Annotated in this window: 53 protein-coding genes and 1 tRNA gene (2 of these 54 only partly in view); 30 read left to right on the top strand and 24 right to left on the bottom strand. The window is 72.2% G+C overall.

Translation table 11 applies throughout. The features are described from left to right. Window positions 1–700: the 3' portion of a hypothetical protein gene (locus JT362_RS13895; RefSeq protein WP_260191587.1), read on the top strand. 38 nt of this gene lie to the left of the window's left edge; only the last 700 of its 738 coding nucleotides appear in the window; the start codon falls outside the window, past its left edge; it ends in the stop codon at window positions 698–700. 6 nt (window positions 701–706) lie between these two features. On the opposite strand, the gene ilvD is transcribed toward JT362_RS13895, so the two are convergent. Further along, window positions 707–2,551 carry a dihydroxy-acid dehydratase gene (gene ilvD / locus JT362_RS13890; RefSeq protein WP_260191586.1) on the bottom strand — a complete coding sequence of 615 codons (1,845 nt, stop codon included), beginning with the start codon at window positions 2,549–2,551 and terminating at the stop codon, window positions 707–709. A gap of 11 nt (window positions 2,552–2,562) precedes the next feature. Then, complete coding sequence (locus JT362_RS13885) at window positions 2,563–3,006, bottom strand: PH domain-containing protein (RefSeq protein ID WP_260191585.1); 444 nt, start codon at window positions 3,004–3,006, stop codon at window positions 2,563–2,565. Window positions 3,007–3,254: 248 nt separating this feature from the next. Here JT362_RS13885 and JT362_RS13880 point away from each other — a divergent pair, with 248 nt between their 5' ends. From JT362_RS13880 to cimA, 8 genes are all read left to right on the top strand, one after another. Further along, window positions 3,255–5,126 (top strand): acetolactate synthase large subunit, encoded by a 1,872-nt coding sequence (locus tag JT362_RS13880; RefSeq protein WP_260191584.1) that lies wholly within the window; start codon window positions 3,255–3,257, stop codon window positions 5,124–5,126. 5 nt (window positions 5,127–5,131) lie between these two features. Continuing rightward, window positions 5,132–5,644 (top strand): acetolactate synthase small subunit, encoded by a 513-nt coding sequence (gene ilvN, locus JT362_RS13875; protein ID WP_260191583.1) that lies wholly within the window; start codon window positions 5,132–5,134, stop codon window positions 5,642–5,644. A 22-nt stretch (window positions 5,645–5,666) separates the two neighbouring features. Further along, window positions 5,667–6,680 carry a ketol-acid reductoisomerase gene (ilvC, locus tag JT362_RS13870; RefSeq protein WP_260191582.1) on the top strand — a complete coding sequence of 338 codons (1,014 nt, stop codon included), beginning with the start codon at window positions 5,667–5,669 and terminating at the stop codon, window positions 6,678–6,680. A 162-nt stretch (window positions 6,681–6,842) separates the two neighbouring features. Beyond that, window positions 6,843–7,547: a hypothetical protein gene (locus JT362_RS13865; RefSeq protein WP_260191581.1), complete on the top strand. Its 705-nt coding sequence runs from the start codon at window positions 6,843–6,845 to the stop codon at window positions 7,545–7,547. Window positions 7,548–7,607: 60 nt separating this feature from the next. Continuing rightward, the gene (locus JT362_RS13860; RefSeq protein ID WP_260191580.1) at window positions 7,608–7,901 is read left to right on the top strand and encodes a DUF397 domain-containing protein; all 294 of its coding nucleotides are present in this window, start codon (window positions 7,608–7,610) and stop codon (window positions 7,899–7,901) included. 198 nt (window positions 7,902–8,099) lie between these two features. Next, window positions 8,100–9,695, top strand: a complete 1,596-nt coding sequence (gene serA / locus JT362_RS13855) for a phosphoglycerate dehydrogenase (protein ID WP_260191579.1) — start codon at window positions 8,100–8,102, stop codon at window positions 9,693–9,695. A 110-nt stretch (window positions 9,696–9,805) separates the two neighbouring features. Further along, window positions 9,806–10,855: a 3-isopropylmalate dehydrogenase gene (locus tag JT362_RS13850; protein WP_260191578.1), complete on the top strand. Its 1,050-nt coding sequence runs from the start codon at window positions 9,806–9,808 to the stop codon at window positions 10,853–10,855. Window positions 10,856–11,133: 278 nt separating this feature from the next. Beyond that, window positions 11,134–12,768, top strand: coding sequence for a citramalate synthase (gene cimA, locus JT362_RS13845; protein WP_260191577.1), 1,635 nt, complete (start codon window positions 11,134–11,136; stop codon window positions 12,766–12,768). Here cimA and JT362_RS13840 read toward each other — a convergent pair. Next, complete coding sequence (locus JT362_RS13840; protein ID WP_260191576.1) at window positions 12,741–13,385, bottom strand: S1 family peptidase; 645 nt, start codon at window positions 13,383–13,385, stop codon at window positions 12,741–12,743. The two genes, cimA and JT362_RS13840, sit on opposite strands and share 28 nt — an antisense overlap. Before the next feature lie 96 nt (window positions 13,386–13,481). Here JT362_RS13840 and JT362_RS13835 point away from each other — a divergent pair, with 96 nt between their 5' ends. Then, window positions 13,482–14,264, top strand: coding sequence for a fumarylacetoacetate hydrolase family protein (locus JT362_RS13835; protein ID WP_260191575.1), 783 nt, complete (start codon window positions 13,482–13,484; stop codon window positions 14,262–14,264). Between the two features lie 3 nt (window positions 14,265–14,267). Here the strand turns inward: JT362_RS13835 and JT362_RS13830 are convergent, their stop codons facing one another. Then, window positions 14,268–15,251, bottom strand: coding sequence for a lactonase family protein (locus JT362_RS13830; RefSeq protein WP_260191574.1), 984 nt, complete (start codon window positions 15,249–15,251; stop codon window positions 14,268–14,270). 82 nt (window positions 15,252–15,333) lie between these two features. Here JT362_RS13830 and JT362_RS13825 point away from each other — a divergent pair, with 82 nt between their 5' ends. Both JT362_RS13825 and JT362_RS13820 read left to right on the top strand, forming a co-directional pair. Beyond that, window positions 15,334–17,724: a GcvT family protein gene (locus JT362_RS13825; RefSeq protein WP_260191573.1), complete on the top strand. Its 2,391-nt coding sequence runs from the start codon at window positions 15,334–15,336 to the stop codon at window positions 17,722–17,724. Window positions 17,725–17,768: 44 nt separating this feature from the next. After that, window positions 17,769–18,611, top strand: a complete 843-nt coding sequence (locus JT362_RS13820) for a methyltransferase (protein ID WP_260191572.1) — start codon at window positions 17,769–17,771, stop codon at window positions 18,609–18,611. Here the strand turns inward: JT362_RS13820 and JT362_RS13815 are convergent. From JT362_RS13815 to JT362_RS13805, 3 genes are read right to left on the bottom strand one after another with little or no spacing between them, the layout of a single operon-like run. Then, window positions 18,591–19,172: a pyridoxamine 5'-phosphate oxidase family protein gene (locus tag JT362_RS13815; RefSeq protein ID WP_260191571.1), complete on the bottom strand. Its 582-nt coding sequence runs from the start codon at window positions 19,170–19,172 to the stop codon at window positions 18,591–18,593. The genes JT362_RS13820 and JT362_RS13815 overlap by 21 nt on opposite strands. Before the next feature lie 10 nt (window positions 19,173–19,182). Then, on the bottom strand, window positions 19,183–20,154 hold the full coding sequence (locus tag JT362_RS13810) for an SDR family NAD(P)-dependent oxidoreductase (protein WP_260191570.1): 972 nt from the start codon (window positions 20,152–20,154) through the stop codon (window positions 19,183–19,185). Window positions 20,155–20,194: 40 nt separating this feature from the next. Continuing rightward, entirely contained in the window at window positions 20,195–22,576 is a 2,382-nt protein-coding gene (locus JT362_RS13805) for a Tex family protein (protein WP_260191569.1), read from the bottom strand. Window positions 22,577–22,709: 133 nt separating this feature from the next. On the opposite strand from JT362_RS13805, the gene JT362_RS13800 reads away from it, so the two are divergent. The 3 genes from JT362_RS13800 to JT362_RS13790 all read left to right on the top strand — a co-directional run bounded on the left by JT362_RS13800 (window position 22,710) and on the right by JT362_RS13790 (window position 26,799). Then, window positions 22,710–24,602 carry an acyl-CoA dehydrogenase family protein gene (locus JT362_RS13800; RefSeq protein WP_260191568.1) on the top strand — a complete coding sequence of 631 codons (1,893 nt, stop codon included), beginning with the start codon at window positions 22,710–22,712 and terminating at the stop codon, window positions 24,600–24,602. A 116-nt stretch (window positions 24,603–24,718) separates the two neighbouring features. Beyond that, entirely contained in the window at window positions 24,719–25,162 is a 444-nt protein-coding gene (locus JT362_RS13795) for a MarR family winged helix-turn-helix transcriptional regulator (RefSeq protein WP_260191567.1), read from the top strand. Between the two features lie 26 nt (window positions 25,163–25,188). After that, on the top strand, window positions 25,189–26,799 hold the full coding sequence (locus JT362_RS13790; RefSeq protein WP_260191566.1) for a DHA2 family efflux MFS transporter permease subunit: 1,611 nt from the start codon (window positions 25,189–25,191) through the stop codon (window positions 26,797–26,799). A 51-nt stretch (window positions 26,800–26,850) separates the two neighbouring features. On the opposite strand, the gene JT362_RS13785 is transcribed toward JT362_RS13790, so the two are convergent. Together JT362_RS13785 and JT362_RS13780 are read right to left on the bottom strand one after the other, a co-directional pair. Continuing rightward, on the bottom strand, window positions 26,851–30,153 hold the full coding sequence (locus JT362_RS13785; RefSeq protein ID WP_260191565.1) for a hypothetical protein: 3,303 nt from the start codon (window positions 30,151–30,153) through the stop codon (window positions 26,851–26,853). 34 nt (window positions 30,154–30,187) lie between these two features. Further along, window positions 30,188–31,234: a WD40/YVTN/BNR-like repeat-containing protein gene (locus JT362_RS13780; RefSeq protein WP_260191564.1), complete on the bottom strand. Its 1,047-nt coding sequence runs from the start codon at window positions 31,232–31,234 to the stop codon at window positions 30,188–30,190. 123 nt (window positions 31,235–31,357) lie between these two features. On the opposite strand from JT362_RS13780, the gene JT362_RS13775 reads away from it, so the two are divergent. Both JT362_RS13775 and JT362_RS13770 read left to right on the top strand, forming a co-directional pair. Next, a complete protein-coding gene (locus tag JT362_RS13775; protein WP_375546493.1) occupies window positions 31,358–31,852 on the top strand; it encodes a PH domain-containing protein in 495 nt (164 codons plus the stop codon). Continuing rightward, window positions 31,849–33,462, top strand: a complete 1,614-nt coding sequence (locus JT362_RS13770; protein ID WP_260191563.1) for a PH domain-containing protein — start codon at window positions 31,849–31,851, stop codon at window positions 33,460–33,462. The genes JT362_RS13775 and JT362_RS13770 overlap by 4 nt, the downstream gene beginning before the upstream one ends. Here the strand turns inward: JT362_RS13770 and JT362_RS13765 are convergent. Next, the gene (locus tag JT362_RS13765) at window positions 33,422–33,838 is read right to left on the bottom strand and encodes a RidA family protein (protein WP_260191562.1); all 417 of its coding nucleotides are present in this window, start codon (window positions 33,836–33,838) and stop codon (window positions 33,422–33,424) included. The two genes, JT362_RS13770 and JT362_RS13765, sit on opposite strands and share 41 nt — an antisense overlap. Then, on the bottom strand, window positions 33,835–34,620 hold the full coding sequence (locus tag JT362_RS13760) for an NAD(P)-dependent oxidoreductase (RefSeq protein WP_260191561.1): 786 nt from the start codon (window positions 34,618–34,620) through the stop codon (window positions 33,835–33,837). Before JT362_RS13760 ends, JT362_RS13765 begins: the two co-directional genes overlap by 4 nt. A 58-nt stretch (window positions 34,621–34,678) precedes the next feature. Between JT362_RS13760 and JT362_RS13755 the strand changes: the two genes are divergently transcribed. Continuing rightward, complete coding sequence (locus tag JT362_RS13755; RefSeq protein WP_260191560.1) at window positions 34,679–35,623, top strand: LysR family transcriptional regulator; 945 nt, start codon at window positions 34,679–34,681, stop codon at window positions 35,621–35,623. Here the strand turns inward: JT362_RS13755 and JT362_RS13750 are convergent. Further along, entirely contained in the window at window positions 35,610–36,032 is a 423-nt protein-coding gene (locus tag JT362_RS13750; RefSeq protein ID WP_260191559.1) for a GNAT family N-acetyltransferase, read from the bottom strand. The genes JT362_RS13755 and JT362_RS13750 overlap by 14 nt on opposite strands. Beyond that, complete coding sequence (locus JT362_RS13745) at window positions 36,010–36,807, bottom strand: 23S rRNA (adenine(2058)-N(6))-methyltransferase Erm(C) (protein ID WP_260191558.1); 798 nt, start codon at window positions 36,805–36,807, stop codon at window positions 36,010–36,012. Before JT362_RS13745 ends, JT362_RS13750 begins: the two co-directional genes overlap by 23 nt. 245 nt (window positions 36,808–37,052) lie before the next feature. Between JT362_RS13745 and JT362_RS13740 the strand changes: the two genes are divergently transcribed. From JT362_RS13740 to JT362_RS13725, 4 genes are read left to right on the top strand one after another with little or no spacing between them, the layout of a single operon-like run. Further along, entirely contained in the window at window positions 37,053–38,105 is a 1,053-nt protein-coding gene (locus JT362_RS13740; protein WP_260191557.1) for an NAD(P)/FAD-dependent oxidoreductase, read from the top strand. Between the two features lie 46 nt (window positions 38,106–38,151). Further along, window positions 38,152–39,525, top strand: coding sequence for an FAD-binding oxidoreductase (locus JT362_RS13735; RefSeq protein ID WP_260191556.1), 1,374 nt, complete (start codon window positions 38,152–38,154; stop codon window positions 39,523–39,525). Between the two features lie 12 nt (window positions 39,526–39,537). Next, window positions 39,538–41,091, top strand: a complete 1,554-nt coding sequence (locus JT362_RS13730; protein WP_260191555.1) for an acetolactate synthase large subunit — start codon at window positions 39,538–39,540, stop codon at window positions 41,089–41,091. Continuing rightward, the gene (locus JT362_RS13725; protein ID WP_260191554.1) at window positions 41,088–41,948 is read left to right on the top strand and encodes an oxygenase MpaB family protein; all 861 of its coding nucleotides are present in this window, start codon (window positions 41,088–41,090) and stop codon (window positions 41,946–41,948) included. Before JT362_RS13730 ends, JT362_RS13725 begins: the two co-directional genes overlap by 4 nt. Here JT362_RS13725 and JT362_RS13720 read toward each other — a convergent pair. Both JT362_RS13720 and JT362_RS13715 read right to left on the bottom strand, forming a co-directional pair. Continuing rightward, window positions 41,945–42,274, bottom strand: coding sequence for a histone-like nucleoid-structuring protein Lsr2 (locus JT362_RS13720; RefSeq protein WP_260191553.1), 330 nt, complete (start codon window positions 42,272–42,274; stop codon window positions 41,945–41,947). The genes JT362_RS13725 and JT362_RS13720 overlap by 4 nt on opposite strands. Window positions 42,275–42,387: 113 nt before the next feature. Beyond that, window positions 42,388–43,662 carry a hypothetical protein gene (locus tag JT362_RS13715; protein ID WP_260191552.1) on the bottom strand — a complete coding sequence of 425 codons (1,275 nt, stop codon included), beginning with the start codon at window positions 43,660–43,662 and terminating at the stop codon, window positions 42,388–42,390. Between the two features lie 201 nt (window positions 43,663–43,863). On the opposite strand from JT362_RS13715, the gene JT362_RS13710 reads away from it, so the two are divergent. Together JT362_RS13710 and JT362_RS13705 are read left to right on the top strand one after the other, a co-directional pair. Further along, window positions 43,864–44,355 carry a DUF3145 domain-containing protein gene (locus JT362_RS13710; RefSeq protein WP_260191551.1) on the top strand — a complete coding sequence of 164 codons (492 nt, stop codon included), beginning with the start codon at window positions 43,864–43,866 and terminating at the stop codon, window positions 44,353–44,355. 13 nt (window positions 44,356–44,368) lie between these two features. Beyond that, the gene (locus JT362_RS13705) at window positions 44,369–44,947 is read left to right on the top strand and encodes a nuclear transport factor 2 family protein (RefSeq protein ID WP_260191550.1); all 579 of its coding nucleotides are present in this window, start codon (window positions 44,369–44,371) and stop codon (window positions 44,945–44,947) included. A 6-nt stretch (window positions 44,948–44,953) separates the two neighbouring features. Here JT362_RS13705 and JT362_RS13700 read toward each other — a convergent pair whose 3' ends face one another. Next, a complete protein-coding gene (locus JT362_RS13700; protein WP_260191549.1) occupies window positions 44,954–45,169 on the bottom strand; it encodes a hypothetical protein in 216 nt (71 codons plus the stop codon). Window positions 45,170–45,313: 144 nt separating this feature from the next. Here JT362_RS13700 and JT362_RS13695 point away from each other — a divergent pair, with 144 nt between their 5' ends. Then, window positions 45,314–46,138: a helix-turn-helix domain-containing protein gene (locus JT362_RS13695; RefSeq protein ID WP_260191548.1), complete on the top strand. Its 825-nt coding sequence runs from the start codon at window positions 45,314–45,316 to the stop codon at window positions 46,136–46,138. Window positions 46,139–46,151: 13 nt separating this feature from the next. Continuing rightward, window positions 46,152–46,337, top strand: a complete 186-nt coding sequence (locus JT362_RS13690) for a DUF397 domain-containing protein (RefSeq protein WP_260191547.1) — start codon at window positions 46,152–46,154, stop codon at window positions 46,335–46,337. A gap of 17 nt (window positions 46,338–46,354) precedes the next feature. Here the strand turns inward: JT362_RS13690 and JT362_RS13685 are convergent, their stop codons facing one another. The 6 genes from JT362_RS13685 to aceE all read right to left on the bottom strand — a co-directional run bounded on the left by JT362_RS13685 (window position 46,355) and on the right by aceE (window position 54,726). Continuing rightward, a complete protein-coding gene (locus JT362_RS13685; protein WP_260191546.1) occupies window positions 46,355–47,602 on the bottom strand; it encodes a beta-ketoacyl-[acyl-carrier-protein] synthase family protein in 1,248 nt (415 codons plus the stop codon). Window positions 47,603–47,636: 34 nt separating this feature from the next. Next, on the bottom strand, window positions 47,637–47,888 hold the full coding sequence (locus tag JT362_RS13680) for an acyl carrier protein (protein WP_260191545.1): 252 nt from the start codon (window positions 47,886–47,888) through the stop codon (window positions 47,637–47,639). A 38-nt stretch (window positions 47,889–47,926) separates the two neighbouring features. After that, on the bottom strand, window positions 47,927–48,901 hold the full coding sequence (locus tag JT362_RS13675; RefSeq protein ID WP_260191544.1) for a beta-ketoacyl-ACP synthase III: 975 nt from the start codon (window positions 48,899–48,901) through the stop codon (window positions 47,927–47,929). Further along, window positions 48,898–49,842, bottom strand: coding sequence for an ACP S-malonyltransferase (locus JT362_RS13670; RefSeq protein WP_311202702.1), 945 nt, complete (start codon window positions 49,840–49,842; stop codon window positions 48,898–48,900). The genes JT362_RS13675 and JT362_RS13670 overlap by 4 nt, the downstream gene beginning before the upstream one ends. Window positions 49,843–49,961: 119 nt before the next feature. Beyond that, window positions 49,962–51,209 carry a PucR family transcriptional regulator gene (locus tag JT362_RS13665; RefSeq protein WP_375546492.1) on the bottom strand — a complete coding sequence of 416 codons (1,248 nt, stop codon included), beginning with the start codon at window positions 51,207–51,209 and terminating at the stop codon, window positions 49,962–49,964. Between the two features lie 721 nt (window positions 51,210–51,930). Then, entirely contained in the window at window positions 51,931–54,726 is a 2,796-nt protein-coding gene (gene aceE, locus JT362_RS13660; RefSeq protein WP_260191541.1) for a pyruvate dehydrogenase (acetyl-transferring), homodimeric type, read from the bottom strand. A gap of 237 nt (window positions 54,727–54,963) precedes the next feature. On the opposite strand from aceE, the gene JT362_RS13655 reads away from it, so the two are divergent. From JT362_RS13655 to JT362_RS13640, 4 genes are all read left to right on the top strand, one after another. After that, window positions 54,964–55,395, top strand: coding sequence for a DUF3052 domain-containing protein (locus JT362_RS13655; protein ID WP_260191540.1), 432 nt, complete (start codon window positions 54,964–54,966; stop codon window positions 55,393–55,395). A 49-nt stretch (window positions 55,396–55,444) separates the two neighbouring features. Then, window positions 55,445–55,909: a peroxiredoxin gene (locus tag JT362_RS13650; RefSeq protein WP_260191539.1), complete on the top strand. Its 465-nt coding sequence runs from the start codon at window positions 55,445–55,447 to the stop codon at window positions 55,907–55,909. Between the two features lie 33 nt (window positions 55,910–55,942). Continuing rightward, window positions 55,943–56,014: transfer RNA gene (locus JT362_RS13645), tRNA-Val, on the top strand. Between the two features lie 46 nt (window positions 56,015–56,060). Further along, entirely contained in the window at window positions 56,061–56,216 is a 156-nt protein-coding gene (locus tag JT362_RS13640) for a hypothetical protein (protein WP_260191538.1), read from the top strand. A gap of 11 nt (window positions 56,217–56,227) precedes the next feature. Here JT362_RS13640 and JT362_RS13635 read toward each other — a convergent pair whose 3' ends face one another. Beyond that, window positions 56,228–56,692, bottom strand: a complete 465-nt coding sequence (locus JT362_RS13635; protein WP_260191537.1) for a MarR family winged helix-turn-helix transcriptional regulator — start codon at window positions 56,690–56,692, stop codon at window positions 56,228–56,230. Between the two features lie 90 nt (window positions 56,693–56,782). Continuing rightward, window positions 56,783–57,143: the 3' portion of a DedA family protein gene (locus JT362_RS13630; protein WP_260191536.1), read on the bottom strand. Its footprint extends 329 nt past the window's final position; the window shows 361 of its 690 coding nt (coding positions 330–690); its start codon lies off the right edge, out of view — the gene reads right to left on this strand; it ends in the stop codon at window positions 56,783–56,785.

The raw sequence follows: 57,143 nt of genomic DNA, 5'->3' as shown, positions 1-57,143 counted from the left end.
GCACACTTGGGACCCGTTTTATTGCTTCGTGGAGGGGCCGGCAGGAACTTTCGTCGTGGAGGTTGTCGGGCTGGATCAGAAGATGCGTGACCGGATGCTGGGTCGGGCGGTCGGTGGGGCAGCTGCGTTCGTCAAGGACGACGGTTACGCGTGCGACGTCTTCCTGCCGGTCAGTTCCGATCTGGCGATTCGGCTTTCGTACAACCCGTACAAGAAGGCCGGCGCTTGCCGGACCGCCTCCGATCTCGCGGGCGCCGCGGCGTCCGTGCTGAGCAGGCCGGAGGCGGTTCGCATGGATCCGATGTGGGACGCGTGCTCGGTGCTGGCCGCTGCGGTGGATCCCGACGTCGACCGATCCAAGCTGCTCGGGAGCAAGCTGTCGAACTGCGGGGACCTCTCCACGGCGCATTCTGGATTCGTCACGTTCGACAACGTCGTCCGCTCACAGGAGCGGCCCGAAACGAGGACCATCGGCGGCAAGTCGGTCCGGATGTACGAGGAGGACGAGTCCTGCGACATCTACTGGCGTCAGGGCCCGTTCCCCGCTCGTTTCGCCGAGACCCCCGACTACCAGGTGCGCGTGAGCGCTCCCGACTGCGCCAAGGTGGTGACCCTCGCCGAGTCCGTCATCGGCGTGCTCGACCAACCGCCATCGGCGGACGTGGAGCCGCAGCGGCCGTTGCTGTACCCGGCGAACTGACCGAGATCAGCGGTCGACGTCGCGGACCGCGCCCTGTGCGGCGTCCGTGGTCAGGCGGGCGTAGGCACGCAACGCCGCGGTCACCGGGCGTTGGCGGTCCTTCGGCTGCCACGGCCGTTCGCTCGACTCCATCTTGGCTCGGCGGTCGGCCAGGACCTCCTCGGGGACCTGGAGCTCCAGGCGGCGTTCGTGCACGTCGATGACGATGTGGTCGCCGTTCTCGACCAGGCCGATCAGGCCGCCGCCCGCCGCTTCGGGGGAGATGTGGCCGATGGACAGCCCGGACGTGCCGCCGGAGAACCGGCCGTCGGTGATCAGGGCGCACTTCTTGCCGAGGCCGGCGCCCTTGAGGAACGCGGTCGGGTGCAGCATCTCCTGCATCCCGGGACCACCGGCCGGGCCCTCGTAGCGCACGACCAGCACCTCGCCGGGCTGGACCTCCTTGCCCAGGATCGCCGACACCGCCTGCTCCTGGCTCTCCACGACCCTCGCCGGGCCCTCGAAGCGGAACAGCTCCTCGTCGATCCCGGCCGCCTTGATCACCGCGCCGTTCTCGGCCAGGTTGCCGCGCAGCACGGCCAGGCCGCCCTCGGCGGTGTACGCGTGCGCCTTGTCCCGGATGCAGCCCCCGGCCGCGTCGGTGTCCAGGGACGACCAGCGGTTCTCCGTCGAGAACGCCTTCGTGGTGCGGACCCCGCCCGGCGCGGCGTGGTACAGCTCGATGGCCTCCGGCGACGGGGACTCGGCGCGGATGTCCCACGCCGACAGCCACGACTCCAGCGTCGGGCTGTGGATGGTGTGCACGCCCTCGTTGAGCGCCCCGGCACGCCACAGCTCACCCAGGATCGCGGGGATGCCGCCGGCCCGGTGCACGTCCTCCATGTGGTAGTCGGAGTTCGGGCTGACCTTCGACAGGCACGGCACCCGCCTGCTGATCGCGTCGATGTCGGCCAGGGTGAAGTCCACCTCGCCCTCGCGGGCCGCGGCCAGGATGTGCAGCACCGTGTTCGTCGAGCCGCCCATCGCCATGTCCAGGGCCATCGCGTTCTCGAACGCCTCCCTGGTGGCCACCGCGCGCGGCAGCACGGACGCGTCGTCCTCGCCGTAGTAGCGCTTGGCCAGCTCCATCACGGTCGTCCCGGCCCGGGAGAACAGGTCGCGGCGGGCGGCGTGCGTGGCCAGCGTCGAGCCGTTGCCGGGCAGGGCGAGGCCGAGCGCCTCGGTCAGGCAGTTCATCGAGTTCGCGGTGAACATCCCCGAGCACGAACCACACGTCGGACACGCCGACTGCTCCACCGCGGACAGCCCCAGCTCGTCGACCCGCTCGTTCGCCGACGCGGCGATCGCGGTGATCAGGTCCGACGACGGGTGCGTGACGCCGTCGACGACGACCGCCTTGCCGGCCTCCATCGGGCCACCCGAGACGAACACCGTCGGGATGTTCAGGCGCATCGCGGCGTTGAGCATCCCCGGCGTGATCTTGTCGCAGTTCGAGATGCACACCAGCGCGTCCGCCGCGTGCGCGTTGACCATGTACTCCACGCTGTCGGCGATGATCTCGCGGCTGGGCAGCGAGTACAGCATCCCGCCGTGGCCCATCGCGATGCCGTCGTCGACGGCGATGGTGTGGAACTCGCGCGCGGTGCCGCCGGCCTCCTTGACGGCGTCGGCGACGATGTCCCCGAGGTCGCGCAGGTGCACGTGACCCGGCACGAACTGGGTGTAGGAGTTGGCGATCGCCACGATCGGCTTGCCGAAGTCGCCGTCGGTCATGCCGGTGGCGCGCCACAGGGCGCGGGCGCCGGCGGCGTTGCGGCCGTGGGTCGTGATGCGGGAACGGAGCTCTGGCACGGCTCCTCCAGTCAGTTCTCGTCTTCGGGATCTGCGGCCTTCTCGGGCGCGGCAGCGCGCGGCTCGGTGGGATCGTCCAGCCGGCCGCCGCTGATCAGGGCGAGGGCGGGCAGGTGCCGCGTGCGGACCGTGGGCAGCGGCTGCTCCTTCCCGTCCGCGAGCACCGCGCGCACCCAGGACCGCTCGGACACCCGCAGCGCCCTGATCTCGCCCCACGGCAGCTCGTGGCGGCCGAACGTGGTGCGCGCCACCAGGCCGTCGGCGTCAGCGGTGGTGCGCAGCCGCAGCACCAGCACGATCGCGGCGATCGGCACCAGGAAGACGAGGAACAGCCAGGGCGCGGCGAACGCGAACGGGATCGCGGCCACGGCGAGCAGCAACGCGCCGAGCACCGCGGTCGCGGGTGTCCGGAACACGAGACGGGACGGCAGCTGCCGCTGCTGCGTGGTGGTCACCCCACCGATTGTGCCACTGCCCAAGTAGTGGGATGCGCGTCCCACTGAGTTGACGCTGTACTGCGAACGCACTAACGTCTGCTGGCGTGCCCCAGCAGACCGGTCTCGTACTTCCCCAGCGCGTTCGACGCTGAGGAAGCTCAGGCTGCGTCGAACGCGCGACCCTCGTACGACCACTGGTCGGCGGGGGTTTTTTCATGCGTGAGAGCCTGAGTCGCGAGCCCACTACACCCCAGAGGCAGAAGCCGATGACCAGTGCGACACAGCGTCCGACACCGGGCCCGACTCCCGGTCCGACCCCGGTCGCCACACCGGGACCGGTCCGGTCCCCGGGAGCCCGACCCAAGCCAGCGCCGCCGACCGGAACACCCGTTCGGGTGACGGGTGCCCAGTCGCTCGTCCGGTCGCTCGAGTCGGTGGGTGTCGAGGTGGTGTTCGGCATTCCCGGCGGCACGATCCTGCCCGCCTACGACCCGCTGCTCGACTCGACCAAGGTCCGGCACGTCCTGGTGCGCCACGAGCAGGGCGCGGGCCACGCCGCCACCGGGTACGCACAGGCCACCGGCCGGGTCGGCGTCTGCATGGCGACCTCGGGCCCCGGCGCGACCAACCTGGTCACCCCGCTCGCCGACGCCAACATGGACTCGGTCCCGGTCGTCGCGATCACCGGCCAGCAGTCCCGCGCGCTGATCGGCACCGACGCCTTCCAGGAAGCCGACATCTGCGGCATCACGCTCCCGATCACCAAGCACAACTTCCTGGTCACCGACCCCGCGGAGATCCCGAAGACCATCGCCGAGGCGTTCCACCTCGCCGCCACCGGCCGGCCGGGCCCGGTGCTCGTCGACATCCCGAAGGACGTGCTGCAGGAGACCACGTCGTTCTCCTGGCCGCCGGAGCTGCGGCTGCCCGGCTACCGGCCGACCACCCGCCCGCACGGCAAGCAGGTCCGCGAGGCGGCGAAGCTCATCGCCGGTGCCCGCCGGCCGGTGTTCTACGTCGGCGGCGGCGTGCTCAAGGCCGAGGCGTCCGCCGAGCTGCGCGCGCTGGCGGAGCTGACCGGGATCCCCGTGGTGACCACGCTGATGGCCCGCGGCGCGTTCCCCGACTCGCACCGCCAGCACCTCGGGATGCCCGGCATGCACGGCTCGGTGGCCGCGGTCGCCGCGATGCAGAAGGCGGACCTGCTGGTCGCGCTCGGCGCCAGGTTCGACGACCGGGTGACCGGCCAGCTGTCCTCGTTCGCGCCGGACGCGCGGATCGTGCACGCCGACATCGACCCGGCCGAGATCTCCAAGAACCGCCGCGCCGACGTGCCGATCGTCGGTGACTGCAAGGAGATCATCACCGAGCTGACCGCCGCCGTGCGCACCGAGCACGGCGGCGGCGACGATGGCGGCCGGACCGACCTGACCGCGTGGTGGCAGCAGCTCGACGGGCTCCGGGAGACCTTCCCGCTGGGTTACGAGTGGCCGAGCGACGGCGCGCTGTCCCCGCAGTACGTGATCGAGCGGATCGGCGCCATCGCCGGCCCGGAGGCGGTGTACACGGCCGGGGTCGGCCAGCACCAGATGTGGGCCGCGCAGTTCATCTCCTACGAGAACCCGTGCACCTGGATCAACTCCGGGGGCCTCGGCACCATGGGCTTCGCGGTGCCGGCCGCGATGGGCGCCAAGTTCGGCCAGCCGGACAAGGTCGTGTGGGCGATCGACGGCGACGGCTGTTTCCAGATGACCAACCAGGAACTGGCGACGTGCGCGATCGAGGGCGCGCCGATCAAGGTCGCCGTGATCAACAACGGCAACCTGGGCATGGTCCGGCAGTGGCAGAACCTGTTCTACTCGGAGCGCTACTCGCAGACCGACCTCGGCACGCACAAGCACCGGATCCCGGACTTCACCCTGCTGGCGGAGGCGCTCGGCTGCGCCGGGCTACGCTGTGAGTCCAAAGAGGACGTCGACACGGTGATCCAGCGCGCGATGGAGATCAACGACCGGCCGGTCGTGATCGACTTCGTGGTGGGCAAGGACGCCCAGGTGTGGCCGATGGTCGCCGCGGGCACCGGCAACGACGAGATCATGGCCGCGCGCGGCATTCGACCGCTGTTCGACGAGGACTGATACCCATGAGCACACACACTCTGTCGGTTCTGGTCGAGAACAAGCCGGGTGTCCTCGCCCGGGTGGCGGGACTGTTCTCCCGGCGCGGCTTCAACATCGAGTCGCTGGCGGTCGGACCGACCGAACACGCCGACGTGTCCCGGATGACGATCGTGGTCGCGGTCGACGAGCTACCGCTCGAACAGGTGACCAAGCAGCTCAACAAGCTGGTGAACGTCATCAAGATCGTGGAGCTGGACCCGGCGGTGTCGGTCCAGCGGGAGCTGCTGCTGGTGAAGGTGCGGGCGGACGCGACGGTGCGCACCCAGGTGCTGGAGACCGTGCAACTGTTCCGCGCCAAGGTGGTCGACGTGTCGCCCGAGGCGCTGACCGTGGAGGCCACCGGCACCGCGGACAAGCTGGAGGCGCTGCTGCGCATGCTCGAGCCGTACGGAGTGCGCGAGATGGTGCAGTCCGGCATGGTCGCCGTCGGTCGCGGCCCGCGCTCGATCACCGCCGGCCCGCCGCTCCGGAATTGAAAGTGTCACAGGGAAGGAAGTTATGGCAGTCGAGATCTTCTATGACGACGATGCGGACCTCTCGATCATCCAGGGCCGCAAGGTCGCGGTGATCGGGTACGGCAGCCAGGGGCACGCGCACGCGCTCTCGCTGCGCGACTCCGGGGTGGAGGTCCGGATCGGGCTGCCCGAGTCGTCGAAGTCGCGGTCCAAGGCCGAGGAGGAGGGCCTGGCCGTCGGAACTCCGGCGGAGGTGTCCGCGTGGGCCGACGTGATCATGATCCTGGCGCCGGACACCAAGCAGCGCGAGATCTACGCGGAGTCCGTGGCGCCGAACCTCGCCGACGGTGACGCCCTGTTCTTCGGGCACGGCTTCAACATCCGGTACGGCCTGATCACTCCGCCGTCCAACGTGGACGTCGCGATGGTGGCGCCGAAGGGGCCGGGGCACCTGGTGCGCCGGCAGTTCGTGGACGGCAAGGGCGTGCCGTGCCTGATCGCGGTGGAGCAGGACGCGTCCGGCAACGGCCAGGCGCTCGCGCTGTCCTACGCCAAGGGCATCGGCGGCTCGCGGGCCGGCGTCATCAAGACGACGTTCAAGGAGGAGACCGAGACCGACCTGTTCGGCGAGCAGGTCGTGCTGTGCGGCGGTACGACCGCACTGGTGCAGGCGGGCTTCGAGACCCTGGTGAACGCCGGGTACGCGCCCGAGGTGGCGTACTTCGAGTGCCTGCACGAGCTGAAGCTGATCGTCGACCTGTTGTACGAGGGCGGCATCGCGCGGATGCGGTACTCGATCTCCGACACGGCCGAGTTCGGCGACCTGACCCGCGGCCCACGCCTGATCGACGACTCCGTGCGCGGCGAGATGCGCAAGATCCTCACCGAGATCCAGGACGGCAGCTTCGCCAAGGAATGGGTGTCCGAGGACGAAGCCGGCCGCCCGAACTTCGCCAAGCTCGTCGAGCAGGGCGAACAGCACCCGATCGAGGAGGTCGGCCGCAAGCTCCGCGGCCTGATGAGCTGGGTCGACCGCCCCATCACCGAGACGGCCTGAGTTCGTGCCCACTCGCTCCGGGGTGTGACTCCGGAGCGAGTGGGTTGTCGATCACCGGCGAGAGATACCGGCGATCCCGCGTCATCCACCCGACCGTCCCGGCAGGTTGGTACCGTCCAGGATTGGCTACACCCTGGCTGGTCCGAGTAGGGGAGGGCGGCAGTGCCGGACTTCTACACCGACAAGCAGGGCCGGGTCAGACCAATCCGTGGCGGTGGCAAGGGCGCCGTGGTCGTGGGCGCCGTGGTGCTGGGCATGATCGCCTCGGGTGGTGGGATCGCCTCGGTGGGCGTTGGCGGCGGCACTGCGGGTGGGCAGGTCAGCGTTCAGACCGGAGTCGGGTCCGTGCGGTTGGGTGGCTCGTCGGCGCAGTTGCGGGTGCGAAAGACCGAGGGGCAGAAGTCCGCACGTCGAGGCGAGCCAGGGCGGGCCTGGCAACGCATGGGGCTGCGGCAGGTCAAGCGCACACCCAGACAGCAGGTCTCCTGCGTGGTGGCGTCGTTCGGGCAGGTGCGAACTTTCCTCGCCAGGCATCGCTGCACCTTCCTGGAGCGCGTGTTGTTTGCGGTGGCAGACGAGGCGGGGAACGTCGCGGTGGTGTCGGTGGCCTGGATCGGCCTGCGTAACAGTGCGACCGCGCGTGCGTTCCGCGAGCTGATGGACGTGCACGGCAGCGGCGATATCACGCCGCTCGGCGGGCCGCTGCTGGATCTGGGCGAGATCACCTTCACGGGGCTTCGGTACGGCAGTGATCGCGACGGGACAGCTGTCACCGTCGCCGAGGCCGAGAACGCTCTGGGCGGACAGTTCGACCACGACTCCCTGGACGCGATAGCCGAGGTCGCCGCCTTCCTGCCGAGAGTGTGACCAGGCGCGGTCACGGGCCTCGGGCCACCAACCCTGGACTTCCGTTGTAGGTTGGTCGCCGTGAGTGACGAGGGGACGCGCGCCAGCGCGCCGATCTACGACGACAAGGCCCACGTGCGCGGCAAGCTGGACCTGACCGACGCCGAGTGGCAGCGGGCCGCCGAGCCGGACGCCGATCCCGACGGGGAGTACGTCGAGATCGCGTTCGTGCCGCACACCGACGGCAAGACCTACATCGCCATGCGGAACTCGAAGCACACCGGCCCGGACGACACCGTGCTGGTGTTCACCGAGTCCGAGTGGGACGCGTTCGTGGCGGGCGCCAAGGCCGGGGAGTTCGACGAGCCCTGGTGACCGACCGCGGTCGATGTACCAGTACGTGGGACGCCCCGGAAGGGCGTACCGCAGGTCACGGACGCCGCGCACCGGACGGCTGTCGGTTGGCTCACCACATGGTGGGACGGTTCGGCGCACCTCCTAGACTCATCGACTGGTTGGTTACAGCGCTGTAACCGCGCCCCCAACAACCGGCAATCCATGGAGCCAGCAGCCGTGACCCAGTCAGCCCGTCCCGTTGTCCTGATCGCCGAGAAGCTCGCCCCGTCGACGGTCTCCGTGTTCGGCGACGAGGTCGAGGTACGCCACGTCGACGGCACCGACCGCGCCGCCCTGCTGTCCGCCGTCGCGGACGCGGACGCGCTGCTGGTGCGCTCGGCCACCAAGGTCGACGCCGAGGTGTTCGCCGCGACCAACCGCCTCAAGGTCGTCGCCCGCGCCGGCGTCGGACTGGACAACGTCGAGGTGCCGGCCGCGACCGCGCGCGGCGTGCTCGTGGTCAACGCCCCGACCTCCAACATCGTCTCGGCCGCCGAGCACGCGGTCGCGCTGCTGCTGTCCCTGGCCAGGCGGATCCCCGCCGCCCACGCGAGCCTGCAGGGCGGCGAGTGGAAGCGCAGCGCCTACTCCGGTGTCGAGATCAACGGCAAGACCGTCGGCGTCGTCGGCCTCGGCAAGATCGGCCAGCTGTTCGCCCAGCGCCTCGCCGCGTTCGGCACCCAGCTGATCGCCTACGACCCCTACGTCTCCGCCGCCCGGGCCGCCCAGCTCGGCATCGAGCTGGTCGAGCTGGACGACCTGCTCGCCCGCGCCGACGTCATCTCCATCCACCTGCCCAAGACCCCCGAGACCAAGGGCCTGATCGGCGCCAAGGAACTGGCCAAGACCAAGAAGGGCGTGCTGATCGTCAACGCCGCCCGGGGCGGGCTGATCGACGAGGAGGCGCTGGCCGAGGCCGTCCGCGACGGCCAGGTCGGCGGCGCCGGCGTTGACGTGTTCGCCACCGAGCCGACCACCTCGAGCCCGCTGTTCGAGCTGCCCAACGTGGTCGTCACCCCGCACCTCGGCGCGTCGACCGGCGAGGCCCAGGACCGGGCCGGCACCGACGTCGCCAAGTCCGTGCTGCTGGCGTTGCGCGGTGACTTCGTGCCGGACGCGGTGAACGTCGCGGGCGGCGCGGTCGGCGAGGAGGTCCGGCCCTACCTGCCGCTCACCCAGAAGCTCGGCGCCGTGCTGGCCGCGCTCAGCAGCACCCCGCCGACCTCGATCAGCGTCGAGGTCCGCGGCGAGCTGTCCAATGAGGACGTTCAGGTGCTGCCGCTGGCCGCGATGCGCGGGGTGTTCACCGGCGTGGTGGCCGACCAGGTCACGTTCGTCAACGCGCCGCGGCTGGCCGAGGAGCTCGGCGTGGAGGTGACGCTCGCCAAGGAGTCGGAGAGCGCGCACTACCGCAGCCTGGTCACGCTGCGCGCCGGCTACCCGGACGGCACGATCCACTCGGTGTCGGGCACGCTCAGCGGCCTCGACCAGGTCGAGAAGATCGTCGAGGTGAACCGCCGCGGCTTCGACCTGCGGGCCGAGGGCGTCCTGCTGCTGCTCGAGTACACCGACCGCCCAGGCGTGATGGGCAGCGTCGGCACCCTGCTCGGCGGCGCGGGCATCAACGTCGAGGCGGCGCAGATCAGCCAGACCACCGATGGCACCGACGCGCTGATGCTGCTGCGTGTCGACCGCCCGGTGGACCAGTCGGTGCTCGAGTCGATCGGCGCCGGGGTGAAGGCGTCGTTCATCCGTGCGGTCGACTTCGGGTGACGGTTTTCGGGTCCGACACCACCTAGTCGGGTGGCCAGGGGCGGCGTTCCGCCGCAATCCCGGTAACCTTCGCCTGAACTACTGAGCCCGTTATTCCGGGAGGTGTGTGCATGCGGCTCGCGGTGATCCCCGGTGACGGGATCGGGCCCGAAGTGATCGCCGAGGCGCTCAAGGTCCTCAACGAGGTGGTGCCGGACGTCGAGGTCACGAAATACGACCTCGGTGCCGCCAGGTGGCACTCGACCGGGGAGCTGCTGCCCGAGTCGGTCCTCGGGGAGCTGCGCCAGCACGACGGCATCCTGCTCGGCGCGGTCGGCGACCCGTCCGTGCCGAGCGGCATCCTCGAACGCGGCCTGCTGCTGCGGTTGCGGTTCGAGCTCGACCACCACGTGAACCTGCGCCCGGCGCGGCTGTACCCGGGGGTGGCGAGCCCGCTCGCGAACCCCGGCGAGGTCGACATGCTGGTGGTCCGCGAGGGCACCGAGGGCCTGTACGCGGGCAACGGTGGCCTGCTGCGCAAGGACACCCCGCACGAGATCGCGACCGAGGTCAGCGTGAACACGGCCTACGGCGTGGAGCGGGTGGTCCGGGACGCGTTCGCGCGGGCGGTGGCGCGCCCGCGCAAGCACCTGACCCTGGTGCACAAGACCAACGTGCTCACCCACGCGGGTGGACTGTGGTCGAGGGTCGTGGAGGAGGTGTCGCTGCAGCACCCGGACGTCACGGTGGCCTACCAGCACATCGACTCCGCGACGATCCACCTGGTCACCGACCCCGGCCGCTTCGACGTGATCGTCACCGACAACCTGTTCGGCGACATCCTCACCGACCTGGTGGCCGCGGTGACCGGCGGCATCGGCCTCGCGGCCAGCGGCAACATCGACATCACCAGGCGGAACCCGTCGATGTTCGAGCCGGTGCACGGCAGCGCGCCGGACATCGCCGGCCAGGGCGTTGCCGACCCGACGGCGGCTGTGCTGTCGGTGGCGCTGCTGCTCGACCACCTCGGTGAGCAGGAGGCCGCCCGGCGGATCGAGGCGTCGGTGGCCTTCGACCTGGCGACGCGGGACCACCCGTCGCCGGGCAGCACCTTCGCCATCGGCGACCGGCTGGCCGCCCTGGTCTCCTCGAACAACCCGGCGACCGGGGTCGAACTCTGACGCCCCGAACGGCTCTCCTGGGACCCTGACCGTCCCAGGAGAGCCGTTCGGCCATTCCCGGATGGTGGGACGATCGGACCGAGGGCTGGTACGGGCCGTCGGCGGTATGGCAGTATGCCCGCATGACCACTTTCGTGATCATTATCGACGAGCGCGCCGGGTAGCCGAGCTACCTTCCCGGCGCGCTGACCTCTCGCATCCCGCGGGAGGTTTTTTTGTGCCCAGCCAAGCCCAGCCACCGCCCAGATCGCCCTGCCATGCCATGAAGGGACCACGTCGTGACTCGCACGGCTCCTGCCGAGACCCCGCTCGGCGACTCGTTCCACGTGTTCGACACGACCCTGCGGGACGGCGCCCAGCGGGAGGGCATCAGCTACTCGCTGGCCGACAAGTTCGCCGTCGCGCGGTTGCTCGACGAGGTCGGGGTCGGGTTCATCGAGGGCGGCTGGCCGGGCGCGCTGCCGACCGACACCGAGTTCTTCGCCCGCGCTGCCGCGGGGGAACTCCGGCTGCGGCACGCCGCGCTCGTCGCGTTCGGGTCCACCCGGCGGCCCAACACTCCCGTCCACGAGGACCAGCAGGTGCGGGCGCTGCTCGACTCGCTGGCACCCGTGGTCACGCTGGTCGCCAAGTCCGACGTCCGGCACATCGAGCGGGCCCTGCGCACCGACGTCGACGAGGCCTGCGCCATGGTCCGGGACACCGTCGCGTTCCTGGTCGGCGAGGGCCGGCGGGTGTTCGTCGACGCGGAGCACTTCTTCGACGGGTTCGCCCACGACCCCGACTGCGCGCTGCGGGTGCTGTCCGCCGCCGTCGAGTCCGGCGCGGACGTCGCCGTGCTGTGTGACACGAACGGGGGACAGCTGCCGCTGCGGCTCGCGGACACGGTCGGGGAGGTCATCGCCAGGACCGGGTTCCGGGTCGGCATCCACTGCCAGGACGACACGGGTTGCGCGGTGGCCAACTCCCTGGCCGCGGTGCAGGCCGGCGCCACGCACGTGCAGTGCACCGCCAACGGCTACGGCGAGCGCGCCGGCAACGCCGACCTCTTCGCCGTGGTCGGCAACCTCGTCACCAAGCTCGGCATGCCGGTGATACCCACCGAGTGCGTGCCGGAACTGTCCAGGGTCTCGCACGCCCTGGCCGAGATCGCGAACCTCGCACCCGACACCCACCAGGCCTACGTCGGGTCGTCGGCCTTCGCCCACAAGGCGGGGCTGCACGCGAGCGCGATCAAAGTGGATCCGTTGCTGTACAACCACATCGACCCCGAGGTGGTCGGCAACGACATGCGGGTGCTGGTCACCGAGATGGCCGGCCGGGCCAGCCTCGAGCTCAAGGGACGCGAGCTCGGGGTCGACCTGGCCGGCCAACCCGCCGCGCTGACCAGCGCCGTGCGCCGGGTCAAGGAGCTGGAGTCGCGCGGCTGGTCGTTCGAGGCGGCGGACGCCTCCCTGGAACTGCTGCTGCGCCGGGAGCTGGCGGAGTCCGTCGTGGACAACCCGCCGTTCGCGCTGGAGTCCTACCGGGTGATCCTCGACCACCGCCTCGACGGCGAGATCGTCGCCGAGGCGACGGTCAAGGTGCACGTCGGCGGCACCCGGGTGATCGCCACCGAGGAGGGCATCGGGCCGGTGCACGCGCTGGACGCCGCGTTGCGTGCCGCACTGCGCGGCCACCTCCCGTGGCTGGACGACGTCCGGCTGGCCGACTACAAGGTGCGCATCCTCGCCGACCAGCCGGGCACCGACGCGGTGACCAGGGTGTTGGTCGAGTCCACCGACCGCGAGCACGAGTGGACCACGGTCGGCGTGCACGGCAACATCGTCGAGGCGAGCTGGCTCGCCCTCTGCGACGCCCTGGCGCACAAGGCGATGCGCGTGGGTCAGCCGGTCAGCAGCGTCAACCCGTAGGCGGCCAGGATCGGGTTGACCGGCTGGAACCAGCTGGTGCCGCCGGTGGTGCAGGTGCCGGACGCGGCCACCGGCACGCCCTGCGCCTGACCGCCGCTGAGGAAGGCCACCGCGTGGGCCGAGGCGCAGACGTTCGTCCTGGTCAGCCCGTAGACCGCGCCCTCGGGGAAGACGATCGTCTGGTTCCTCGCGGTCACCGTGCCGCACTGGTACCCGAGCGCGTGGTCGACCAGGCACACCGGACCGCCGACCGGGGTCTCCCGCGAGCCGGTGATCAGGACCTTCCCGGAGCCGGTGTCGATCCACGGCACCAGTTCCCAGTCGGTGGTGTTGGTGACCTGCACGAGCGCGTAGGTCGAGGTGGTAGCGACCACCTTCCCGACCGGGACGTGGTCGCCGCTGTACAGCTCGCCCGCGCCCGCGCAGGCGCGTTCGGTGATGAGCAGCCACTCCGAGCCGCGGACGGCGGCGAACGAGGCGGTGCACCGGCCGGTGCCGACGGGGTCGTAGAGCACGGCGCCGCCGCCGAGCGGGGCCGGTGCGGCCGCGCCGGCGGTGGCCGGCAGGCCGAGCAGGCACGCGAACAGCACGGTGAGGGTGGCCAGCAGTCTTCGCATGGGTACTCCGATGTCGCAGGGGTCGGAACCCTTCGACGTAACCAGCGCCGTGGTGCCCTGCCTAGCCGGCAACCGGCGTATCAGTACGCTGCCGACGTGCGTATAGCCCGAGTCGCCTCACCCACCGGGGTCGCCTTCGCCGCCATCCACGGCGAGGGGGACGACCTGGTCGCCGCCGAGATCGCCAACGACCCGAAGACCACGCCGTGGACGGACCCGACGTTCACCGGCACCAAGTGGCCGCTGGCCGACGTCCGCCTGCTCACGCCGTTCCTGCCGCCGAAGATCGTCTGCATCGGCCGGAACTACGCCGCGCACGCCGAGGAGCTGGGCAACGCGATCCCGGACGCGCCGATCATGTTCCTCAAGCCGAACACCGCGGTCATCGGTCCCGGTGCGGAGATCAAGCTCCCCCCGGACTCCACCCGCGTCGACTTCGAGGCGGAGCTGGCGGTCGTGATCGGCACCGGCGGCCGCGACATCCCGGCCGACCGCGCCATGGCCTCGGTGCTCGGCTACACGATCGCCAACGACGTCACCGCCCGCGACCAGCAGAAGAACGACGGCCAGTGGACCAGGGCGAAGGGCCACGACACGTTCTGCCCGCTCGGCCCCTGGATCGAGACCTCGTTCGACCCGTCGGACGTGGGCATCCGCACCGAGCTGGACGGTGAGGTCAAGCAGGACTCCCGCACCTCGCTGCTCCTGCACGACGTCCCGGCGCTGATCGAGTTCATCTCGAGCGTGATGACCCTGCGCCCGCTCGACGTGATCCTGACCGGCACCCCCGCCGGCGTCGGCCCGATGGAGCCCGGCCAGACCGTCTCGGTCACCGTCGAGGGCCTCGGCACGCTGACCAACCCGGTGGGCCGCCGCTGACCCTCAGCCGGCGATCACGCAGGTCGGGGTGCCGGTGGGGAACCGCCGGGGCTCGCCGTCGGGCAGCGTGAACGACACGATCGCGTCGTCCCGCTGCGCTGCGGTGTGGCAGGTGCCGTCGACGATCGTGAAGTGACGCGGGAACTCGCCGCACGGACGCTCGTCCACCGCGCGCGCGGTGGACCCGGTCAGGTCGAACGTGGTGATGGTGTCCGGACCTCGGTTGGACACGTACAGCCGGTCGCCGTGCACCTCGACGTGGGCGACGTGGTTCGTGCCGTCCGGCCGGGACGACGCCGGGGTCACGTCGAGCACCGCGAACGTGCCGGCCGGCGACTCGCGCACGGTCACCAGGGTGCCGGCCAGCTCGCCGGGCACGTAGGCGAGGTCGGTGCCGGGGCGGCGGACCAGCTGGCGCGGGCCGGTGCCGGGCGGCAGCGCGGACACCGCCAGCGGCGACAGCGAGCCGTCCGAGGACAGCAGGTAGGTGTGGATCTCGTCGGTGCCCAGGTCGACCGCCGACACCAGGGTGCCCTGCGGGGTCTCCACCGGCACGGCCATGTGCACGTGCGGCCCCTCCTGCCGGTCGGGCACCGGGCCGCTGCCCGAGTGCTCCACCAGGTCGGTGCGGCCGGTCACCCGGCCGTCCGCGGCCAGGCCGAACACCGCGAGGCTGCCGCTGGAGTAGTTCGAGCACAGCAGGAAGCACTCGTCCGGGGTCACCGCCAGGTGGCAGGGGTCCGCGCCGCCGGACGGGACGGTGTCCAGCGCCTCGAACGGGTCGAGCGACACGGTCGTGATCGCCCCGTCGGCCGACTCGTTGACCGCGTACACGACCGGCGCCGTGGGGTGGCGGACCAGCCAGGACGGCGAGGTCATCGGCAGCTCGGCGACCGCGACGAGCCCGCCGGAGGAGTCCTCGCGCAGCGCGGTGATCCCGGTGCCGTCGCCACCGCTTGCGGAGGTGTAGCAGCCCACGTAGAACATGGGGTCACCCTAGAGGGTTGACGTGCCGGTCCCCGCCTTGCGACTGTTGCGTAATGCTCCGCGCGTTGTGGAGGAGGGAACGATGGCACTGCCTCGGGTGGTCATCATCGGTGCCGGGATCGTCGGGTGCGGGGTCGCCGACGAACTGACCGCGCGCGGATGCACCGACGTCACGGTGCTGGAGCAGGGCCCCCTGTTCGCCACCGGCGGTTCCAGCTCGCACGCGCCGGGGCTGGTGTTCCAGACCAACCCGTCGAAGGCGATGACCGACTTCGCCCGCTACACGGTGGAGAAGTTCACCGCGCTCGGCGTGTTCACCCAGGTCGGCGGGCTCGAGGTGGCGACCACGCGGCAGCGCTGGGCCGACCTGCACCGCAAGCACGGCTGGGCCACGTCCTGGGGCGTGCCCTCGGCACTGCGCACCCCGGACGAGTGCGCGGCGATGCACCCGCTGCTCGACCGCGACCGCGTCCTCGGCGGCCTGCACGTGCCGACCGACGGGCTGGCGAAGGCGGTCGCCGCGGGGGAGACGCAGGCCGAGCGCGCCACCGCCAGGGGCGCCCGGTTCCTCGCCCACCAGGAGGTCGTCGAGGTCCGCACCCAGGGTGGCCGGGTCACCGGCGTGGTGACCGCGACCGACGAGTTCGCCGCCGACGTCGTGGTCTGCTGCGCCGGGTTCTGGGGGCCGAAGGTCGGTCGCCTGGTCGGGCTGACGATCCCGCTGCAGCCGCTCGCGCACCAGTACGCGGTGACCGCGCCGGTGCCGGCGCTCGCCGGCGCCACCGTCGAGGCGAGCGCGCCGATCCTGCGCCACCAGGACCGCGACCTGTACTACCGCGAGCTCGGCGACCGGATCGGCATCGGCTCCTACGCGCACCGCCCCATGCCGGTCGACGAGTTCGCGCGGCACGGCGAGACCGACGCGATGCCGTCGATGCTGCCGTTCACCGAGGAGGACTTCGCGCCGTCCTGGCGGGACTCGGTCGAGCTGCTGCCCGCGCTCGGCGAGTCCAAGGTGGAGGACGCGTTCAACGGCATCTTCTCCTTCACCGCCGACGGGTTCCCGCTGATCGGCGAGTCCCGCGACACGGCCGGGTTCTGGGTGGCCGAGGCGGTGTGGGTGACGCACTCGGCCGGCGTCGCCCGCGCGGTCGCGGAGTCCATCGTGGACGGCCGGTCGTCGGTGGACGTGCACGAGTGCGAGCTATACCGGTTCGAGGAGGTGCAGCTCGGCCCGGAGTACACCGCGATGCGGGGCGCGCAGAACTTCGTCGAGGTGTACGACGTGGTGCACCCGTCGCAGCCGATGGCGGAGCCGCGTCCGTTGCGCACGAGCCCGTTCTATCCGAGGCAGCGGGAGCTCGGCGCGTACTTCCTGGAGGCGTCCGGGTGGGAGCGGCCGCACTGGTTCACCGCGAACCCGCCGGCCGAGGTGCCCGAACGCGGCGAGTGGGCGTCGCGGTACTGGTCGCCGATCGCGGCGACCGAGGCGCTGGCGACCCGCGAGCGGGTGGCGCTCTACGACATGACCCCGTTGAAGCGGCTGGAGGTCAGCGGGCCGGGCGCGCTGGACTTCCTGCAGCGGATGACGACGAACAACGTGGCAAGGCGGGTCGGGTCGGTCACCTACACGCTGCTGCTCGACCACGCCGGCGGCGTGCGCAGCGACCTGACCGTGGCCCGGCTGGAGCCGGCGAGGTTCCAGGTCGGCGCGAACGGCAACGCCGACCTGGACTGGCTGACCCGGCACGCGCCGCCGGACGTCGCGGTGCGGGACATCACCGGCGGCACGTGCTGTGTCGGGGTGTGGGGGCCGCTGGCGCGGGAGCTGGTGCAGCCGCTGACCAGGCAGGACTTCTCGCACGGGGCGCTCGGGTACTTCCGCGCGACGCGGGCCTACGTGGGGCACGTGCCGGTGGTGGCGCTGCGGGTGTCGTACGTGGGGGAGCTGGGCTGGGAGCTGTACACGTCGGCCGAGCACGGGCTGGCGCTGTGGGACACGCTGTGGGCGGCCGGGCAGCGGCTCGGCGTGGTCGCCGGTGGGCGGGCCGCGTTCAACAGCCTGCGCCTGGAGAAGGGCTACCGGCTGGCGGGCGTGGACATGACGACCGAGCACACGCCGTTCGAGGCGGGGCTCGGGTTCGCGGTGAAGCTGGACAAGGGCGAGTTCGTCGGACGGGACGCGCTGGCGGCGCTCGGTCCGCCGGAACGGCGGCTGGCCTGCGTGACGATGGACGAGCCGGAGTCGGTGGTGCTCGGCAAGGAGCCGGTGTACCTGGACGGCCGGCCGGCGGGGTACGTGACCAGCGCGGCGTTCGGGCACACCGTCGGCAGGCCGATCGCGTACGCGTGGCTGCCGGCGTCGGCCGTGCCAGGCACGCGCGTCGAGGTGGAGTACTTCGGGGAGCGGCTGGCCGGGACCGTGGCCGAGGAGCCGCTGGTGGACCCGAAGATGGAGCGCATCCGCCGCTGAAAACCCGGTTGAGCCGACCGGCCGCGTGCGGGACCTTGGGCCGCGTGGACGGCGAAAGGGGACCCGCGGTGAGCTACCGGCCGAACATGTCCGCCGAGGAGGAACGCCGGATCCGGGACTGGCACGAGTCGGCCTACCGGTCCGTCCACGCGCTCGGCGAGGAGACCGTCGAGTACCTCGGTCGCACGTTCGTCGTCCCGCCCGGTGTGTTCCCGCCGGCGCAGGCGTCGCGGCTGCTCGGCCGCGCGGTGCTCGACGAGGTGCGGGAGACCGACCGCGTGCTGGACCTGGGCACCGGGTGCGGGGTCAACGCGATCCTGGCCGCGTCCCGGTCGACCGACGTGCTCGGCGTGGACATCAACCCGGCGGCGGTCGCCTCGGCCGTCGCCAACGCCGAACGCAACGGCGTCGCGGACCGCACCACGTTCCGCGAGAGCGACGTGTTCTCCACCGTCGCGGGAGCGACGGAGCGTTCGCCGGCTGGACCGAGGAGCGCGCGCAGGCGCGCCGGCACCGAGCACGTGACGAGGGAAGTCGGCGAGTCGGCGGATGCGCGGAGCGACCCGTCCAACACCGGCGACGGCCGTTTCGACCTGATCGTGTTCGATCCGCCGTTCCGCTGGTTCGCCCCGCGCGACCTGCTCGAGGCGAGCATGACCGACGAGAACTACGCCGCGCTGACCCGGTTCCTCACCGAGGCCGGCGACCACCTCACGCCGGACGGCCGGATCCTGATGTTCTTCGGCACCTCCGGCGACCTGGACCACCTGTACCGGGTCGCCGCCGAGAACGGGTTCCACCGGGAGACGCTCGCCACCGAGGACCTGACCAGGCAGGACACCACGATCACCTATGTCGCGTTCCGGCTACGCCGTCCGGTCGGGTAGCGGCAGCGGGATCGCGGGCAGGCCGTCGATGCTCGTGCCGTTGTACGGCTTGCGCGCGCAGTACGCGGCGAACTCCTGCTCCGACTTGCGGCCGAAGTGCTCCGCGTGCTGCGTGCGCTCCTCGCGGTAGTCCATGAACGGCACCGCGAACCCGCAGCTGTCGCTGACCATCGTCGCGTGCACCAGCACGATGGACCGCGCGCCAGGGCCGTCGACCTCGGCGAAGTGCCGGATCAGGTCCGGCCAGCGCGGGTCGTCGCGGAAGACGGGCTCGCCCCGGCCGTGCACCCGCAGCACCTTCGGCGGACCGGTGAACGCGCACCACATGAGCGTGATCCGCCCGTTCTCCCGCAGGTGCGCGACGGTCTCGGCGTGGCTGCCGCCGAAGTCCAGGTACGCCACCGTCAGGTCGTCGAGCACGGCGAGCGTGCCCGACCGCCCCTTCGGCGAGACGTTGACGTGCCCGTCGCCGGCCAGCGGCGCGGACGCCACGAAGAACACCGGCTGCTCCTCGATGAACGTCCGCAGCCGCGGCTCGATCCGCTCGTAGACCTTCCCCATGCCCTTCAACCTACCGAGTGAACGCGTTAACCCCGGTGAGTGAAGCGGACACCGTCCACAGCCGACGCGCCGACTCGGGGTCGACCGCGTACGGCCGCACCCCGGGAGCGTCGTCGGTGGCGACCTCGGCGACCTCGCAGTCCTCCAGGTACACCCCGCCCATCCCGGCCAGCGCGGGCGAGGTGGCCGCCCAGGTCTGGGTGGCCGCGCCCTGCTCGGGGGTCTTGAACCGGACCAGCGGGGTGCCGTTCTCGTCGATCCAGCCCAGCGCGACCATCTCCTCGGTCGGCAGGTGGCGTTGCAGCGGGGTGAGGATCCCGCCCGGATGCAGCGCGAACGCCCGCACCCCGGCGTCGGCGCCCAACCGGTCCAGCTCGACGGCGAACAGGACGTTCGCGGTCTTCGCCTGGCCGTACGCCGCCCACTTGTCGTAGCCGTGCTCGAACGCGAGGTCGTCCCAGCGGATGTCCGAGCGGCGGTGCCCGGCCGACGACACCGAGACCACCCGCGCGCCGCCACCGGAGACCAGCCGCGGCCACAGCCGGTTGACCAGCGCGAAGTGGCCGAGGTGGTTGGTGGCGAACTGGGCCTCCCAGCCCGGGCCGACCCTGGTCTCCGGGCAGGCCATGATGCCGGCGCTGTTCACCATGATGTCGATGTCGCGGCCGGTGGCGAGGAACCGGTCGGCGAACGCGTGCACGCTCGCCAGGTCACCGAGGTCCAGCTCGTCGATCTCGACCCGGTCCCCGACCCGGTCCTCGCCCAGCTCGCCGACCGCCGCCCTGGCCTGCTCGACCCGGCGGGCCGGCACCACCACGTGCGCGCCGGCCTCCGCGAGCGCGCGGGTGGTCTCCAGGCCGAGGCCGGAGTAGCCCCCGGTCACGATCGCGAGCCGGCCGGTCAGGTCGATGCCGGCCAGCACCTCGTCCGCGGTGCTCGTGGCACCGAACCCCGACCCGATCCTGTGCTGTGGAGTCGTCATGGCCCCGACGCTAGGTCCTGGTCCGCGCTCCAGGTCAAACTCAGCGCCGCCCGTACCCGGCCTTGCGCAGCGCGTCCGCCATCGCACCGCCGCCACCCTGGTCACGCTGGCCGCCCCGGCGCTGCTGGCCGCCGCGCTGGCCCCCGCCACGTTGACCACCCCGCTGGCCGCCCTGCTGACCACCCTGCCCGCCGCGCCGGTCCTCGGACTGCGGGCGGCCCCGGCCGGTGGTGTCCTCCTCCAGCCGCAGGGTGAGCGAGATCCGCTTGCGCTGGGTGTCGACCTCCAGCACCTTCGCCCGCACGATGTCGCCGGACTTCACCACCTCGCGCGGGTCCTTCACGAAGTTCCTGGACAGCTGCGACACGTGCGCGAGCCCGTCGCAGTGCACGCCGACGTCGATGAACGCGCCGAACGCGGCCACGTTCGTGACCACGCCCTCGAGGACCATGCCCACCTTGAGGTCGTTGAGGGTGTGCACCGCGTCGTTGAACGCGGCCGTCTTGAACGCCGGGCGCGGGTCGCGGCCCGGCTTGTCCAGCTCGGCCAGGATGTCGGTGACCGTCGGCAGGCCGAACGTCTCGTCGACGAACTGCTCCGGCGACAGCGCCGTGAGCACCTTCGTGTTGCCGATCAGGTCGCCGAGTTCCCGCCCGGTCGACGACACGATCCGGCGCACCACCGGGTACGCCTCCGGGTGCACCGACGAGGAGTCCAGCGGGTCGTCGCCGCCGGGGATGCGCAGGAAGCCCGCGCACTGCTCGAACGCCTTGGGCCCCAGCTTCGGCACGTCCTTGAGCGCGGTGCGCGCCCGGAACGGCCCGTTGGCGTCGCGGTGCGCCACGATGTTCGCCGCCAGCGCGGAGCCGATGCCGGACACCCTGGTCAGCAGCGGCACGGACGCGGTGTTGAGGTCGACGCCGACGCCGTTCACACAGTCCTCGACCACCGCGTCGAGCGAGCGGGACAGCTTGGACTCGGAGATGTCGTGCTGGTACTGCCCGACCCCGATCGACTTCGGGTCGATCTTCACCAGCTCCGCGAGCGGGTCCTGCAGCCGCCGCGCGATGGACACCGCGCCGCGCAGCGACACGTCCAGGTCCGGCAGCTCCTGCGAGGCGTAGGCCGACGCCGAGTACACCGACGCGCCCGCCTCGGACACCATCACCTTGGTCAGCTTCAGCTCCGGCGCCTTCGCCAGCAGCTCGGCGGCGAGCTTGTCGGTCTCCCTGGACGCGGTGCCGTTGCCGATCGCGATCAGGTCGACGTCGTGCGCCTTGGCCAGCTGGTGCAGCTTGACCAGCGACTCGTCCCAGCGCCTGGCCGGCGCGTGCGGGTAGATGGTGTCGGTGGCGACGACCTTGCCGGTGGCGTCGACGACCGCGACCTTCACGCCGGTGCGCAGGCCGGGGTCGAGGCCCATCGTGGCGCGGGTGCCGGCCGGCGCGGCGAGCAGCAGGTCACGCAGGTTCGCGGCGAACACCCGCACCGCCTCGTCCTCGGCTGCCTGGCGCAGCCGGGTGCGCAGGTCGATGCCGAGGTGCACGAGGATCCGGGTGCGCCAGGCCCAGCGGACGGTGTCGCCGAGCCACTTGTCGGCCGGGCGGCCCTGGTCGTCGATGCCGAACCGGGCGGCGATCGCCACCTCGTAGTCCGACGGGCCGGGCGGCTGGTCGTCCTCGGCGTGCGGGTCGAGGGTCAGCTCCAGCATCTCCTCCTTCTCCCCGCGGAACATCGCGAGGATCCGGTGGGAGGGGAGCTTGGTGAACGGCTCGGAGAAGTCGAAGTAGTCGGCGAACTTCGCGCCCGCCTCCTGCTTGCCGTCGCGGACCTTGGCGACCAGGCGGCCGTGACCCCACATGCGCTCGCGCAGCGACCCGATCAGGTCGGCGTCCTCACCGAACCGCTCGACCAGGATGGCGCGGGCGCCGTCGAGCGCGGCCTGCGCGTCGGCGACGCCCTTGTCGGCGTCGACGAAGACCGCGGCCGCGGCCTGCGGGTCGGTGGTCGGATCGCCGAGCAGGCCGTCGGCGAGCGGTTCGAGGCCTGCCTCGCGGGCGATCTGGGCCTTGGTGCGGCGCTTGGGCTTGTAGGGCAGGTAGATGTCCTCGAGGCGGGCCTTGGAGTCGGCGGCCGCGATCTGCTTGGTCAGCTCGTCGGTGAGCTTGCCCTGGCTGTTGATCGACTCGAGCACGGCGGCGCGGCGCTCCTCCAGCTCGCGCAGGTAGCGCAGGCGTTCCTCGAGCGTGCGGAGCTGGGCGTCGTCGAGGGCGCCGGTGACCTCCTTGCGGTACCGGGCGATGAACGGGACGGTCGACCCGCCGTCGAGCAGCTCCACGGCCGAACGCACCTGGCGTTCGGCCACGTCGAGCTCCTCGGCGATGCGCGAGAACACGGAGGGCGGAGTGGCAGTCACGGTCACGAGAGGCATTGTGCCGCGTGGCACCGACAGCCGGGGTTTCGGCGTGCCTACCGACGGGTAGCCGCAGCCCACGCAACGGGAAGGTACGACTCGCGCGACGGGAACGTACGACTCGCGATAGGTGGTGGTTGTGGTGGGTGCGCGGCCGGAGGTGAGCGAGGAGCAGGCGCGGGCCGTGGCCGAGGAGGCGCGGGAGGCAGGCTGGTCGAAGCCGTCGTTCGCGAAGGAGCTGTTCCTCGGGCGGTTCCGGCTCGACCTGATCCACCCGCATCCGACGCCGGAGCCGGAGGGCGAGGCGCGGGCGCGGGAGTTCCTCGGCCAGCTGCGTGCGGCCTGCGCGGAGATGGACGGGCGGGTCGTGGAGCGGGAGGACCGGATCCCGGACGAGTGGGTGCGCCGGCTGGCCGGCCTCGGCTGCTTCGGGATCAAGATCCCGGCCGAGTACGGCGGGCTCGGGCTCTCCCAGACCGCCTACAACAGGGCGCTGATGCTCGTGGGCAGCGTGCACCCGAGCCTGGGTGCGCTGCTGTCCGCGCACCAGTCGATCGGCGTGCCCGAGCCGCTCAAGCTCGCCGGCAGCGAGGCGCAGAAGCGTGAGTTCCTGCCCCGCTGCGCACGCGGCGCGATCTCCGCGTTTCTGCTCACCGAGCCGGACGTCGGCTCGGACCCCGCGCGCCTGGCCGCCACCGCCACCCCGGACGGTGACGACTACCTCCTCGACGGGGTGAAGCTGTGGACCACGAACGGGGTCGTGGCCGAACTCCTCGTCGTCATGGCCCGCGCCCCCGGCGGCATCTCGGCGTTCGTGGTCGAGGCCGACGCGCCCGGCATCACCGTCGAGCGGCGAAACGCGTTCATGGGTCTGCGCGGCATCGAGAACGGTGTCACGCGCCTGCACCAGGTGCGGGTGCCCGGGGCCAACCTCGTCGGGCGCGAGGGCGACGGGCTGCGGATCGCGCTGACCACGCTCAACGCCGGCCGGCTCGCCATCCCCGCGATGTGCACGGCCGGGTCGAAGTGGGCGCTGAAGATCGCCCGCGAGTGGTCGGCCGAGCGGGTGCAGTGGGGGCGGCCGGTCGGCAGGCACGCGGCCGTGGCCAACAAGATCTCCTACCTCGCCGCGACCACGTTCGCGCTGGAGTCCGTGCTGGAGCTGTCCGCTCAGCTCGAGGACGAGGGCGCGAAGGACATCCGGATCGAGGCGGCGCTGGCCAAGCTGTGGGCCAGCGAGATGGCCTGGGAGGTGGCCGACGAGCTGGTGCAGATCCGCGGCGGCCGCGGCTACGAGACGGCCGAGTCGCTGGCCGCGCGGGGCGAGCGCGCCGTGCCGGTCGAGCAGCTGGTCCGCGACATGCGGATCAACCGGATCTTCGAGGGCTCCAGCGAGATCATGCGGCTGCTGGTCGCCCGCGAGGCCGTCGACGCGCACCTCGCCGCCGCCGGTGACCTCGCCGACCCCAAGGCCGACGCCGGCCGCAAGGCCAGGGCCGCGGCCAAGGCCAGCGGGTTCTACGCCAGGTGGCTGCCCCAGCTCGTGACCGGCAAGGGTCAGCTGCCGACCTCGTACCGCGAGTTCGGCCCGCTCGCGGCGCACCTGCGCTATGTGGAGCGGACCGCGCGCAAGCTCGCCCGCGCCACCTTCTACGGCATGGCCCGCTGGCAGGCCGCGCTGGAGCAGCGGCAGGGGTTCCTCGGCCGGATCGTGGACATCGGCGCCGAGCTGTTCGCGATGTCCGCGGCGTGCGTGCGGGCCGAGATGCTGGGCGAGAGCGCGCCGGAGCTGGCCGACGTGTTCTGCCGGCAGGCCCGGCTGCGGGTGGAGCGACTGTTCGTCTCCCTGTGGGCGAACACCGACGACGCCGACCGCCGCCTCGCCGCGGCCACCCTCGACGGCCGGTACGCCTGGCTGGAGGCCGGGGTGCTGGACCAGAGCGAGGGGACCGGTCCGTGGATCGCGCCCTGGGAGCCGGGTGCGTCGAGTGAGCAGAACGTCGCTCGTCGCTATCTGTCACGACAGAGTACCTAGAGGTCGCCTCCAGTTCCGCTGATCGTGAACTGAGTTACCGCTCACAGTTACTTGCAGTTAGTTTCGCCACTGCGATGATTGCAAGCGTGAAACCAATCGGGTCCTCGGTCGAGTCCGTGACCGACGATGTCGTCGGTTTCCTGTCGCACCTGAAGAAGAGCGGCGAGGCGCAGATATTGGGTGTCGCCGCCGGACTCGATCTGTCATTCTCCCAACTGCGTACCTTGTTCGTGCTAGCCGACTGCCAGGAGGAACTGGCCGTCAACGAACTCGCCGAACGTCTCGCGCTGTCAATGGCGACCGCCGGTCGCGCCGTGCAGGCGCTGAGCCGGGCCGAGATGGTCACGCGCCGGGAGGACGATCAGGACCGCAGGGTCAAGCGGGTTCGCCTGTCCGAGCAGGGCCGCGCGTTCGTGGCCGGCTGTGTGCAGGCCCACCGCGCGGCGGTTCGCGAGTGCGTCGAGTCGCTGAGCGCCGACGAACGGGAGGGGCTCTCCCGTGCGCTGGCGCCGATTCTCGCCCGGGGGAACGTGGACCCGGTCACGACGGGCTGTATGTAGATGCCAAGCAAGGGGATAAGGCTTTGATGGAACCACTACCTCCGACTCCCGCCGCGGGGGCGGCGCCGGCAGCGGGGGACCTGAAGCTCGACCGCCGGGTCCTGATGATCGGCTCGGTCGTCATTCTCGGCGCGATCATGGCGATGCTCGACATCACCGTGGTGAACGTCGCGCTCGATCACCTGATCGTCGAGTTCAACAGCACCCTGGACCAGATGCAGTGGGTCGCCACGGGCTACACCCTGGCGCTCGCCACCGTGATCCCGCTGTCCGGTTGGGCCGCCGACCGGTTCGGCACCAAGCGGATCTACCTGGCCGCGGTGTTCCTGTTCATGCTCGGCTCGGCCGCCGCGGGCACCGCGTGGTCGGCGGAGTCGCTGATCCTGTTCCGCGTGCTGCAGGGCCTCGGCGGCGGCATGCTGATGCCGCTCGGCATGACGATCCTGACCAAGGCGGCCGGCCCGGAGCGGGTCGGCCGGGTGATGGCCGTGCTCGGTGTGCCGATGCTGCTCGGTCCGATCATCGGCCCGATCCTGGGCGGCTGGCTCGTCGACGACGTGTCCTGGCGCTGGATCTTCTTCATCAACGTGCCGATCGGCCTGGTCTCGCTGGCCATGGGCGCCAAGATCCTGGAGGCGGACGACCCGAGGCCGGCCGAGAAGCTCGACGTGGTCGGCCTGGTGCTGCTGTCCCCCGGTCTGGCCGCGCTGATCTACGGCCTCGCGCAGGTTCCGGCGAACGAGGGCTTCGGTCACCCGGAGGTCTACCTGCCGGCGGGCATCGGCGCGATCCTGGTGGCGACGTTCATCTGGCACGCCGCCAGGACCGAGGGCGCGCTGATCGACCTGAAGCTGTTCCGGGACCGGGGCTTCTCGGTCGCCATGGTCACCATGGTGCTGTTCACCGTGGCGTTCTTCGGCGCGATGCTGCTGTTCCCGCTGTACTTCCAGCAGGTGCGGGCCGAGGGCGCGCTGAACGCCGGTCTGCTGATCGCCCCGCAGGGCATCGGCGCGATGATCATGATGCCGCTCGCCGGGATGCTCGTGGACCGCGGTTACGCGGCCCGCACGGCGCAGCTGGGCATCCTGGTCATCGTCGGGTCGATGTTCGTGTTCACCCAGCTGGGTGCGGACACCTCCTACTGGACGATCGGGATCGCGCTGTTCGTGATGGGCTTCGGCATGGGCATGTCGATGATGCCGATCATGTCGATCGCGCTGAAGACGCTGCGTCCCCAGGACGTGGCGCGGGCCTCGACCAGCCTGAACATCATCCAGCAGGTCGCCGCCTCGATCGGCACCGCGATGCTGTCGGTGATCCTGTTCGACGAGATGAAGGGCCGGATCGCCGAGGTCATGGCGCAGCTGGGCGTGCAGCCGGGCGGCGAGGCGCCGGCGCCGACGTCCATGCAGGACGTGCCGCCGGAGCTGCAGGCGATCATCGCGCCGCCGATGGCCGACGCCTACTCGGCGACGTTCGTGTGGGCGCTGGTCCTGCTGGCGCTGGCGTTCCTGCCGGCGCTGCTGCTGCCGCGCGGCAAGGGCACCCCGCCCTCGGTCGCGAGTTCCGACGACGCCGAAGCTCCTGAGCTTCCGGAGGCGCCGAAGGAGCGCGTGCCGGAGGGTGAGCTCAGCTAGCTCGAGTTCGAGAACGGCGCCGGGAGTCCCGAGGACTTCCGGCGCCGTTCGCTATTCCCGGGCGGTCACCACGTCCCGGGCGGCCACCCGTACGTCCGGGTGGCCGTGTTCGCGCAGGCCGGTGACCAGCTCCCGCCACTCGGGTGTCCAGCCGCGCATCGACCCGTCGGCCTCCGCGAGGGCCAGCGCGAGCAGCTGGGCCGCCGGCGCGTGCTCGTCGCCGGCCAGCGCGGCGGCCAGTCCGTGCAGGTAGGACGGTGGCAGCCGGTCGGCCCGCCGCCGGACCCGCGCGTGCAGGGCGTGGTGCGCGTGCCACGCCCACACGGTCTCGTCGGCCAGCTCGGCGACCCGCGACAGCCGCGCCTCGTCCTCGGCGGTCCGGTCCAGGCCGACCGCCGCCACCGCCAGCTCCACCGCGGGCCGGCGCAGCGTCGGGTCCCCGGCCAGCACGTCGGCCAGGCTCGCGGCGGCGGCCCGCAGCACGGCGGAGGTCGCCGCGCCGTCCTGGACGGCGTTCGCGACGGCCAGCAGGCGTTGCCGCACCGGCAGGTCGCGGTCCGGGGTGACCGGCGGTTCGGGGGTCGCGAGCAGCGCGGTGGCGGCCGTGACCAGCGGCGCCGGGTCCTCGACGGCCACACAGCCGGCGACCAGCGCGGTCAGCGCCGGTCGCCAGGCGGCCGTGCCGGTCAGGTCGGTGACCCGGCCGATCAGCAGGCCGGCGCCGTCGTCGTCCCAGCGGGCCCACGCGGCGAGCGCGGCCAAACCGAGGCGGGCGGTGTCCGCGTCCGGCGAGTCGGCGACGGCGTGCACCAGCGTGGCGTAGCGCGGGCGGTGGCGAGTGGCGATCGCGTACGGGTCCACGTCGAGCACCGACGTCGCGACGTCGGGCGCGGCCCGGGACGCCTCCGCCAGCACGGTCCACGCGCGTTCGTCGTCCAGGCACCAGCGGGTCGCCCACACGACGGCGCGGCGCACGTCGCGGTGCTCGTCCGGCCGCCGCCACACGTCGGTGAGCAGGCCGGCGACGTCCGGGGCGTGGTGGGCGGCCAGCAGCCGCACGGCCTCCTTGCGGGAGGTCACCTTCCGGCTGTCCAGCGCGGCCGCGAGGGTGGTGCGGAGCCGGTCCGGCGGAACGAACCGGGCGCACCGGGCCGCCGCGTACACCGCGACCCGCGCCCGGTCGGTGTCGGCGTGCGCGAGCAGGTCGGCCAGTGCCTCGGCCGGCACGTCGGTCCAGGCCAGCGCGCCGAGCGCCGCTTCCACGACGGGTACCTCCGCGTCGGCGAGGTAGCCGCGCAGCCGGTCCGCGGTGCCGGGCACCTGGCCCAGCCGGGCGACCGCGGGCACCCGCTCCCAGACCTGTACGCCGCGCCGGTCGGCGACCGCGGCCAGCCGGTCCGCGTAGGTCGCGCACTGGCGGGGCAGCCAGCGGCCGAAGCAGCCGGCGAAGTACGGCACGTACCGGATGCCGCGCTTGATGAACCGCCCGTGCAGGGGCTTGGCGAGCGCTTCGTCCACCAGGTCGGTGCGGCGCAGCCCGATCCCGTTCCGCACCGGGTCGAGCGAGATGGTGGAGCGGTCGTCGTGGAACACCTCGGCCAGCCGCTCGTCGCGGGTCGCCGGCGGGTCGAGCCACAGGGCGATGGCCCTGCGCACGGTGACGTCGTCGGTGGCCTTCCTGGCGCGGCCGACGAGTTCCTGCAGCTCCGGGAGGTGCCACGCGCGCCGCCCGAGCCCGCCGGCCAGCGACAGCGCGATCCGGAACCGGCCGTGCCGGGCGTCCTCGGTGAGCCGGGGTCGCAGCGCCGCGAGGACCAGGTGTTCGGCGCCGCGCGGCAGCTCGTGGTCGAGCTTGGTCAGGTTCAGCCACTGGTGCGCCTCGCCGAACCGGCCGAGCGCCGTCAGCCCGGCCTCGACCAGCTCCACCTGGCGGGTCAGCGCGCCGTGCCGGATGAGCCGGTCGATCAGCGTCCGCACCCGGCCCCTGGTCTGCCAGGAGCAGTCCCTGGCCGCCAGCGCGTCGGTGACCAGCCGGAGCAGGTCCGGTGCCTGGTCGGGACGGAACAGCCACGGCGGCACCGCGGCCAGCGCGCCGAACGCCTCCAGCCGCACCGGGTCCTGCTCGTTGGCGAGCCGGTCCAGCGAGCCGAGCACGGCACCGACGGTTTCCGGGTCGCGGGTCGCCGCCGCCGCGGCCACCAGGAGCCGGTAGCCCGTGCCGCGCTCGTCCGCGGTCGGCCGCCGGGTCTCCGCGCGCAGCGTCTCCCGCGCCGCGGGCCACGACAGCCGGGCGGTGACCGCCAGCCTCAGGTGCCGGTCGTCGGCGACCTCGCGACGGCCGAGCAGCCGCTCCGCCTCGGCGTGCCTGGCCGCCGACGGCAGCAGGTCCAGCGCGTCCAGCGGCACCGTCGAGTCCGGCAGGTCCCGGTCGCCGAGCACGCCCGCGTACACCGCCGGCCGCCGCGCCGGCGGGAACACCCGCAGGAACCGGGCGAACCGGTGGGGCTCGAGCGCGCGGCCGAACCGGACCAGGTCCTCGTCGGGCAGTGCCAGCACCGCCCGCCACAGCTTGCGGCCGTCGGGCACCTCACCCCGCCGGCGCGGGTCGAGCAGCACGGCCAGCACTCCGGCCGGATCGTGCCGGGCCAGCGGCGTCAGCGCGTCGCGCAAGGTCGACGGCAGCCGGGTCCTCGGCGCCACTCCGGTCAGCAGCGCGAGCACCCGCGCCGGCTCGACCCTGGCCGACGCGACGATGCCCCTGGCCACCCTCGGCACCAGGTGCGCGGGGTCGGCGCGGTCGAGTTCGTCGTCGAGCCAGTCCAGGAACAGCGTGGGGTTCCGCTGGGCGAGCCGGCCCCAGCCGGTGACCGCGTGTTCCAGGTCGGGCAGTCGGGCGGCGACCGTGGCCGCGCCGCACACCGGCAGCAGCACCGCGGCCTCGACGTCACCGAACCGGGCCAGCACCGCCGGCAGCAGTGCGTCGGCCACCGCGCTCGCCCGGCGCCGGCCCACCTCCCGGTACAGCGTCCGGCGCAGCGCCGTCGACAGCCCCGGCAGCGCCTCGACCAGCGTCGCCGGCGGCAGCTCCAGCCGCACGGCGAGAACCAGCGCGCGGGCGACGACGGCACCCTGCTCGGCGGTCAGACAGCGGGCGACGTAGCCGGTGTCGCCGGCGACCTGGGCCAGGTGCAGCGCCACCCGCGGGCCGAAGCCGCCGCGGCCGTGCAGGTCGTCGAGCAACGCCGCCAGCTCGGCGGTGCCGGCCAGCGCGCGGGCGTGGCTCGCCAGCTCCTGCTGCCGGGCCGCGTACGGGAGTCCGTCGATGCCGGCGAGCAGCCGGCGTGCCGTGATCACGGGCCGTATTCTGCCCGCGACCGGTGCCCCGGAATCAGCCGATTCGCAGGGTTCCCACCCGGCCCTGCTCGCCGGAGGCCCAGCAGGCGCCGTCCCGGCCGCAGTCGACGCTGTCGAACGAGCCGTCGTCGAACGGCCACCAGTGCCGGCCGCCGTCCAGGCTCAGGTCGCTGCCGGTCGGGCCGACCGCGATCAGCGCCGAGGGCAGGAACGGGTGGTAGGTGACCGCGGACCGGTAGCCGGCGGGGGAGTTCCCCGGCTCGCGCCAGGTGTCGCCGCCGTCGCGGGTCAGTGCCAGGTTGTCCGTGCCGGCGGTCGGGTCCAGGTAGTCGCCGCCGATCGCCACGCCCTGCCGTGGGTCGCGGAACGCGACCGCGAACACGCCCGCGCTCTCCCCACTCGCCAGCGGGGTGTCGCTCGCGGTCCAGGTGCGGCCCCGGTCGGCGGAGTGCAGCACCCGCGCGGCGTCCGAGCCGCCGGTGGCGATCCAGGCGTGCTCGCGGCCGGCCACCGTGACGCACTGGCCGCTCGCGGAGAACTGGTACTCGCCGGGCAGCGCGTCCGGGATGCCGTCCCCCGGCACCATCCGCCAGGACCGCCCGCCGTCCGATGTGGACAGCACCCGGAACTCCCCGTCCACCGGGTCGCCGACGACCAGCCCGTGCCGCCGGTCGAAGAACGCCGCGCAGTTGTAGAACGCGGCCTCCTCGGTGTTGCGGAACGTCTCGGTCCAGGTGGCGCCGCCGTCGGTGGTGCGGTAGACCCGGGACGACGCGCCGGTGCCGATCGACAGCGCCACCGCGGTCCGCGCGTCGAACGCCTCGATGTCGCGGAAGTCGAGGGCGTCGGCGCCGGGCGGGCCGACGTCGGTCCAGGTGCGGCCGCCGTCGACCGTGCGCAGCACCGTGCCGCCCGAGCCGCTGGCCCACGCCACGTGCCGGCTCACCGCCGACAGCCCGCGCAGCTGCGCGTCGGTACCGGTCTCGGTCAGCCGCCAGGACAGCGGGTCGGCCGCGGCGGTGCCGGTCGGCACGACCAGCGCGGCGAGGATCAGCAGGACGACGGTCACGGCGCGGCTCATGGGTCGGGAAGATAGCCGAGTGGGGTCAACCGAGGGAATGACCAGTGGGATCGTTCTTCCGGGCGACGCGGGGGCACACGGCCCGTCCGTAGCGTGTCAGCCATTCACGTTCGGGGAGGACAAGTGAACGAGGTGGTTCGGCTTCGGCCGCCACGCAACCGGGTGGAGCGGCGCGCGGTCACGTACTGGCTCACCAACGAGCTGGCGACCGTCGCGGTGCCGGCGGTGGTCCTGGCCGTGCTGGCGCTGCTGATCGGGCCGGCGCGGCCGTGGCTGCTGCTGGCGATGGGGATCGTCCTGGCCGTCGGGGTGCCGTACGGGATCGCGGTGCCGTTCTGGCGGTACCGGGTGCACCGCTGGGAGGTCACCGAGGACGCCGTCTACACCAGGTCCGGCTGGCTGTGGCAGGAGTGGCGGATCGCGCCGATGTCGCGGATCCAGACCGTGGACACCGCGCGCGGGCCGCTGGAGCAGCTGTTCCGGCTCTCCAGCGTCACGGTCACCACGGCGTCGGCGGCCGGCCCGCTCAAGATCCAGGGCCTGGACCACGAGCTGGCCGCCGAACTGGTCGAGCGGCTGACCGAGACCACCCGGAGCAACCGCGGAGACGCGACGTGACACCCCCTGTGCCGCACTCCGAACCGCCCCGCTCCCAACCGCACCCGAGGGGAACCGCACCAGTCCCGTCCCCCGCGACCACAAGTAGAAAATCCGGGGAGGCGGGACGGTGGGAGCAGCTGGACCGGCACACGGTGTGGGCGTCGGCGATCACCGTGGCCGGGTTCGGGGCGGGGGTCGCCGTTCCGTTCGTCGCGGGGTTCGTGCGGGGCGGCACCTCGCCCGTACCGGTGCTGCTGATCTCCGGGGGCGGCGTGGTGCTGCTGACCGTGCTCGCCACGGTCGCCGACTGGATGCGCTGGCGGCACACCCGCTACCGGATCACCGACGAGCGGGTGGAACTGCGCTACGCCTGGGTGCTGCACACGCTGCGGTCGATCCCGAGGGACCGGGTGCGCACGGTCGACCTGGTGGCCAACCCGCTGCTGCGGATGTTCGGGCTGACCAAGGTCAAGATCGGCACCGGCCAGCAGGTGACCGGCCAGCAGAGCCACCTCACCCTGGACCCGGTGCGCCGCGCACGGGCCGAGGAACTGCGCCGGGTACTGCTCGAACGCGCCCCCGCCGCCGGAGAGACCACCGAGCCGGACACCGGGCCGGCGCTCGCCACGCTGGACTGGTCGTGGATCCGGTACGCGCCGATCGGGGTGACCACACCGATCCTCGGCACCGCCGCGTTCGGCGCGGTGATGCAGGTGTCGGACTGGATCGGCGTGCAGAACTCGGTGATCCAGTACGTCGGGGACCTGTTCGCGAACACCTCGATCGTGGTGCTGGTGCTCGTGCTGGTCGCCATCGGCGTGCTGATCGGCGTCGTCGGGTCGCTCGGCCTGTTCGTCGAGATGTGGTGGCGCTACCGGCTGACCCGGGAGAACGGCACCCTGCTGGTCCGCCGCGGCCTGTTCACCACCCGCTCGCTGTCGCTGGAGCAGCGTCGGCTGCGCGGGGTGGACGTGTTCGAGCCGCTGGGCGCCCGGCTGGTCGGCGCCGCCCGGGTCGACGTGGTCGCCACCGGCCTCAAGGTCCGGTCGGACAAGGACAACACCGACCCCAAGACCCTGATGCCGGCCGCGCCGATCGCGCTGGCCCGCCGCGTCGCGGTCGACGTGCTGCGGGCCGACCCGCTGGCCGGCGTGGACATCCGGCCGCACCCGACGGCCGCGCGGAACCGGCGGATCGCCTGGGCGCTGTACGCGGCGCTCGGGATCGCGGCCGTGCTCGCGGTGCTGGGCCTGCTGCTCACCACCGTGCTGCTGCACCTGGCGTGGATCGCCGCGCTCGTGCTGACCCCGGTGGCGATCGCGCTGGCGCTCGACGACTACCGCAACCTCGGCCACGGCCTGTCCGGTGACTACCTGGTCACCCGCTACGGTGCCGGCAGCCGGCACACCGTCGCCCTGCTCCGGGGCGGGATCATCGGGTGGAACGTGCGCCGCTCGCCGTTCCAGCGCCGGTCCGGGCTGGTCACGATCGCCGCGACGACCGCGGCCAACGACGGCCGGTTCTTCGTGCGCGACGTCGGCGAGCAGGAGGGGCTGCGACTCGCGGAGGAGGCGGTGCCCGGCCTGCTCACGCCGTTCCTGGAGCCGGTGACCCCAGCACGGCCGTGACGTCGACCTCCAGCAGCAGGCCGGGGCGGAACAGCCGGGACACCTCGACGGTGGTGCTGGTCGGTCGCGCGTCGCCGAGGTAGGTCAGGCGGGTGGCGCCGTACTCGGCCAGCCGGTCCAGGTCGGTCAGGTAGCTGCGGATGTTGACCACGTCGGCGAACGTGGCGCCCCGGTCGGCGAGCAGCGCGCCGATGGCGTCGAAGGTGAACCGGGTCTGGGCCGCCATGTCGTCCCCGCCGACCACGGTGCCGTCGGCGGCGAGGGCGGCCTGCCCGGACAGCACCAGCAGCCGGCACCCGCCCAGGTCGACCTCGGCGAGCTGGGAGTACGCGGCGGCCGGCGGCGGCGCGATCGGGGGATTGTGGAACGTGGTCATCGGGTGCTCCTCGGGTCGGCCAGCGCGCCGGCGTCCTGGCCGGTCGGCTGGGTGTCGGCTCGGTCGCGTGCGGCGGCCAGCAGCGGCAGGCGGTCGCCGTGACGGATCGCCAGGTCCAGGTCCTTCACGGCCAGTTCGGTGCCGAAGTGGACGCCGGTCGCGCCGGCCCGGGCGGCCACCATCGCGAGCGGGCCGGTGCCGAGCAGCGGCTCCGGGTCGACGCCGAGCGCGGCGGCCAGCTCGCGGACCTCGCCGAGCAGTGCGAGCCCGCCGACCATGGCGGCGTTCAGCACGAGCTTGGCGGCGGCCGCGCTGCCGGACCCGCCGGTGCGCCGCACGTCGCCGAGAGCCGCGAGCACCGGCGCCACCCGGTCCACATCGGACTCCGCGCCGCCGGCGAGGACGATCAGCTCGCCGGCCTCGGCCCGGTCGATACTGCCGCCGACCGGTGCGTCCACCACCGGGCACGGCAACCGGGCCGCGATCGCGGCGACCGCGCGCGGGCCGATCGTGGACAGCTCGACGAGCACCGCGTGCGGTGTCATCGCCGGCGCGGCGCCGTCGTCCCCGAACAGCACCGCCTCGACGGCTTCGGGGCCGGTGAGCATGGTCAGCACGAACTCCGCGCCGGCGACCGCGTCGGCCGGGGTGGTGGCGGCCCGCGCGCCGGCGAGCCGCCTCGGGGTTCGGTTCCAGGTGGTGACCTCGTGGCCGGCGGCGACCAGCCGGGCGGCCATCCGGCTGCCCATGTGGCCGAGGCCGAGAAACGCGACGGTGGACATGCCCGCGACGCTAGGCTCGACCAGGACATGCGACAAGCGAATGTCTCGCATGGCTCCCATGCGTTCCCGGAAGGAGTCCGTTGTGGACGTCGCGCACCTGACCGTGTTCCGCGAGGTGGCGCTGCGCGGCTCGTTCACCGCGGCCGCCGCCGCGCTGCGCTACACCCAGTCCGCGGTGTCCCGGCAGATCGCCGCGCTGGAGGAGGACGTGGCCGCGACCCTGTTCGACCGGGTGCCGCGCGGCGTTCGCCTCACCGACGAGGGCCGCTGCCTGCTCGGGCACGCCGACGCCGTGCTCGACCGGCTCGACGCCGCCCGCCGGGACCTCGCCGCGCTGCGCGAGGTCGACAGCGGCCGGCTGCGGATCGGCGCGTTCGCCACCGCCGAGGCGGTTCTGGTCCCACGCGCGATGGCGGCGTTCCGGGCCGCGCACCCGAGGGTCGAGCTGTCCCTGTCCGACGGGCTGTCCGCGACCCAGGAGGCCCGGCTGCGCGCGGGCGAGCTGGACGTGGCGGTGCTGTCCGTTCCGACCGGCCAGACCGCGAACCCGCCTGACGGACTGGCGCTGCGCCACCTGCTCGACGACCCGCCGCTGGTCGCGCTGCCCACCGGGCACCGGCTCGCCGCGCGGCACACGATCCGGCTCACCGAACTGGCCGAGGAGAGCTGGATCGCCGGCTCCACCGCGGTCGAGGACACCCTGATCGGTGCGTGCCTGCGATCCGGGTTCCGCCCGGCGGTCCGCTACGTCGTCGGCGAGTGGACCGCCAAGCAGGGCCTGGTCGCCGCCGGCCTCGGCGTCACCCTCGTGCCCGGCCTCGCCGCGACCGCGCTGCGCCAGGACGTCCTGGTGAAACGCCTGCGCGCCGAGGAGCTGACCCCGCGCCGGGTGTACGCGGCGACCGCCGAGCGGGTGCCGCCCGCCCCGGCCCGCTTCCTCGACCACCTCGCCGCGAGCGCCACCGAGCTGCGCCGCGAGCTGGCCGCGCTCACGACCCGGTGACCGGCCGGCGGCGTTCCATGTACGTGGCGTCCGGCTCGGCGAACCCGAACCCGCGGTACAGCTCGTGCGCGTCGGCGGTATGCAGCATCCACCGGAAGTGCCGGCCCGGCCCGTCCTCGATCATCGCGCGCACCAGCGCCTTGCCGACACCGTTGCCCCGTGCCTCCTCGACCACGAACACGTCGGCCAGGTACGCCGCGGCCTCCCCGTCGGAGAAGGCCCGCGCGAACCCGAGCATGGCGCCGTCGTCCGTGCGGTAGGCCGCGACGATCCGCCACGCGCCGTCCAGCTGCCGCTCCACCATCGCGCGGTCGCGGAACCTGCCCCAGTAGGCCTGAGTGGACATGAACTCCCACAGCACGTCCCGGTCGACCCGGCGCCGGTCGTCATCGATCTCGAACTCGCCCATGCCCCGAACCTAGCGCGCGGGGCAGCGGCGGCGGGCTGACCGCACGGTCGCCGGCGAGAGTGGTCGCCACCGCGGTCCAGTGTCCGATCCGGACCTCGCCGGCCGGCGTGGCCGGGTCGGTGCCGTGCGCGCGCAGCACGCGGTGCGCGAGCCGGTGGGCGACCAGGTCGCCGAGCACGTGCCGGGCCGGCGTGTCCGGCCGCCGGTACACCGCACCCAGCAGCGTCCACAGGACCGCCTGGGTCCGCCTGTCCACAGGGGAGCGCCGGATCGACAGGTGCGCGGCGTCCACCCCGGGCGCCGGGGTGAAACACGACGCCGGGATCCGCCGCACCAGCCGCAGGTCGAACCGCGCGGCCCACCACGCCGCCTCCAGGTCCCTCGGCCGCGCGGCGGTCAGCCGGCGGGCGAGGCCCCACTCGACCACCACGTCGGCTCGTGCGAGCCGGCTCGGCACGGGGGTGAGCAGCCGGCGCAGCAGCGGGGTCGTCACGGCGAACGGGATGCTCGCCACCACGGCGAAGTCCCGCCCGGGCAACCGGACCCGTCGCAGGTCGTCGTGCACCACGCGCACTCTCGGCTGGTCGGCGAAGCGTCGGCGCAGGGCGCGCACGAACGCCTCGTCCCGCTCCACGGCGAGCACGCGCGAGCCGGTGCCGGCCAGCGGGGCGGTGATGGACCCGGGGCCGGCACCGAAGTCGATCACCAGGTCGTCCCGGCCGAGTCCGGCGTCGCGGACGAGCCGGTCGGCCACCCGGCCGGACAGCAGGTGCACCCCGGATGAGGACGGGCGGAGATGGGCGGCACGAGGCCGCCGGGAAGAAGGCATGGGAGAGCCGCTCCAGGCACGAGGAGAAACAGGAGGTGCGTGGAGACAGCGACAGCCGACCCGTCAGACGGGGTCAGCGCGGAACGCGAACCAGAAGGCCATCGCTGTCAGCGACGGCGCTTCTTTATCATCGCAGCCATACCCATACCGACCACGGTAACCGCCACGGCAACCGAATTACCCTCGACACCATGGAGCGGGTCGACATCCTGGTGATCGGCGGCGGCATGGCGGGCGTGTCCGTCGCCTACGAGCTGGCCGCCGACGCGTCGGTGCTGCTCGCCGAGGCCGAGCCGACCCTGGCGGCACACACCACCGGCCGCTCGGCCGCCGTCTACGCCCCCAGCTACGGCGGCCCGGTCGTCCGCGACCTGACCGCCGCCAGCGCGGCCCGCTACCGCGAGCTGGAGACCGAGCTGGACACTCCGCCGCTGCTCACCCCGCGCGACGTGCTCTGGCTCGCCGCCGACGACGAGGCCGCCACCCACCTGGCCGGCCTCCCCGCCACCCCGGTCACCCCCGCCGAGGCAAGAACCCTGTGCCCGGTGCTCGCCGAGGTCGTCGCCGCCGCGCACGACACCAGCGGGTCCGACATCGACGTGATGGCCCTGCACCAGGCCTACGTCCGCGGCCTGCGTGCCCGCGGCGGCCGGATCCGCACCGGCCGCCCGCTCACCGCCCTGCGCCGCGACGGCACCGGCTGGCACGCGACCCTCGACACCGATGACGTCCTGGCCGGCACCGTCGTGAACGCCGCCGGGGCCTGGGCCGACACCGTCGCCGCGCTGGCCGGCGTGCCGGCCGCCGGCCTGCGCCCGCTGCGCCGCACGGTCGCGCTCGCCGCCGGCCCCACCCCGGTCGACCCGGCCTGGCCGATGGTCGCCGACGCCGCCGACCGCTTCTACTTCCGCCCCGAGGGCACCCGCGTGCTGGTCTCCCCGGCCGACGAGACCCCGACCGAGCCGTGCGACGCCCGACCGGAGGAACTCGACGTCGCGCTCGCCCTGGACCGGGTCAACGCGGTCACCACGCTCGGCCTGCGGTCGGTGCACACCGCGTGGGCCGGCCTGCGCACGTTCACCGCCGACCGCGCCCCGGTGGTCGGTGCGTGGCCCGACCACCCCGGGTTCGTGTTCGTCGCCGGCCAGGGCGGCTACGGGATCCAGCTGGCGCCCGCGCTCGCCGTGCTGGCCGCGGCCGTGGTGCGCGGCGCGACCCCACCGGCGGGCGTGTCGCCGCGGTGATCGGAACAACTATTGTGGCGCCAGGGGCAGAGCTGGGAGGAATCCGATGGCGGACCTCGGTACGAGACTCGGTGAGATCGTCGGCGCCGAGCACGTGTCCTCCGGCGACGCGGTCGCCGAGGACTACACCCACGACGAGACGCTGACCGCCGAGCCGGCCCGGCCGGCGCACGTGGTGCGCCCGGCGGACGCCGAGCAGGTCGCCGCGATCCTCGCGCTGGCCGCCGAGACCGGCACCCCGGTCACCGCGCGTGGCAGCGGCACCGGCCTGTCCGGCGCGGCCGTCCCCCGCGCGGACGGCGTCCTGGTGTCGTTCGAGCGGATGAACCGCGTGCTGGAGATCGACACCGAGAACCACGTCGCCGTGGTCCAGCCCGGCGTCACCCTCGCCGAACTGGAGGAGCGCACCAAGGCCGAGGGCCTGGTCTACCCGGTGTACCCGGGGGAGCTGTCCTCGAGCCTCGGCGGCAACGTCGGCACCAACGCAGGCGGGATGCGCGCGGTCAAGTACGGCGTCACCCGCCACCACGTGCTCGGCCTGCAGGCGGTGCTGCCCACCGGCGAGGTGATCCGCACCGGCGGCAGGTACGTCAAGGCCAGCACCGGCTACGACCTGACCCAGCTGATCGTCGGCTCCGAGGGCACCCTCGCGCTGGTCACCGAGGCGGTGCTCAAGCTCCAGCCAAGGATGTCCCACCAGGCCACCGTGCTGGCCCCGTTCCCCGACCTGGCGACCGTCGCGCGCGCCGTGCCCAGGGTCGTCGGCAGCGGCATCGGCCCACTGATCCTCGAGTACATCGACGCGCTCACCATGGGCGCCATCACCCACACCGCGCAGCTCCAGCTCGGCGTGCCGGACGAGATCCGCGACACCGCGCAGGCCTACCTGGTGGTGATGCTGGAGAACAACGCGACCGAGCGGCTCGACCAGGACGTCGAGGCGGTCGGCACGCTGCTCGGCGAGCTGGGCTCGCTGGACACCTACGTGCTGCCCGGCCCGGCCGCGCGCAAGCTGATCGACGCCCGCGAGAAGGCGTTCTTCACCGCGAAGGGCGCCGGCGCCGACGACATCATCGACACCGTGCTGCCGAGGGCCGCGCTGCCCGAGTTCTTCTCCGCCGTCATGGAGATCGCCCAGGGCAACCAGACCCTGGTGGTCGGCTGCGGCCACGCCGGCGACGGCAACGTGCACCTCGCGGTGTTCCAGAAGGATCCCGAGGTGCGGCACAAGGTGCTGCACGAGCTGTTCGCCACCGGCATGCGGCTCGGCGGCGCGATCTCCGGCGAGCACGGCATCGGCCACGAGAAGAAGCGGCACTTCCTCGAGCTGGAGGACCCGAACAAGGTCGCCCTGATGCGGCGGATCAAGCAGGCGTTCGACCCGACGGGGATCCTCAACCCCGGCGTACTCTTCGACTGAGGGGACTATCCGATGAACGGCGCACAGGCCCTGCTGCGCACCCTGGTCGACGGCGGCGTCGACGTGTGCTTCGCCAACCCGGGCACCTCCGAGATGCACTTCGTGGCCGCGCTGGACGCGGTGCCGGAGATGCGCGCGGTGCTGAGCCTGTTCGAGGGCACCGTCACCGGCGCCGCCGACGGCTACGCCCGGATGGCCGACCGCCCGGCCGCCACCCTGCTGCACCTGGGCCCCGGCATGGCCAACGGCCTGGCGAACCTGCACAACGCCCGCCGCGCGCACACCCCGATCGTCAACGTGATCGGCGACCACGCCCGCTACCACAAGGGCTTCGACGCCCCGCTGGAGTCGGACATCGACGCGCTGACCGGCTGGCTGCGCGGCTGGACCCGCACCTCGAAGTCCCCGGACGAGCTGGGCGCCGACGCCGTCGCCGCGATCGCCGCCGCGCGCACCGCCCCCGGCCAGGTCGCGAACCTGGTGCTGCCCGCCGACGTGTCCTGGGCCGACGGCGGCGAGCCGGGCACCCCGGCCGACCCGCCCGCCCCGGTCCCGGTCGACGAGGACCGGATCGCCGAGATCGCCAAGGTCGTCCGCGCAGGCGAGCCGACCGTGCTGCTGCTCGGCCACGGCACCACCCGCGATCGCGGCCTGGTCGCCGCCAGCCGGATCGCCGCGGCCACCGGCGCGAAGCTGTTCGCCGAGACGTTCCCCGCCCGGATCGAGCGCGGCGCCGGCCTGCCGAACGTGGAGCGCCTCGGCTACCTCGCCGAGCAGGTCCAGTGGCAGCTCACCGACGTCAAGCACCTGGTCCTGGTCGGCGCGAAGGCCCCGGTGTCGTTCTTCGCCTACCCGGGCAAGGCCAGCGAGCTGGTTCCGGACGGCTGCCAGACGCACGTGCTGTCCGTGCTCGGCGAGGACGGCACCGGCGCGCTGGAGCACCTGGCCGACGAGGTCGCCGCCGGCGTCGACCCGGTCCGGCAGGAGGCCACCCGCCCCGCGCTGCCGTCCGGCCCGCTGACCCCGCAGAACTGGACCGAGGTGATCGGCGCCCTGCTCCCGGAGGGCGCGATCGTCTCCGACGAGGCGAACACCTCCGGCCTGATGATCCCGATGACCACCGCCGGCGCCCCACGGCACGACGTGCTGACCCTCACCGGCGGCGCGATCGGCCAGGGCCTGCCGGTGGCCCTCGGCGCGGCCGTCGCCGCCCCGGACCGCCCGGTGGTGTGCCTGCAGGCCGACGGCAGCGCGATGTACACGGTGTCGTCGCTGTGGACGATGGCGCGCGAGGGCTCGGACGTGACCACGGTGGTGCTGAACAACCGCGCCTACGCGATCCTGCGGATGGAGCTGTCCCGGGTCGGCGCGGAGGCCGCCGGCCCGAAGGCGAACGAGCTGCTCGACCTGTCCGGCCCCGACCTGGACTTCGTGCGGATGTCGGAGGGCATGGGCGTGCCCGCGACCAGGGCGACGACCGCGGAGGAGCTGGCCGACCAGTTCGGCAAGGCGCTCGCGGAGCCCGGCCCGCACGTCATCGAGGCCATGGTCCCGCCGCTGCTGTGACCGACCATGGCCTGTTCGGCCCGTCCTCGGTGACCTGGCAGCTGCACGCGGAGCCGGCGATGTGGCTGGCCGGCATCCGCGGCCTGTACCTGCAGGCGCTGCACCCGAGGGCGGTCGCGGGTGTGGTGCAGAACTCCGACTTCCGCGGCGACCCGCTCGGCCGCCTGGTCCGCACCGCGAACTTCGTCGGCGCCACCACGTACCTCACCACCGAGGAGGCCAGGCGCGAGGCCCGCGCGGTCCGCGAGGTGCACCGCCGGCTGCGGGTCACCGACCGGGAGACCGGCGAGCGGTACCGGGTCGACGAGCCGGAGCTGCTGCTGTGGGTGCACTGCGCGGAGGTGTCGTCGTTCCTGGCGGTGGTCCGCCGGGCGGGGTTCCCGCTGACCGCCGCGCACGCCGACCGCTACCTCGACGAGCAGCGCCGCTCGGCCGCCCTGGTCGGCCTCGACCCCGACGAGGTCCCCGGCGACGTGGCCGCGATGCGCCGCTACCTGGCGGACCGGCGCCCGGAGCTGCGCCGGACCGAGGACGCCGACGAGATCTACGACTTCCTGCACCGCCCGCCGGTACGCGGCACGCTCGCGCTCGGCCTTGCGGTGTACGAGCCGCTGGTGGGCCACCTCGGGTACTCGCTGCTCCCACGCTGGGCCACCGAGCTGTACGGCCGCCGCCCGTACCCGGACCCGGTCGCGACCGCGATGCTGCGTGGCCTGTCCGGCACCCTGCGCGTGGCCCAGCGCACGGCCCGCGCGTTGGTGCGCGAGCCGCGACTTGGACCGCTCCAGCCGCACCCGGTGCTCGCCGTGCGGCGGCTCGGCACCTGGGCGACCCCGTCGGCGAAGCGACTCCCCTAGGAGTGCGCCTCCTGGAACCTGGTCAGCAGCGCCTGCGGGACGCGGCCGCGCTCGGCGACCTCCTCGCCCTGGCTGCGGGCCCACTCGCGGACCGCCTGGGTGTCCGGCTTGCCGTTGGCCGCCGGGGTCGCCTTGCCGCGCTGCTTGCGGCCGCCGGTGCGCCGCGCGTGGCCGACGAACTCGGCGAGCGTGTCCCGCAGGCGCGCGGCGTTCTCCTCGGAGAGATCGATCACGAACTCGACCCCGTCGAGGGCGAAGGTCACGGTCTCGTCGGCCCGCCCGCCGTCGAGGTCGTCGACCAGTTCGAGAACGGTCTTCTGCGCCACAGGGTCCTCCGGAGGTGGGTTCACGAGACGAGCGGGAACGAGGATAACGGCCGGACGGTCACCTTCCGGTGAAGGTCGCCGGTGTGGCGAGGAGTCCGATAGCGACGTCACATTCAGACGGGGGCCCGGATGTCCAGCGCGAGGGTGGCGAGCCGGGTGAGGTCCTCGTCGTCCGGTGTGGACGGCGCGTCCATCCACACCGCCTGCGCCAGCTTGAGGCTGCTGCCCTCCAGGTCGCTGGCGTAGGCCGCGGACTCGAAGGCCGGTTCGTCGCCGTGGGGCCACGGCTCGTCCTCGGTGGCCGGATCGGTGATCGCGCCGCTGCCCGGCGTGTCCACGACGGTACGCAGCTCCTCGGCGAGCACGCTCTCCGGGAAGCGCAGCACGGCCACCATGACCGCGGCCCGCTTGCCGTCCGCTGTGGACTCGAAGCGCATCCGCACCAGCTCGCCGCAGCGGTTGCGCTCCAGCCAGGCCTGCACGTCGCCGTAGGCGTGCGCGGCGCAGTCGGTGTCGGAGACGGTGCCGGCCGGAACGAAGTCCTGGCCCTCCACCTCGACGGCGCTCGGCGGCGTGGTCGTGGGGCCGGCCGCGCGCTGGTCGTCACCGCCGGACGACGCGACCGCGTAGACGATGCCGGTGAGCAGCAGCATCGCGACCAGCACGGCCGCGCTGACCGGGAGCCAGTGCAGCTGACCGGACCGGCGGGCGGCGGCCGCGGGCGGACGGGCCGGGACCTTGGGGATGAGCGTGGTGCTGGCCGTGCTCAGGCCGGGGGCGGCGGTGTCGGCGAAGCCCTCGGCGGCCAGGTCGAGCCCGGCGAGCGTCGCGTTCCCCGGGGCCAGGGCGTGCAGGATCGCGCGCGCCTGCGCCACCGTGCACGGCCGCGGGTGGGTGGCGAGCTCGCGGGCGGCGGTGAGCAGCTTCCCGGGCTCCGGGTGCAGCACGCGGACGCCGCGCAGCAGGTCGGAGGTGGGCTGGTGGACCTGCGAGACGTACGGGCCGACGGCGATCACCGTGCCGACCGGCAGCGGTTCGACGTCGGCCTGCTCCAGGTGCCGGGTGATCGCGGCGATGGCCTCGGTGACCTCGGTGGCCGGGTTGACCACGCCGTCGGCGCGGGTGAGCGGCCAGCCGTCGGTCTTCCACTGGCCGGTCAGCGGCGCGTCGAGGCGCATCGCCGGGTCGGGCAGGTCCACGCCGGCGACGACCAGCACGCCGCGGGGGAGCAGCACGACCGCGTCCACCCCGGGGGGAGTGTCACCCGGCGGGGGGCCGATGAGCGCGACGCCGCCCACGACGTGGTCGCCGCGGCCCCAGGAGGCGAGCGCGGCCCGCACGTCGGCACCGACCTTTGAGGACTCGTCGCCCAGCCGGACCAGTCGCACCTGCCACCTCCCTTCCCCCGCTCACCGTAGCCGGACGGTCGCCCCCGGTCGGTGCGGGTTCGCCGAATTCGTGCCTGGTGTGGCGGAAGCGTCGGTGGTCAGGGCAGAATGAGCGCCAACAACCTAAAGGGAGTGCGTGCCGTACCGCCGTGACGAGGGCGTAGGGGAAGACGGTTCCTCGTCGAGCAGCGGAGGTCAGCAGTGAGCACTCGTGGCGTGGTGTACGTCCACTCGTCGCCGTCTGCGGTATGTCCGCACGTCGAGTGGGCTATTTCGGGCACCCTTGGAGTCCGGGCGAACCTGCAGTGGACCGCACAGCCGGCGGCGCAGGGACAGCTCCGGGCCGAGTGCGGCTGGACAGGTGAGGCCGGAACCGGTGCCAAGTTGGTGACCGCGTTGAAGGCGTGGCCGATGACCCGGTTCGAGGTGACCGAGGAACCGAGCGAGGGCGTCGACGGCGAACGTTTCTGCTTCGTACCGACGCTGGGCCTGTGGCGCGCCCGCACGTCCGCGAACGGCGACATCGTGGTCGGCGAGGACCAGCTGCGCGCGATGGCGACGGCGAGCCGGGCGGGCGAGGCGTTCGCCCACAAGGTCGACGAGCTGCTCGGCGCGTCCTGGGACGCGGCGCTCGAGCCGTACCGGCGGGCCGGGGACGGTGCCCCGGTCACCTGGCTGCACCGGGTGGGCTGAGTAGTCTCTCCGCGTGGCCCCTGAACGCGGCCGCCAGCCGTGGTTGCTGCCGGTCCTCCTCATCACGGTGATCGCGACCGCGATCGGCGGGTTGCTGGCGCGCACCGTGTACGAGGATCGGGAGGTCGCCGACGTCGTGCCGGCTCCCAGCACGTCGGTGCCGCCCGAGGAGCAGCCAGGCCCGACCGTGGTGCTCGGCACCCAGGACGCGGGCGCGCACCCGCTGTTCGAGCCCGTACGCGCGGTCCTGCAGACCTACTTCGACGCGATCAACGCCCGCGACTACGAAGCGTGGACCGCGACGGTGACCCCGAACCGGGTGGACCGCCAGCCGAGGGAGGCGTGGCTGCGCAGCTACCGTTCGACCCGGGACGGAAGCATCGTGGTGCACCGGATCGAACTGGCCGCCGAGGGCGAGGCACGGGTGCTGATGAAGTTCACCAGCGTGCAGGACCCGGCGGACGCGCCGCAGGAGCTGCGCGTGCCCTGCATCAACTGGAACGTGGTCTTCCCCCTGGTCGAGACCGACGCCGGTTGGAAGATCGACAGCGGTACCACGGCCGCCAGCCCCCAGCACGAGGCCTGCGCCTGACCGCGGTCAGCGGCCGCGCTCGTACAGGACGTCCATTTCGGACACCGCCTGCGCGCTGACCTCGGCCAGCCTGCGCATGGTCGTGGCGTCGAGCTGCAACTCGATACCGCCGTCCTCGCCGATGATCAGATTCGCCATGTCGCTGCCCTCGACGCCGCACCGCAGCGGGCAGCCGTCCTGGACCGCGGCCCAGATCCCGGTGGTCAGATGGGTGGTGGTCATGCCTGCGAGTGTTACGTATGGTCCTACAGGTCGCCATACCTCGATCGGTTGATGAGGCTCGTTCGGTCCCGGCATGGCCGGGCAGACTGGACGCCGCACGAAGGAGGATCGAGACGAGTGGCAGATCGCGAGGACCCGTCGGCGGTGCGCTGGCTGGTGGGGGTCGAGCTGACCCGGTTCCGGGAACGCGTCGGCAAGAAGATCACCGAAGCGGCCAAGGTCATCAACTGCTCCGCAGGCAAGGTCGGCCACATGGAGAGCGGCCGCAACCAGCAGCAACCGGCCGAGGTGCGCGACCTGCTCCGCTTCTACCGCGCCGACCAGGCCGACATCGACCGCCTGTCGTCGCTGGCTGGCAGCGCCGGTCAGCAGACCTGGTGGGCACCGTGGACCGATGTCGTTCCTGACTGGTTGCGGACCTTCGTCGGCCTGGAGGGGTTGGCCTCCCGGTCGTCGATCTACGCACCGTTGGTTCTCCCGGCGCTGCTGCAAACCGAGGCCTACGCCCTCGGCGTCACTGCCGGCAACCTCCGCGTCCGTCCGGATCACGACGAGCGGACCGTGAGCCTGCGGATGGAACGCCAGCGTCGCCTGTTCGACGAGGAGCACCCGCTACGGCTGGCCGTCATGCTCGAAGAAGTCGTCCTCGACCGGCCCATCGGCGGGGCCGGGATCATGCGTGCGCAGCTTGAGCGCCTGGTGGAACTCGGGCAGCGTGACAACGTCGAGCTTCGGATCCTGCCGACCGCGCTCGGTGCGCACGACGCCCTCGTCGGGCCGTTCACCGTGCTCGACTTCGCCGAAGCCCAGAGCATCGGCTACGCGGAGATGGTCAACGGGGCCGTCTACGTACAGGATCAGGCCCAGGTCGCTGGCTATACTCGGATCGTCCACCGGCTGCGTGAGGTAGCGCTGTCGCCGGAGCAGACCGCCGATCTGATCCGTACGCGCCTCACGGCGTTGACCTGATCACGGAGGAACCATGTCCACCGCAGATCGCCGCGACGGATGGCGAAAGTCCTCGTTATCGGACACCGGCAACGGCTGTGTCGAGGTCTTCCGCACGCTGGGGGCGTTGCGTGACTCCAAACAGCCGGGCGGGCCGGAGCTGGTGGCCGACGTGCCCGGGCTGGTCGGGATGGTCAAGGGCGGCCGGCTCGACAGCTGAGCGACCGCCCTCGAACGTCAGGCCGCGGTGAAGGCCAGGGCCACGTTGTGCCCGCCGAAGCCGAACGAGTCGTTCACCGCCGCGGTCAGTTCCAGCTTGCGCGGTTCGCCGGCGACCACGTCCAGGGTGACCTTCGGATCCTGGTTCTCCAGGTTCCGCGTCGCCGGGATGATGCCGTGGTAGATCGACAGCAGCGTCGCGATGCTCTCCACCGCGCCGGCGCCGCCGACCAGGTGGCCGAGCGCGCTCTTCGGCGCGGTCAGCACCACGTGCTCGCCGATCGCCTTCGAGATCGCGACCGCCTCGCCGATGTCGCCGACGACGGTCGACGTGGCGTGCGCGTTCACGTGTCCGATGTCGGTCGGCGACAGACCGGCGGTGCGGATGGCCTGGGTGATCGCGTTGATCTGCCCGATGCCCTCCGGGTGGTTGCCGGTGATGTGGTACGCGTCGGACGTGATGCCGGTGCCGGCCAACCGCCCGTAGATCCGCGCGCCCCGTGCCCGCGCGTGGTCCTCGCGCTCGAGCACCAGCACGCCGGCGCCCTCGCCGAGCACGAACCCGTCGCGGTCGACGTCGAACGGCCGGGACGCGCGCTCCGGCTCGTCGTTGCGCAGGCTCAGCGTCCGCGACTGGGCGAACCCGGCGACGGTGATCTGGTGGATGCACGCCTCCGCGCCACCCGCGACCACCACGTCGGCCCGACCGGTCTGGATCATTTGCCACGCGGTGGCCAGGCCCTCCGCGCCGGACGCGCACGCCGACGCGGGGGAGTGCACCCCGGCCCTGGCCATCAGGTCGATGCTGACGTGCGCGGCCGGGCCGTTCGGCATCAGCATCGGCACGGTCAGCGGCGACACCTTGCGCAGCCCGTGGTTCTCCAGCAGGTCGTCCTGGTCGAGCAGGGTCACCGGGCCGCCGATGCCGGTGCCGATGGCGACGCCGAGCCGTTCCGGTTCGACCGACTGGTGTTCCTCGGTCGGCCGTTCGAACCCGGCGTCCGCCCAGGCCTCGCGCGCCGCGATGATCGCGATCTGTTCGCAGCGGTCCAGCCTGCGCAGCTGGACCCGCGGCAGCACCTCGGACGGTTCGACCGCAAGCGGCGCCGCGAGCCGTGTCGGCAGGTCGAACTTCGACACCCATTCGGCGTCGTTGGCCCGGATGCCGTTCTTGCCGGCGAGCAGCGCGTCCCAGGTGGACGTGACGTCGCCGCCGAGCGGAGTCGTCGCACCCATGCCGGTGACGACCACATCGACCGTGCTCATGTCCCCCTCCGAGGTGGGTTCAGTTCCTGATGGCTCAGGCGTTCTTGGCGACGTAGCTGACCGCGTCGCCGACGGTCTTCAGGTTGGCGAGCTCCGCGTCCGGGATCTTCACCTCGAAGCGGTCCTCGGCCTGGACGGCGATCTCGACCATCGACAGCGAGTCGATGTCCAGGTCGTCCACGAAGGACTTGTCCGCGGTGACCTCGTCGGACTCCACACCGGCGACCTCTTCGACGATCTCGGCGAGACCGGCGAGGATCTGCTCTTCGGTGGGCTTCTCGGCCATGGGGTTCACTCTCTCTTTCTGGTAGGGAACTGCGGAAATCACGGACAGATCACGACTTGGCCGGCGTAGGAGAGCCCCGCGCCGAACCCGATCAGCAGGGCGACGTCGCCGGAGTGCACCCGGCCCGCCGCGCGCATGTGGTCCATCGCCATCGGGATGGATGCCGAGGAGGTGTTGCCCGAGGTGACGATGTCGTCGGCGACGACCATGTCCTCCCGGGCGCCCTTCTGCCGCAGCTTCTTCGCGATCGCCTCGACGATGCGCAGGTTCGCCTGGTGCGGGACCAGGACGTCGATGTCGGCCGGCGTCAGCCCGGCCAGTTCGACGGCACGCAGCGCGATCGGCGCGATCTTGGTGGTCGCCCAGCGGAAGACCGACTGGCCCTCCTGGTGGATGTGCCGGCCGTTGGGCATCCGGATCGTCTCGGCCAGGTCACCGGCGGTGCCCCAGGCGACCGGCCCGATGCCCGGCTCGTCGCTCGGCCCGACGACCGCGGCACCGGCCGCGTCGGCGAAGATGATCGCCGTGGACCGGTCGAGGGGGTCGACGATGTCGGTGAGCTTCTCCGAGCCGATCACCAGCACCCGCTCGGCCGAGCCGGCGCGGACCATGTCCGAGGCCGACGCGAGCCCGTAGCAGAACCCGGCGCACGCGGCGTTGAGGTCGAACCCACCGGCCGCCCTGGCCCCGACCAGCTCGGCGATCTGCGCGGCGGCGTTGGGCATCGGCACGGTGTTCGTGCAGTTCGCGACGATCACGGTGTCCACGTCGGACGGGGTCAGCCCGGACGCGGCGATCGCCTTGGACCCGGCCTCGACGCCCATCGACACGACCGTCTCGTCCGGCCCGGCGAACCGCCGCTCGGCGATGCCGACCCGCTCGCGGATCCACTGGTCGTTGGTGTCCATCTTGGTGGACAGCTCGTCGTTGGTGACCACGCGCTCGGGCTGGCTGCTGCCGATGCCGAGGATGCGGCTGGCCGCGGCACCTCGGGACTGCTGGATGCGGGTCATGCGGCGTTCTCCTCGCCGAGCAGGTCGGCGACCTTCGCCAGGTCCTCCGGCTTCTTCAACGCGACCGGCTTGACGCCGTCGAGCTCGCGCTTGGCGAGCCCGGTGAGCGTGCCGGCCGGCGGCAGCTCCGCGACCGCGCCCACCCCCCGCTCGGCCATCGCGGCCATGCACAGATCCCAGCGCACTGGCCGGGTGACCTGCGCGACCAGCCGATCGAGCACGTCCTGACCCTCGGTGACGACCTGTCCGTCGGCGTTCGACAGCAGCGCACGACTCGGGTCGCTGACGGCCACGTTCTCGGCCCGCTTCCCGAGCGCGTCCTTGGCGGTGGCCATGAACCGGGTGTGGAACGCCCCCGCGACCTTCAGCTTGATGACCTTCTTCACCCAGTCGGGCTTGGCCGCGATCATCTCGTCGACCTTGTCGAGCGGCCCGGCCGCGACGATCTGCCCGGCCCCGTTGCGGTTCGCCGGCGTCAGGTCGAACTCCGCGAGCCAGTCGACGACCTGCTCCGGCTCACCGCCCATGACGGCCGCCATCCCGGTCGGCTCCAGAGCGCAGGCCCGCGCCATCTCCGCGCCCCGCACCGCGGCGAGCACGACGGCGTCGTCGGCACTGAGCGCCCCGGCCATCGCGGCCGCCGCGAGCTCACCGACGGAGTGCCCGGCGACCAGCACGTCGCCCGGAAGTTCGTGCCGCCGCTCCAGCTCCTCGAAGGCCAACAGCGCGAGCGCGACGACCAGCGGCTGGGTGACCGAGGTGTCCTGGATCGCCTCGGCGTCGGCGACCGTGCCGAGTTCCAGGAGGTCGAGCCCGGTCAGCTCCGACCAGCCGGCGACCCGTTCGCGAGTGCCGTCCAGTTCGAGCCACGGAGTGAACATGCCTGGCGTCTGGGAGCCCTGGCCTGGGGCGAGCAGTGCGAGCACATGACAACTGAACACGGTCGGGGGCCTTCGAAGGCATGCCGCCACTCACGAAGTCGAGGCAGCCGATTTGTAGGAACCCCACAAAGGTTACCCCCAGATGAACGGTACAACGCCGTTTGTGTTGTCTGTACCACTTACCACAGGCCACGCGCGCGCGACAGCCGCCCCACCGCGAGCGCGATCCGGAGCACGAGCGCGTCCCGAGGAACGCTCGCGTTGTGCCCGGTGACCTCAGCCGCCTTGCGCAACCGGTACCGCACCGTGTTCGGGTGGACGTAGAGCTCCCGGGCGCAGGTCTCCAACACCCCACCCGCCTCCAGAAAGGTCTCCACGGTCTCCAGCAACGCCCCGCCCGCGTCCTCCAACGGCCGCGCGATCTGGTCCACCAACTGCCACTCCGCCTCCGGATCCCCCGCCAACGCCCGCTCCGGCAACAGATCGGTCGACCGCACCGGCCGAGGCGCCGAAGGCCACGCCACCACTGCCCGCAACCCCGACAAGGCGTCCGCCGAACTCCGATGCGCGTCCGCGATGCTGTCGACAGTGGGCCCAACCACCACGGCTCCCTCCCCGAAAGAGGTCGCCATCCGCCGCAAGACGTCCCCAGTAACCCCCGTATCCCCCGCAAGCACGACAACCAGCCGAGACCCCTGCACCCCCAGCAAAACGGACCGATTGGCCCGAGCCGCCCGACTACGCACCTCGTAAAGCACGGTAGGCGGATCGTCCGACGGAGAATTCCCCACAAGAACGGTAGCCGCCGCGTCCAAATCCCACCCCAACGCCGCGGCCCGACTCAGCAAAGACTCCTCGGCATCCCCCCGCACGATCGCGTCCACCACGGACGCCTCCAACCGAGCGTCCCAAGCCCCCCGAGTCTCAGCAGCGGTCGCATAAGACATGGCCGACGTAAAAGCCACCTCCCGCCCATACCGAAGCACCGCCTCGGTAAGAACCCGCCGCTCCTCCTCATCCGCCGCGAGCCCAGGCACCTCCCGCTCGATCACCTGCACAGCGACCCGAACCAGCTCCACCGTCTGCCGCAAACTGATCCACCGCGACAAATCCCGAGGCGCCTGCCGAAACGCGTCGGCAGTGAGCCGAATGGCCTCCCCCTGATCCCGCAGGTAGGAGGTGAACCCGGCAGCCCCCGTCTGCGCGATCAGGAGAACGGAAGCCCGCTGATCCGCCGGCATCCGCCCGAACCAGGCGAACTGCTCCTCCATAGAAGCAACCGCAACCGAAGCCAACTTCCCCGAAGCCCGCTCCAGCGCCCCCAACGTCCCCTCCGAAACCCGAACCACCCTCCCGACTCTAACCACCCCACCACCCCTAGACCGCCCGACCAACGCAAAGCCCCCCAAACCCACCCCCAACGCCATATGCAATTCGCAGCAAGAAAGACGCCAGCTCCCGCAGGGCGCCACAGAACATGTGCCTCGCCCACCTAACGAAAGTGACCTCGGCTCGGCCGGTAGCCGGACTCGCGCTACACAAGCCCCGATCCCAGCCAGGACGCCAGCGGGTCCGGCAGTCCGAACCCGCGGACCGCCCAATCCGGGAGCGTGACACACACAGCCCACGACGCGAACATACGACTCGCGCGACGCGAACGTACGACTCGCGCGACGCGAACGTACGACTCGCGCGACGCGAACGTACGACTCGCGCGACGCGAACGTACGACTCGCGCGACGCGAACGTACGACTCGCACGTCAGGCTCGGGAACCTCGCGCGCCTTGAAGGAAGCCAGATGGCCAAGGGGACCAAAGGCCAAGGCCCCCAAATGGCGCGAAGCGCCAGCGCTGGTCACTCCAAAAAGCAACCACGCCGGGTCGCAAGAAGCTCGCACCGTGGGGGTCTGGGGGGTCGCCCCCCAGGGCATAGACCCCCGCATCCGCCTCCGGGAAGGTGCGCAGCACCGAACAGGAGATACCGGATGCGGGGCCCCCCGGCGTGGCGGTGCGCACGCCGCCGGGCGGCCCCTTCTCCCCGGTCCCCACCGGTAGCTCCACTATGGACTCGCCAACGGCACCGCCGCCAGCGCTGTCCCCCTATCGTGCTACCGGTTCATCATCGCAGGTCAGCTGGGTCACAGAGAGTCAGGCGACTCCGGGGTCGGACGTCTGCGGGCCGGCCGCCGACACGTCGTCGATCCGGTACTTCCGGGCCGCTTCGGTGACCGTCGACTTCTCCACCTCGCCGCGCCGGGCCAGGGCGGCGAGCACACCGACGGTGATCGACTCCGCGTCCACCAGGAAGTGGCGTCGCGCGGCCGGCCGGGTGTCGGAGAAGCCGAACCCGTCCGTGCCCAGGGTGAGCATGTCGGTCGGCACCCACGGACGGATCAGGTCCGGCACCGCCCGCATCCAGTCCGTCGCCGCCACCACCGGGCCGGCACCCTCGGACAGCACCCTGGTCACGTACGGCCGCCTCGGCTCCGCCTCCGGGTGCAGGAAGTTGTGCCGGTCGGTCTCCACCGCGTCGCGCCGCAGCTCCGACCACGACGTCGCCGACCACACCTCGGCCCGCACGTTCCACTCGTCGGCCAACAGCTCACGTGCCCGCAGCGCCCAGGGCATCGCCACGCCCGACACGAGAATGCGCGCGCGCGGGCCGTCGCCCAACGGGGCCTTCTCGTAGCGGTACAGGCCACGCAGCAGACCCTCGACGTCCAGCTCGGACGGCTCCGGCGCCTGCACGTACGGCTCGTTGTAGACCGTCAGGTAGTAGTAGATGTCCTCGGCCTGCTCGCCGTACATCCGCCGCAGCGCGTCCCGCACGATGTGCGCGATCTCGAACGACCACGCCGGGTCGTAGGCCACCACCGCCGGGTTGGTCGCCGCGATCAGCAGCGAGTGCCCGTCGTTGTGCTGCAGGCCCTCGCCGGTGAGCGTGGTCCGGCCGGCCGTGGCCCCGAGGACGAAGCCGCGCGCCATCTGGTCGGCCGCCGCCCACAGGCCGTCACCGGTCCGCTGGAAGCCGAACATCGAGTAGAAGATGTAGATCGGGATCATCGGCTCGCCGTGCGTGGCGTACGACGTCCCCGCGGCGGTGAACGACGCCGTGGACCCGGCCTCGTTGATGCCCTCGTGCAGGATCTGGCCCTGCTCGCTCTCCTTGTACGACAGCATCAGCGACGCGTCCACCGACGTGTACAGCTGCCCCTGCGGGTTGTAGATCTTCTGCGTCGGGAACATCGAGTCCATCCCGAACGTGCGTGCCTCGTCCGGGATGATCGGTACCAGCCTCGGCCCGATCTCCTTGTCCTTCGCCAGGTCGCGGACCAGCCGGACGAACGCCATCGTGGTGGCGACCTCCTGCTTGCCCGAGCCCTTGCGGACCACGTCGTAGACCTTGTCGCCGGGCAGCACCAGCGCCTTGGACTTGGTCCGCCGCTCCGGCAGGAACCCGCCGAGCTGGCGGCGGCGCTCCAGCATGTACTGGATCTCCGGGCTGTCCGGGCCGGGGTGGTAGTACGGCGGCAGGTACGGGTCGCGCTCCAGCTCCTCGTCGGAGATCGGCACGCGGGTCGAGTCCCGGAACATCTTGAGGTCGTCCAGGGTCATCTTCTTCATCTGGTGCGTGGCGTTGCGGCCGGCGAAGCTCGGCCCGAGCCCGTACCCCTTGATCGTCTTCGCCAGGATCACCGTCGGCTGGCCGTGGTGATCCTTGGCCGCCTGGTAGGCCGCGTAGACCTTGCGGTAGTCGTGCCCGCCGCGCTTGAGGTTCCAGATCTCCTGGTCGCTCATCGGCGCCACGAGCTCCTTGGTGCGCGGGTCGCGCCCGAAGAAGTGCTCGCGGACGAAGGCGCCGTCGTTGGCCTTGTAGGTCTGGTAGTCGCCGTCCGGGGTGGTGTTCATCAGGTTGATCAGCGCGCCGTCCCGGTCGGCGTGCAGCAGCGAGTCCCACTCGCGGCCCCAGATGACCTTGATCACGTTCCAGCCGGCGCCGCGGAAGAACGACTCCAGCTCCTGGATGATCTTGCCGTTGCCGCGCACCGGCCCGTCGAGCCGCTGCAGGTTGCAGTTGATCACGAACGTGAGGTTGTCCAGGCCCTCGTTCGCGGCCACGTGCACCAGACCGCGGGACTCCGCCTCGTCCATCTCGCCGTCGCCGAGGAACGCCCAGACGTGCTGGTCGGAGGTGTCCTTGATGCCGCGCGCGTGCAGGTAGCGGTTGAACCGCGCCTGGTAGATCGCGTTCATCGGCCCGAGGCCCATGGAGACCGTCGGGTACTCCCAGAAGTCCGGCATCAGCCGGGGGTGCGGGTAGGACGGCAGTCCCGCGCCCGGCCCGCCGTGGGACAGCTCCTGGCGGAACCCGTCGAGCTGGTCGCCCGACATCCGGCCCTCGAGGAACGCCCGCGCGTACATGCCGGGGGAGGCGTGGCCCTGGAAGAACACCTGGTCGCCGCCGCCGGGGTGGTTCTTGCCTCGGAAGAACCAGTTCATGCCGACCTCGTACAGCGTCGCCGAGGAGGCGTAGGTCGAGATGTGCCCGCCGACGCCGACGCCGGGCCGCTGCGCGCGGTGCACGGTCATCGCCGCGTTCCAGCGGATCCAGGCGCGGTAGCGGCGCTCGACCTCCTCGTCACCGGGGAACCAGGGCTCCTTCTCGGTGGGGATCGAGTTGACGTAGTCCGTGCTGGTGAGCGAGGGCACCCCGACGCGGCTCTCGCGGGCCCGCTCCAGCAGGCGGAGCATCAGGTAGCGGGCGCGTTGCTGCCCGCCCGAGGAGAGCATCGCGTCGAACGACTCCAGCCACTCGGCGGTCTCGTCCGGGTCGATGTCGGGAAGGTGGGCGGCCAGCCCGTCGCGGATCACCCGTACCCGCTCGGGCGACCTGCTGTTTCCGCTGTTCTGCGTAGCCAAGGGATCTCCAGTGCCTGCGCTCATGGACCGATTCCGGCCCTGTTCCGGCCCCTACTGTGCCATCGTCGTCTCGATGGCCGCTCGCGTCATCGTTACTGGTGAGTAAGGCTGCTCACGCGAGCGGCGGTTGGAAGCGTCGGGGGCGGGAAACCCGGCGTGGGTGGTTGCGCAGGTGGGCACGCTCAGTGTTCGCTATCCCAATACCGTTGGGCGGTGGCCGAGGTCCGATCACCGCGATGGCGTCAAGGAGGAGTGAAAGCCGTGGTCGCCGCGGGAGACGCCGGCAAGGCCGGTGTCGCCGAGAGGCTCGGGATCGAGCCTGGCATGGTCGTCCAGGAGATCGGGTGGGACGAGGACGTCGACGACGTCGTGCGTGCCGCCGTCGAGGAACGCGCGGGCGGTGAACTGCTCGACGAGGACGCGGACGATGTCGTCGACGTGGTCCTGCTGTGGTGGCGTGACGACGACGGCGATCTTGTCGACGCACTCATGGACGCCATGGGTCCGCTCGCCGACAACGGCGTGATCTGGGTCCTCACCCCGAAGACGGGCCGCGACGGCCACGTCGAGCCGAGCGAGGTCGCCGAGGCGGTGCCCACGGCGGGCCTGTCCCAGACGTCGAACATGTCGGTCGGCTCGGAGTGGTCGGGAAGCAGGCTGGTGTCACCCAAGTCGGCCAAGACCAAGCGCTGACCCCTAAGCTCTGCCCGAACACTCGGGAGAAGCCAGGGGAGGAGCTCGGATGGTCGTCCAGGTCGGTGCCGAGGCGCCGGACTTCACGCTCGCGGACCAGAACAACCAGCAGGTCACGCTGTCGTCGTTCCGCGGCGAGAAGAACGTGCTGCTGGTGTTCTACCCGTTCGCGTTCAGCGGGATCTGCACCGGCGAGCTGTGCCAGCTGCGGGACGACCTGGGCGCGTACGACTCGGCGGGCGTGCGGGTGCTCGGCGTGTCGGTCGACCACGTGTTCGCGCAGAAGGCGTGGGCGATCCAGGAGGGCTACCAGTTCCCCCTGCTGAGCGACTTCTGGCCGCACGGCGAGGTGGCGAAGGCGTACGGGGTCTTCGACGCCGACCGCGGCATGGCCGTGCGCGGCACGTTCCTGGTCGACCGCGCCGGCGTCCTGCGGTTCGCCGAGGTCAACGCGCCGGGCGAGGCCCGTGACCAGGACGCGTGGAAGCGGGCGGTGGCGGCACTGCCCGTCTGACCCGTACGGTGCTGGGTGGTGTCCTGGCACCCCGGGCACATAGCTCAGCGGGAGAGCACTCGGTTTACACCCGAGCGGTCGCAGGTTCGATCCCTGCTGTGCCCACCGAATCGGCCTGTTCAACGCTAGTTGGCAACGATTCCCCCTGGCCGTGGCTGTCAGGGTTGCGACCGGGGGCGTGCTTACCGGCGTGTCGGCCACGACGCCCGTGCGGTTGCCGCCGGGACGCGGGCCGTGGCGGCTCGCCAACCTGCCGTCGGCGCGCGACCCGCGGCCGTCCCTCACGCTGCTGACGTTCGCCGGCTGACCCCGCCCGGGTCACCGCGCCTCCGTCCGGGCGGCGAAGTCGCGGACGAAGCGGGTCAGCAGCTCGGCCAGGGCCGCTCGGTCGTCGGCCGACCAGTCGGCGGTGGCGTCGGCGACGGTTGCCCGCCGGAAGGCGCTGATCCGGTCGAGGGCGGCGTGTCCGTCGGGGGTGAGCGCCAGGATGGAGCGACGGCCGTCCGCCTGATCGGGTTCCCGGCGGGCCAGCCCGGCCCCGATCGCCTGTGCGGCCAGGCGGCTGGCCCGGGCCTGGTCGACCCCCAGCGCGGCGGCGGCCTCGGTGACCGTCAGCCGCTCGGTGCGGTCGGCGAGCGCGTCGAGCAGGTCGAACACCGCGTCGGGTGGGCCGGTGCGTTCTCCGCGTCGTTCGGCCAGCCGCGCGAGGGCGCGTCGGGTCTGACTGCGGCGCAGCGCGACGAGGGCGCTCGCGATGTCGGCGATGTGCGCCTGCGGCGACATGCCGGCCGCCGCGGCCCTGCCACGCAGGATCGCGGCTTCCTCCTCGGAAGGTCGCGTCGCCGCAGCGCTGGTTGAGCGCTACCGGCAGTCCTAGTTCGCGCGCTCCAGCTCCGGGTCGCTGTCGCCGCGAGTGGGGGACTTCTCCTCGGGGACCACCACGACCGGCGTGCGCTTGGCCTTGCGGCGCTTGTGCACGACGATCGTGATCACCAGGGCCAGCGCCAGACCGCCGACGATGACGCTGCCGCCGACGCCCATGGCGCTCTCGATCTGCTCGGCCGCCTCGCCGAGCAGGGCACCCAGCGTGATGTGCAGGGCCGACCAGCACGCCGCGCCGGCCACCACCGCGGGCAGGAACTTCCGGTACGGCAACTGCGACGTCCCCGCCGCCGCCGGGGTCAGGGTTCGCACCACGGGCAGGAACCGCGCGAAGAACACCGCCCAGGCACCC

Origin of the sequence: Actinophytocola gossypii (assembly GCF_025165815.1) — a bacterium.
GTDB classification, from domain to species: domain Bacteria; phylum Actinomycetota; class Actinomycetes; order Mycobacteriales; family Pseudonocardiaceae; genus Actinophytocola; species Actinophytocola gossypii.
This window is presented reverse-complemented; position numbering and strand designations above follow the sequence as displayed.

Excerpts from the sequence above, each read along its gene's own strand:
- JT362_RS13830 (WP_260191574.1), bottom strand. The coding sequence starts at position 15,251 with ATGTTCTACGTGGGCTGCTACACCTCCGCAAGCGGTGGCGACGGCACC.
- JT362_RS13735 (WP_260191556.1), top strand. The coding sequence starts at position 38,152 with ATGGCGGACCTCGGTACGAGACTCGGTGAGATCGTCGGCGCCGAGCAC.
- JT362_RS13730 (WP_260191555.1), top strand. The coding sequence starts at position 39,538 with ATGAACGGCGCACAGGCCCTGCTGCGCACCCTGGTCGACGGCGGCGTC.
- ilvN (WP_260191583.1), top strand. The coding sequence starts at position 5,132 with ATGAGCACACACACTCTGTCGGTTCTGGTCGAGAACAAGCCGGGTGTC.
- JT362_RS13665 (WP_375546492.1), bottom strand. The coding sequence starts at position 51,209 with ATGGCGTTGGGGGTGGGTTTGGGGGGCTTTGCGTTGGTCGGGCGGTCT.
- JT362_RS13650 (WP_260191539.1), top strand. The coding sequence starts at position 55,445 with ATGGTCGTCCAGGTCGGTGCCGAGGCGCCGGACTTCACGCTCGCGGAC.
- JT362_RS13840 (WP_260191576.1), bottom strand. The coding sequence starts at position 13,385 with ATGCGAAGACTGCTGGCCACCCTCACCGTGCTGTTCGCGTGCCTGCTC.
- JT362_RS13700 (WP_260191549.1), bottom strand. The coding sequence starts at position 45,169 with ATGACCACCACCCATCTGACCACCGGGATCTGGGCCGCGGTCCAGGAC.
- JT362_RS13690 (WP_260191547.1), top strand. The coding sequence starts at position 46,152 with ATGTCCACCGCAGATCGCCGCGACGGATGGCGAAAGTCCTCGTTATCG.
- JT362_RS13740 (WP_260191557.1), top strand. The coding sequence starts at position 37,053 with ATGGAGCGGGTCGACATCCTGGTGATCGGCGGCGGCATGGCGGGCGTG.
- aceE (WP_260191541.1), bottom strand. The coding sequence starts at position 54,726 with ATGAGCGCAGGCACTGGAGATCCCTTGGCTACGCAGAACAGCGGAAAC.
- JT362_RS13680 (WP_260191545.1), bottom strand. The coding sequence starts at position 47,888 with ATGGCCGAGAAGCCCACCGAAGAGCAGATCCTCGCCGGTCTCGCCGAG.
- JT362_RS13685 (WP_260191546.1), bottom strand. The coding sequence starts at position 47,602 with ATGAGCACGGTCGATGTGGTCGTCACCGGCATGGGTGCGACGACTCCG.
- JT362_RS13635 (WP_260191537.1), bottom strand. The coding sequence starts at position 56,692 with ATGTCGCCGCAGGCGCACATCGCCGACATCGCGAGCGCCCTCGTCGCG.
- JT362_RS13850 (WP_260191578.1), top strand. The coding sequence starts at position 9,806 with ATGCGGCTCGCGGTGATCCCCGGTGACGGGATCGGGCCCGAAGTGATC.
- JT362_RS13760 (WP_260191561.1), bottom strand. The coding sequence starts at position 34,620 with ATGTCCACCGTCGCGTTTCTCGGCCTCGGCCACATGGGCAGCCGGATG.
- JT362_RS13675 (WP_260191544.1), bottom strand. The coding sequence starts at position 48,901 with ATGACCCGCATCCAGCAGTCCCGAGGTGCCGCGGCCAGCCGCATCCTC.
- JT362_RS13810 (WP_260191570.1), bottom strand. The coding sequence starts at position 20,154 with ATGACGACTCCACAGCACAGGATCGGGTCGGGGTTCGGTGCCACGAGC.
- JT362_RS13790 (WP_260191566.1), top strand. The coding sequence starts at position 25,189 with ATGGAACCACTACCTCCGACTCCCGCCGCGGGGGCGGCGCCGGCAGCG.
- JT362_RS13825 (WP_260191573.1), top strand. The coding sequence starts at position 15,334 with ATGGCACTGCCTCGGGTGGTCATCATCGGTGCCGGGATCGTCGGGTGC.
- JT362_RS13750 (WP_260191559.1), bottom strand. The coding sequence starts at position 36,032 with ATGGGCGAGTTCGAGATCGATGACGACCGGCGCCGGGTCGACCGGGAC.
- JT362_RS13815 (WP_260191571.1), bottom strand. The coding sequence starts at position 19,172 with ATGGGGAAGGTCTACGAGCGGATCGAGCCGCGGCTGCGGACGTTCATC.
- JT362_RS13765 (WP_260191562.1), bottom strand. The coding sequence starts at position 33,838 with ATGACCACGTTCCACAATCCCCCGATCGCGCCGCCGCCGGCCGCCGCG.
- ilvC (WP_260191582.1), top strand. The coding sequence starts at position 5,667 with ATGGCAGTCGAGATCTTCTATGACGACGATGCGGACCTCTCGATCATC.
- JT362_RS13880 (WP_260191584.1), top strand. The coding sequence starts at position 3,255 with ATGACCAGTGCGACACAGCGTCCGACACCGGGCCCGACTCCCGGTCCG.
- JT362_RS13755 (WP_260191560.1), top strand. The coding sequence starts at position 34,679 with ATGCGTTCCCGGAAGGAGTCCGTTGTGGACGTCGCGCACCTGACCGTG.
- JT362_RS13780 (WP_260191564.1), bottom strand. The coding sequence starts at position 31,234 with ATGAGCCGCGCCGTGACCGTCGTCCTGCTGATCCTCGCCGCGCTGGTC.